59 protein-coding genes, 1 tRNA gene and 1 pseudogene (2 of these 61 cut by a window edge) are annotated in these 55,520 nt (G+C 36.1%); 24 read left to right on the top strand and 37 right to left on the bottom strand.

Annotated features, from left to right (window positions below; translation table 11 throughout):
* From F1847_RS02385 to F1847_RS02350, 8 genes are all read right to left on the bottom strand, one after another.
* Positions 1–251 carry the start of an ATP-binding protein gene (locus F1847_RS02385; RefSeq protein ID WP_150071511.1) on the bottom strand. Its footprint begins 598 nt before the window's first position, so only the first 251 of its 849 coding nucleotides appear in the window; it begins with the start codon at positions 249–251; its stop codon lies off the left edge, out of view.
* Positions 248–1,096, bottom strand: coding sequence for an ATP-binding protein (locus F1847_RS02380; protein ID WP_150071510.1), 849 nt, complete (start codon positions 1,094–1,096; stop codon positions 248–250). The genes F1847_RS02385 and F1847_RS02380 overlap by 4 nt, the downstream gene beginning before the upstream one ends.
* Positions 1,093–1,752: a class I SAM-dependent methyltransferase gene (locus tag F1847_RS02375; RefSeq protein ID WP_150071509.1), complete on the bottom strand. Its 660-nt coding sequence runs from the start codon at positions 1,750–1,752 to the stop codon at positions 1,093–1,095. Before F1847_RS02375 ends, F1847_RS02380 begins: the two co-directional genes overlap by 4 nt.
* Positions 1,730–2,464, bottom strand: a complete 735-nt coding sequence (locus F1847_RS02370; RefSeq protein ID WP_150071508.1) for an MBL fold metallo-hydrolase — start codon at positions 2,462–2,464, stop codon at positions 1,730–1,732. Before F1847_RS02370 ends, F1847_RS02375 begins: the two co-directional genes overlap by 23 nt.
* A complete protein-coding gene (locus F1847_RS02365; protein WP_150071507.1) occupies positions 2,461–3,315 on the bottom strand; it encodes an Mrp/NBP35 family ATP-binding protein in 855 nt (284 codons plus the stop codon). The genes F1847_RS02370 and F1847_RS02365 overlap by 4 nt, the downstream gene beginning before the upstream one ends.
* A 12-nt stretch (positions 3,316–3,327) precedes the next feature.
* Entirely contained in the window at positions 3,328–3,639 is a 312-nt protein-coding gene (locus F1847_RS02360) for a NifB/NifX family molybdenum-iron cluster-binding protein (protein WP_150071506.1), read from the bottom strand.
* 62 nt (positions 3,640–3,701) lie between these two features.
* Entirely contained in the window at positions 3,702–4,031 is a 330-nt protein-coding gene (locus tag F1847_RS02355; RefSeq protein WP_150071505.1) for a DUF5320 domain-containing protein, read from the bottom strand.
* Between the two features lie 211 nt (positions 4,032–4,242).
* Complete coding sequence (locus F1847_RS02350) at positions 4,243–4,602, bottom strand: NifB/NifX family molybdenum-iron cluster-binding protein (protein WP_150071504.1); 360 nt, start codon at positions 4,600–4,602, stop codon at positions 4,243–4,245.
* A 271-nt stretch (positions 4,603–4,873) separates the two neighbouring features.
* Between F1847_RS02350 and F1847_RS02345 the strand changes: the two genes are divergently transcribed.
* Positions 4,874–4,947, top strand: a tRNA-Pro gene (locus F1847_RS02345).
* Positions 4,948–5,107: 160 nt separating this feature from the next.
* On the opposite strand, the pseudogene F1847_RS09485 reads toward F1847_RS02345, so the two are convergent.
* Positions 5,108–5,194 (bottom strand): annotated as a pseudogene (locus F1847_RS09485) (tyrosine-type recombinase/integrase); the annotation flags it as partial.
* 57 nt (positions 5,195–5,251) lie between these two features.
* Between F1847_RS09485 and F1847_RS09190 the strand changes: the two are divergent.
* The 9 genes from F1847_RS09190 to F1847_RS02305 all read left to right on the top strand — a co-directional run bounded on the left by F1847_RS09190 (position 5,252) and on the right by F1847_RS02305 (position 14,756).
* A complete protein-coding gene (locus F1847_RS09190) occupies positions 5,252–5,392 on the top strand; it encodes a hypothetical protein (RefSeq protein WP_168194238.1) in 141 nt (46 codons plus the stop codon).
* A 126-nt stretch (positions 5,393–5,518) separates the two neighbouring features.
* Positions 5,519–5,665: a hypothetical protein gene (locus F1847_RS09185; protein WP_168194237.1), complete on the top strand. Its 147-nt coding sequence runs from the start codon at positions 5,519–5,521 to the stop codon at positions 5,663–5,665.
* 102 nt (positions 5,666–5,767) lie between these two features.
* Positions 5,768–6,451, top strand: coding sequence for a 7-cyano-7-deazaguanine synthase QueC (gene queC, locus F1847_RS02335; protein ID WP_150071503.1), 684 nt, complete (start codon positions 5,768–5,770; stop codon positions 6,449–6,451).
* Positions 6,444–6,788, top strand: a complete 345-nt coding sequence (locus F1847_RS02330) for a YkgJ family cysteine cluster protein (RefSeq protein ID WP_150071502.1) — start codon at positions 6,444–6,446, stop codon at positions 6,786–6,788. The genes queC and F1847_RS02330 overlap by 8 nt, the downstream gene beginning before the upstream one ends.
* A 71-nt stretch (positions 6,789–6,859) precedes the next feature.
* Positions 6,860–7,273, top strand: coding sequence for a Fur family transcriptional regulator (locus F1847_RS02325; protein ID WP_150071501.1), 414 nt, complete (start codon positions 6,860–6,862; stop codon positions 7,271–7,273).
* A gap of 181 nt (positions 7,274–7,454) precedes the next feature.
* Positions 7,455–8,561, top strand: a complete 1,107-nt coding sequence (locus F1847_RS02320; RefSeq protein WP_206202416.1) for an HD domain-containing phosphohydrolase — start codon at positions 7,455–7,457, stop codon at positions 8,559–8,561.
* Complete coding sequence (locus F1847_RS02315; RefSeq protein WP_168194236.1) at positions 8,536–9,969, top strand: response regulator; 1,434 nt, start codon at positions 8,536–8,538, stop codon at positions 9,967–9,969. The genes F1847_RS02320 and F1847_RS02315 overlap by 26 nt, the downstream gene beginning before the upstream one ends.
* A 26-nt stretch (positions 9,970–9,995) precedes the next feature.
* Positions 9,996–12,326 (top strand): ATP-binding protein, encoded by a 2,331-nt coding sequence (locus F1847_RS02310; RefSeq protein WP_150071498.1) that lies wholly within the window; start codon positions 9,996–9,998, stop codon positions 12,324–12,326.
* A 3-nt stretch (positions 12,327–12,329) separates the two neighbouring features.
* Positions 12,330–14,756 (top strand): diguanylate cyclase, encoded by a 2,427-nt coding sequence (locus F1847_RS02305; RefSeq protein ID WP_150071497.1) that lies wholly within the window; start codon positions 12,330–12,332, stop codon positions 14,754–14,756.
* Between the two features lie 8 nt (positions 14,757–14,764).
* Here F1847_RS02305 and F1847_RS02300 read toward each other — a convergent pair whose 3' ends face one another.
* From F1847_RS02300 to F1847_RS02230, 15 genes are all read right to left on the bottom strand, one after another.
* A complete protein-coding gene (locus F1847_RS02300; protein WP_150071496.1) occupies positions 14,765–15,358 on the bottom strand; it encodes a MotE family protein in 594 nt (197 codons plus the stop codon).
* Entirely contained in the window at positions 15,359–15,790 is a 432-nt protein-coding gene (locus tag F1847_RS02295) for a hypothetical protein (RefSeq protein ID WP_150071495.1), read from the bottom strand.
* A gap of 1 nt (position 15,791) precedes the next feature.
* Positions 15,792–17,099, bottom strand: a complete 1,308-nt coding sequence (locus F1847_RS02290) for a FliI/YscN family ATPase (protein ID WP_150071494.1) — start codon at positions 17,097–17,099, stop codon at positions 15,792–15,794.
* Positions 17,089–17,856, bottom strand: coding sequence for a FliH/SctL family protein (locus tag F1847_RS02285; protein ID WP_150071493.1), 768 nt, complete (start codon positions 17,854–17,856; stop codon positions 17,089–17,091). The genes F1847_RS02290 and F1847_RS02285 overlap by 11 nt, the downstream gene beginning before the upstream one ends.
* A complete protein-coding gene (gene fliG, locus F1847_RS02280) occupies positions 17,849–18,859 on the bottom strand; it encodes a flagellar motor switch protein FliG (RefSeq protein ID WP_150071492.1) in 1,011 nt (336 codons plus the stop codon). The genes F1847_RS02285 and fliG overlap by 8 nt, the downstream gene beginning before the upstream one ends.
* Positions 18,860–18,866: 7 nt before the next feature.
* Positions 18,867–20,429: a flagellar basal-body MS-ring/collar protein FliF gene (gene fliF / locus F1847_RS02275; protein ID WP_168194235.1), complete on the bottom strand. Its 1,563-nt coding sequence runs from the start codon at positions 20,427–20,429 to the stop codon at positions 18,867–18,869.
* A 24-nt stretch (positions 20,430–20,453) separates the two neighbouring features.
* On the bottom strand, positions 20,454–20,747 hold the full coding sequence (gene fliE / locus F1847_RS02270; protein ID WP_150071490.1) for a flagellar hook-basal body complex protein FliE: 294 nt from the start codon (positions 20,745–20,747) through the stop codon (positions 20,454–20,456).
* Positions 20,748–20,767: 20 nt separating this feature from the next.
* The gene (gene flgC, locus F1847_RS02265) at positions 20,768–21,178 is read right to left on the bottom strand and encodes a flagellar basal body rod protein FlgC (RefSeq protein WP_150071489.1); all 411 of its coding nucleotides are present in this window, start codon (positions 21,176–21,178) and stop codon (positions 20,768–20,770) included.
* Between the two features lie 2 nt (positions 21,179–21,180).
* Complete coding sequence (gene flgB / locus F1847_RS02260) at positions 21,181–21,579, bottom strand: flagellar basal body rod protein FlgB (protein WP_150071488.1); 399 nt, start codon at positions 21,577–21,579, stop codon at positions 21,181–21,183.
* A gap of 2 nt (positions 21,580–21,581) precedes the next feature.
* Positions 21,582–22,928 (bottom strand): sigma-54 dependent transcriptional regulator, encoded by a 1,347-nt coding sequence (locus F1847_RS02255; protein WP_150071487.1) that lies wholly within the window; start codon positions 22,926–22,928, stop codon positions 21,582–21,584.
* Between the two features lie 7 nt (positions 22,929–22,935).
* Positions 22,936–24,792 (bottom strand): hypothetical protein, encoded by a 1,857-nt coding sequence (locus F1847_RS02250; RefSeq protein WP_150071486.1) that lies wholly within the window; start codon positions 24,790–24,792, stop codon positions 22,936–22,938.
* 21 nt (positions 24,793–24,813) lie between these two features.
* Positions 24,814–25,827 carry a sigma-54-dependent Fis family transcriptional regulator gene (locus F1847_RS02245; RefSeq protein WP_206202415.1) on the bottom strand — a complete coding sequence of 338 codons (1,014 nt, stop codon included), beginning with the start codon at positions 25,825–25,827 and terminating at the stop codon, positions 24,814–24,816.
* Positions 25,828–26,011: 184 nt separating this feature from the next.
* On the bottom strand, positions 26,012–27,850 hold the full coding sequence (locus F1847_RS02240; RefSeq protein ID WP_150071484.1) for a hypothetical protein: 1,839 nt from the start codon (positions 27,848–27,850) through the stop codon (positions 26,012–26,014).
* The gene (locus F1847_RS02235; RefSeq protein WP_150071483.1) at positions 27,850–28,743 is read right to left on the bottom strand and encodes an AAA family ATPase; all 894 of its coding nucleotides are present in this window, start codon (positions 28,741–28,743) and stop codon (positions 27,850–27,852) included. Before F1847_RS02235 ends, F1847_RS02240 begins: the two co-directional genes overlap by 1 nt.
* A gap of 271 nt (positions 28,744–29,014) precedes the next feature.
* The gene (locus tag F1847_RS02230) at positions 29,015–29,377 is read right to left on the bottom strand and encodes a gamma-glutamylcyclotransferase (RefSeq protein WP_150071482.1); all 363 of its coding nucleotides are present in this window, start codon (positions 29,375–29,377) and stop codon (positions 29,015–29,017) included.
* Positions 29,378–30,359: 982 nt separating this feature from the next.
* Between F1847_RS02230 and F1847_RS02225 the strand changes: the two genes are divergently transcribed.
* The 3 genes from F1847_RS02225 to F1847_RS02215 are packed head-to-tail and all read left to right on the top strand — an operon-like array spanning position 30,360 to position 31,953.
* Complete coding sequence (locus F1847_RS02225) at positions 30,360–30,875, top strand: bifunctional nuclease family protein (protein ID WP_150071481.1); 516 nt, start codon at positions 30,360–30,362, stop codon at positions 30,873–30,875.
* Positions 30,876–30,886: 11 nt separating this feature from the next.
* Positions 30,887–31,534 (top strand): histidinol phosphate phosphatase domain-containing protein, encoded by a 648-nt coding sequence (locus tag F1847_RS02220; RefSeq protein ID WP_150071480.1) that lies wholly within the window; start codon positions 30,887–30,889, stop codon positions 31,532–31,534.
* Positions 31,492–31,953 carry a hypothetical protein gene (locus tag F1847_RS02215; RefSeq protein ID WP_150071479.1) on the top strand — a complete coding sequence of 154 codons (462 nt, stop codon included), beginning with the start codon at positions 31,492–31,494 and terminating at the stop codon, positions 31,951–31,953. The genes F1847_RS02220 and F1847_RS02215 overlap by 43 nt, the downstream gene beginning before the upstream one ends.
* A 31-nt stretch (positions 31,954–31,984) precedes the next feature.
* Here F1847_RS02215 and rlmB read toward each other — a convergent pair whose 3' ends face one another.
* The 6 genes from rlmB to F1847_RS02185 form a co-directional block, all read right to left on the bottom strand.
* Entirely contained in the window at positions 31,985–32,722 is a 738-nt protein-coding gene (rlmB, locus tag F1847_RS02210) for a 23S rRNA (guanosine(2251)-2'-O)-methyltransferase RlmB (RefSeq protein WP_150071478.1), read from the bottom strand.
* On the bottom strand, positions 32,719–33,345 hold the full coding sequence (gmk, locus tag F1847_RS02205; protein WP_150071477.1) for a guanylate kinase: 627 nt from the start codon (positions 33,343–33,345) through the stop codon (positions 32,719–32,721). The genes rlmB and gmk overlap by 4 nt, the downstream gene beginning before the upstream one ends.
* A complete protein-coding gene (locus F1847_RS02200) occupies positions 33,329–33,613 on the bottom strand; it encodes a DUF370 domain-containing protein (protein ID WP_150071476.1) in 285 nt (94 codons plus the stop codon). The genes gmk and F1847_RS02200 overlap by 17 nt, the downstream gene beginning before the upstream one ends.
* Positions 33,614–33,692: 79 nt before the next feature.
* Entirely contained in the window at positions 33,693–34,430 is a 738-nt protein-coding gene (pssA, locus tag F1847_RS02195) for a CDP-diacylglycerol--serine O-phosphatidyltransferase (protein ID WP_150071475.1), read from the bottom strand.
* 1 nt (position 34,431) lies between these two features.
* Complete coding sequence (locus F1847_RS02190) at positions 34,432–35,073, bottom strand: phosphatidylserine decarboxylase (protein ID WP_150071474.1); 642 nt, start codon at positions 35,071–35,073, stop codon at positions 34,432–34,434.
* Between the two features lie 14 nt (positions 35,074–35,087).
* On the bottom strand, positions 35,088–36,941 hold the full coding sequence (locus F1847_RS02185) for an ASKHA domain-containing protein (RefSeq protein ID WP_150071473.1): 1,854 nt from the start codon (positions 36,939–36,941) through the stop codon (positions 35,088–35,090).
* 292 nt (positions 36,942–37,233) lie between these two features.
* Here F1847_RS02185 and F1847_RS02180 point away from each other — a divergent pair, with 292 nt between their 5' ends.
* Together F1847_RS02180 and F1847_RS02175 are read left to right on the top strand one after the other, a co-directional pair.
* Positions 37,234–38,262: a mechanosensitive ion channel family protein gene (locus F1847_RS02180; protein ID WP_150071472.1), complete on the top strand. Its 1,029-nt coding sequence runs from the start codon at positions 37,234–37,236 to the stop codon at positions 38,260–38,262.
* A gap of 76 nt (positions 38,263–38,338) precedes the next feature.
* Positions 38,339–38,830, top strand: coding sequence for a rhodanese-like domain-containing protein (locus tag F1847_RS02175; protein WP_150071471.1), 492 nt, complete (start codon positions 38,339–38,341; stop codon positions 38,828–38,830).
* Positions 38,831–38,892: 62 nt separating this feature from the next.
* On the opposite strand, the gene F1847_RS02170 is transcribed toward F1847_RS02175, so the two are convergent.
* A complete protein-coding gene (locus F1847_RS02170; protein ID WP_150071470.1) occupies positions 38,893–39,354 on the bottom strand; it encodes a hypothetical protein in 462 nt (153 codons plus the stop codon).
* A gap of 94 nt (positions 39,355–39,448) precedes the next feature.
* Here F1847_RS02170 and purM point away from each other — a divergent pair, with 94 nt between their 5' ends.
* The 7 genes from purM to F1847_RS02135 are packed head-to-tail and all read left to right on the top strand — an operon-like array spanning position 39,449 to position 47,811.
* On the top strand, positions 39,449–40,492 hold the full coding sequence (gene purM / locus F1847_RS02165) for a phosphoribosylformylglycinamidine cyclo-ligase (RefSeq protein WP_150071469.1): 1,044 nt from the start codon (positions 39,449–39,451) through the stop codon (positions 40,490–40,492).
* Positions 40,493–40,504: 12 nt separating this feature from the next.
* Positions 40,505–41,359: a glycine--tRNA ligase subunit alpha gene (gene glyQ, locus F1847_RS02160; protein WP_150071468.1), complete on the top strand. Its 855-nt coding sequence runs from the start codon at positions 40,505–40,507 to the stop codon at positions 41,357–41,359.
* Complete coding sequence (glyS, locus tag F1847_RS02155) at positions 41,352–43,427, top strand: glycine--tRNA ligase subunit beta (RefSeq protein WP_150071467.1); 2,076 nt, start codon at positions 41,352–41,354, stop codon at positions 43,425–43,427. The genes glyQ and glyS overlap by 8 nt, the downstream gene beginning before the upstream one ends.
* A gap of 10 nt (positions 43,428–43,437) precedes the next feature.
* Positions 43,438–45,351 carry a selenocysteine-specific translation elongation factor gene (gene selB / locus F1847_RS02150; protein ID WP_150071466.1) on the top strand — a complete coding sequence of 638 codons (1,914 nt, stop codon included), beginning with the start codon at positions 43,438–43,440 and terminating at the stop codon, positions 45,349–45,351.
* Positions 45,352–46,032 carry a uracil-DNA glycosylase gene (locus F1847_RS02145; protein WP_150071465.1) on the top strand — a complete coding sequence of 227 codons (681 nt, stop codon included), beginning with the start codon at positions 45,352–45,354 and terminating at the stop codon, positions 46,030–46,032. It abuts the gene before it with no gap.
* A complete protein-coding gene (locus tag F1847_RS02140) occupies positions 46,007–47,296 on the top strand; it encodes a nodulation protein NfeD (protein WP_150071464.1) in 1,290 nt (429 codons plus the stop codon). The genes F1847_RS02145 and F1847_RS02140 overlap by 26 nt, the downstream gene beginning before the upstream one ends.
* Entirely contained in the window at positions 47,293–47,811 is a 519-nt protein-coding gene (locus F1847_RS02135) for a hypothetical protein (RefSeq protein ID WP_150071463.1), read from the top strand. The genes F1847_RS02140 and F1847_RS02135 overlap by 4 nt, the downstream gene beginning before the upstream one ends.
* On the opposite strand, the gene F1847_RS02130 is transcribed toward F1847_RS02135, so the two are convergent.
* From F1847_RS02130 to F1847_RS02105, 6 genes are all read right to left on the bottom strand, one after another.
* Positions 47,789–49,000, bottom strand: a complete 1,212-nt coding sequence (locus F1847_RS02130; protein ID WP_150071462.1) for a pyridoxine 5'-phosphate synthase — start codon at positions 48,998–49,000, stop codon at positions 47,789–47,791. The genes F1847_RS02135 and F1847_RS02130 overlap by 23 nt on opposite strands.
* Complete coding sequence (locus tag F1847_RS02125) at positions 49,000–49,767, bottom strand: tRNA (adenine-N1)-methyltransferase (protein WP_150071461.1); 768 nt, start codon at positions 49,765–49,767, stop codon at positions 49,000–49,002. The genes F1847_RS02130 and F1847_RS02125 overlap by 1 nt, the downstream gene beginning before the upstream one ends.
* A gap of 27 nt (positions 49,768–49,794) precedes the next feature.
* Complete coding sequence (locus tag F1847_RS02120; RefSeq protein ID WP_150071460.1) at positions 49,795–51,216, bottom strand: aminopeptidase; 1,422 nt, start codon at positions 51,214–51,216, stop codon at positions 49,795–49,797.
* Positions 51,217–51,262: 46 nt separating this feature from the next.
* Positions 51,263–52,675 carry an NAD-dependent malic enzyme gene (locus tag F1847_RS02115; protein WP_150071459.1) on the bottom strand — a complete coding sequence of 471 codons (1,413 nt, stop codon included), beginning with the start codon at positions 52,673–52,675 and terminating at the stop codon, positions 51,263–51,265.
* 21 nt (positions 52,676–52,696) lie between these two features.
* A complete protein-coding gene (gene tsaA / locus F1847_RS02110) occupies positions 52,697–53,107 on the bottom strand; it encodes a tRNA (N6-threonylcarbamoyladenosine(37)-N6)-methyltransferase TrmO (RefSeq protein WP_150071458.1) in 411 nt (136 codons plus the stop codon).
* Positions 53,108–53,181: 74 nt separating this feature from the next.
* Positions 53,182–53,505 carry a hypothetical protein gene (locus F1847_RS02105; RefSeq protein WP_240702830.1) on the bottom strand — a complete coding sequence of 108 codons (324 nt, stop codon included), beginning with the start codon at positions 53,503–53,505 and terminating at the stop codon, positions 53,182–53,184.
* Between the two features lie 201 nt (positions 53,506–53,706).
* Here F1847_RS02105 and F1847_RS02100 point away from each other — a divergent pair, with 201 nt between their 5' ends.
* The gene (locus F1847_RS02100; protein WP_150071457.1) at positions 53,707–54,255 is read left to right on the top strand and encodes a LemA family protein; all 549 of its coding nucleotides are present in this window, start codon (positions 53,707–53,709) and stop codon (positions 54,253–54,255) included.
* Positions 54,256–54,263: 8 nt separating this feature from the next.
* Positions 54,264–55,520, top strand: partial view of a DUF2207 domain-containing protein gene (locus F1847_RS02095; protein ID WP_150071456.1) — the 5' portion only. 447 nt of this gene lie beyond the right edge of the window; only the first 1,257 of its 1,704 coding nucleotides appear in the window; the start codon lies at positions 54,264–54,266; the stop codon falls past the right edge of the window.

The raw sequence follows: 55,520 nt of genomic DNA, 5'->3' as shown, positions 1-55,520 counted from the left end.
GTGATAGCTCCAAATTGGCAAGTCTCTCTACAAACCCCGCATTCAATACAGTTTTCTTTGTTTATAAGAGCAAACCTACCTCCGATAAACTCAAAAGATTGTTCTATCTTAGGATCTAAAAGTAAATGTAGATTGGCTGCATCTACATCACAATCCACAATCACTTTATTTGAGATGGCTACCGCAAGGCAACCGGTAAAAAAGGTTTTTCCTGTTCCACCTTTTCCGCTGATTACTAAAATCTGCTTCATCGTTTTAATTCCTTTATTAAATTAATAAGGTTCCGAAATTTTTCTCTATATTCTGGCATAGCAACCACCAAAGGGATTCCCTTTGAATAAACCTCGGCGATCTCCCTTTTAAAAGGAATTTTCATTAAAACAGGAAGGTTAGTTCTCTCACAAAAGGTTTCTACCAGTTCATCTTCTTGCTCTTGTGATTTATTAACGATTACCCCTGCAGGAACCTTTAAGACTTGGGTTACTTCATAAGCAAGCTCCAAGTCGTGAAGCCCAAAAGGAGTTGGTTCGGTAACAAGCAAACAAAAATCAGAGCCTTTAATCGCAGCTACTGCCGGACAAGAAGTTCCAGGGGGTGCATCTATGATGGTTATTTTGTTAGGATTAATCAATTCTTTAGCCTCTTCAATCACCCTTGGAGCAAGCACCTCTGAAACGTTTAACCGTCCTTCTATAAACTCTACTTTCTCTTTAAAACCTACGATGATTTTTCCAATAGGCCTAAAACCTTCAAACAAAGCTTTCTCAGGACAAAGTAAAATACAGCCTTTACAACCATGGCACAGATGAGGAAACAATAAAACCTGTCCGTTTTGTTCAAAATTTAACACAGACAGGGCATTGTATGCACATACCTTAGCACAATAACCACAATATGTACATTTTTGATAATCTACTTCAGGAATAAGGGTATTTACCTCAAACGTTTGCTTAACCTCTGGTTTTAAAAACAAATGAACGTTTGGTTCTTCTACATCGCAATCGATGATTTGCGAATTTCCTATACTTAAAGCTAAAGAAACTGCAACGGTAGTTTTTCCTGTCCCACCCTTTCCACTGGCAATTGAAATTATCATGGCCTAACCTCTAAACACACAAAACCAGGTAGTTGAGCTAAAACCTGAGTATCAAAAGAAATTTCTGACGGGTCTTCTAATCTTACAGGCTTACAAGGATAATTTACAAGGGTTCCGTAAGCCTTAGCGATTCTTAAACCGCAAGCCTCTAACATTTTTTTAAACTCAATGAAATCATAAAAATTGGCATGACTATAAAAGGGATGCCCTTTTTGCTTTTTTTCTTCATAAACCTTGCCAAGCTTTGACCCCTTAAAAACCTCACAAATGATTATTTTACCCTGCTCTTTCAAAACCCTTTTAGCTTCAAGTAAGGACTTGAACCCATCTTTTATAAAACTTAAAGACAAAACAAACATTACACACTCAAAACTTTTATCTTTAAAAGGCAATTCCTCTGCCTTTGCTTGGATAACCCAAACTCCTCTTTTCTTCGCCATTTTTAAAGGGAAAAAGGCTATATCTATTCCGACAGCATGCTTGGCTAAAAGGGCAAACCTTCCTGTTCCCACACCTACTTCTAAAACTTTATCACAACTTTTAATCAAAGGCTCAATACATTTTTTCTCGTTTTCATACAAAATCTTACCTTCTTCCGAATCATACCAAGCATCATATTTTTTGACAAAAACCTCATAAGGTGAGGATGTATCCATCTCTTTCTCTCCAACAAATATGAGTACCTACACCTACCTTTAAAAACTTATCTTTAAAATGTTCTTGGAAAAGCTTTAAGGCTAAATCTCCGGTACAATGAGAAGGGGCGAGGTGTTTAAAATTTTTTGATTCTAAATAAGTCAACAAATCAAGGATTTCTTCTCGTTTTCTATGTAAAAGATGCAACCCACCTAAAAGGGCAAAAACCTTAGGGTTAATCTCAGAAGTTGTTTTCTCTATGATCTTTTTTACTCCAGGATGGGCACAACCTGTAATGATGATTAAACCTTCTTTAGTGTTTATAGCTAAAGAAGTTTCTTTTATCGGTCCTTCTAACTCTCCGGTAACAAAAACTCCTTTGATTATTTCCAAAGGGTTTGAAGAAACTTTATAAAGTTTTGCCTCAGGCAAAAGTCTTCTGGCTTCTTCATAAAACGAAGCTCCAACATAAATTTCAGCTTTGAGGTTTAAACCTGATATTTCTTTTAAACCCCCGGTATGGTCTTTATGGGCGTGAGATATAACAACTTTAGAAATTGAGGTAGGGTCTAACCCGGCTCTTTGAAGATTTTTTATCAGCTTTTGTCCATCTTCTCCTGTATCAAAAAGAAGAAATTCTTCATCTCTTTTGATAAGACAGCTATATCCCCATCCGGTTTCAAACCCCTTTTCTCCAAGATAATTATCAAAAACTATGATAAGTTCTATCATATCTTTAAAGCCTCTGCAATTTGGTCAACCACCTTAGCAAAAGCCTTAGCAGGTTCACTGTCAGGATAATAAAGTAAAACAGGTTTTCCTTCATCTCCTCCTTGCACAACCCTTGGGTCAAGAGGGATTTTTCCTAAAAATGGAACGTTGTATTCCTGGGCAAGCTTTTCTGCCCCTCCGGTTTTAAATATTTCTATAACATCCCCACAACGAGGACAGACAAAACCACTCATGTTTTCAACAATCCCAAGGACCGGGACGGAGGCTTCAAGACAAAACCTTATAGACCTGCGTACGTCTGCCAAAGCGACTTCTTGAGGGGTGGCCACGATAACCGCACCATCTACTTTATTAAGAAGTTGCACCACCGAGATAACCTCATCTCCTGTTCCTGGAGGAGAGTCTACCACCAGATAGTCAAGCTTTCCCCATCGCACCTCGGTTAAAAACTGTTTTATCATGTTATGCTTTAAAGGACCTCTCCAGATCACAGGGGTATCTTTTCCTTCTAAAAAAAACCCGATAGAGATTACCTGTAAATTTTCATAAGCTTTTATAGGAAAAAGCCCTATATCTGTAATTAAAGGAATTAGTCCTTGCAACCCCAGCATGTTAGGAATATTAGGACCGTGTATATCGACATCAAGAAGACCTACCTGATATCCCTTTTGTGCTAACCCTACAGCAATATTAGCAGAAACCGTGCTTTTACCAACCCCACCTTTACCAGATAAAACTAAAATCTTTCTTTTAATGTCTGATACGGTTTTTTGCAATTTTATTTCACTTTCATCTTTTATGCTTTCTTCTTCACATTGACTTCCACATTGACAGGTCTTCTCTTCTGCCATATCCTCCTCCTTTTAGCCTTGCTTAACTTTATTTATCGCATCTATTACCATACCTTGGGCCTCTATCACTTTTATCCCTGCAGCCTTTATCACCCTTTCTGCTCCAGGTCCTATTTTACCAGTAATTAAAACACTAACTCCCTTCGAGGCAACAAATTGACCAGCCTGAGTTCCAGCACCTTGAGCAGCCTCTCTCCAGCGATTTTCTACTGCCTCATATTGGTCTGTTTCTGTATCATAAAATATAAAATATTTACAACGCCCAAACCTTGGGTCTATCTCTGAACCTAATTCTTTTCCTTGAGAAGTAATACAAATTTTCATAAAAATCCCCCTTTAAAGTTATAGCGTGGAGGCTTGTGCCTCCACGCAGGCCATACCTTTTTTTACTTATTCTTTTCGATTTCGCCTAAACGCCTTTCTATAGCCTCCAGATTTTTTCTTAAGACCTCTGCCTCTTGCCTTAAGATCTCTGTCTCATCTACCTGAGAAGCCCCTCCCCAAAAAGTCCTTCTCCAAAACCATCTCCAGCCTCTTCCTAAACCTCCAAACCATCTAAAACATCTCCAACCTCTACCTCTTCCCCAACCAAACCCCATACCTCTACCTGGCCCTGGAACCATAAATCCTGGGGCATCTGCCCCAGAACAAAATCCTAAACCTCTACCTGTTCTTGGACCTAATCCAAGCGGTCCTGTTCTGTCTCCCCAAGGCATACCCTTTCACCTCCTTTTTAAAATTTTTATTGAAAATCATTATCATTTTTAAATATAACCTCTAACTTTTAAAAGTCAAGTCCTTTAATAGGTCTTAGGCATCAATCTCTAAATCTTCCTTCTTGGTCTAAGTTCCTCTAACCAACTTTTTTACCCCAAAAGCCATCTTTTTCTGTGTAAAAACCTTACAGTTTAACCCGAGCAAAAACCATTAATGCCTACATTCATGGTCTCCATGTTCGCAAAGACTTTCTCCACCCCTGAGATTACCTTTTAAAAAGGCTTCTATAACCTCTTCAACCCTACCGATTATCCCAAGGACAACCCTTATACCAAAGGATTCAAGCATCATGATGGCGTTTGGTCCCATCCCCCCTGCTATCACATAGTTTACTCCTTGACTTTTCAAAAAATTAGGCACAAGCCCTGGCTGATGGGCCTTATAACCAGGATTTTCTACAAAGCTTTGACTGACCACCTGACCATCCTCTACGTCCACGATCGTAAAACCAGGACATCTTCCAAAATGTTGAGCCACATAACCCTCTTCTGTAGCCACAGCAATCCTCATTTTTAACCCCCTAAACTCGTTTTAACTGATAATGAGAATTATAATCATATATATTAGATTGTCAAGGGACCTATCAAATAAACAACACTAAATAACTCTGGTCCCTCAACATAACAGCCAATTAACATTTCTCTCTTAAACTTCTTAGAAAGTAATAAAAGTTGTTTCCGCTATGTTTTAGGTGAAATTGTTATGGCATTAATTTTTAAAGAGTTTTTGATTTCGTTATTGTAAAATTTAAGGAATAAGTTATAATTGATTAAATAATCATCGGGGCGTAGCGCAGCTTGGGAGCGCACCTGCCTTGGGAGCAGGGGGTCGGAGGTTCAAATCCTCTCGCCCCGATTTGTACTTCCAAGGCTTTCAAAAACTTAACTCCTTCCATTGTGATAGAATTTTGATAAATCACTCTTTCTAACCTTTCCCCGGCCTCTCTATTGTGATCTTGACTTAAATGGGAATACCTCAAAGTCATTAATATGTCTTTAAACTCCTGAACGCTCTTTAAATCTATCCCAGACATAACAAGATGAGAAGCAAAAGTATGTCTTAGGTCGTGAAATCTAAAGTCTCTTATCCCTACTTTTTGCATTCAGTCCAAAAACTTATTTTTATTGTGTGTATAAATCCTTGAAGAATACCCAAGGGTATGATAACTTCCCCAAAGGGAAACAAACGAAGATTACCTACCTTTTTCTTAGAAGAGATTTTAAACTTGTTTTATAAGGTGCTTAAAAACCTTTTGGAAAACTTTATGTTTGAGGAAAGAAGTATTAATATGGGGAAATAGAAGGTTTAAAAGTACCTCGAGTTAGAAAAAGGGGATTTTGGTTGTGTGATGAGAAAGTAAAGGCTTTGCTGTTTGCAACGAATCAGGCTTTGAGAGGTTAGCAAAAAGATAAAAAGAAGGGTAAGGGTGGTAGAAGTGTTTCCAGATGAGAGGGCAGCTGAAAGGTTCATTATACTTGAGGATTTAATAGAGGTTAAATCGGGGACTAACATGCCCTCTTCAAAAGAGTCTTTACACAAAAAAACACTACAAACCAGAGATAAAGAATCCTAATCTATAAACAAAGCTTTTTGAAAAAATTAAAATTATTGAAATTAAAAGGAAATGTGGTAAATTTGGAAAAATTCTAATAAAAGCTTTATCCTGAGATTAAAAATGTCTTTGCTTAAACCAAAGGAAAAAGAATTTGCAGTGGTTTTGTTGAGTTCGGGGATGGATAGTGCTGTTTGTGCAAGCCTTGCAGCTCAGGAATATGAGTTAGCCTTTTTACATTTTCAGTATGGACAAAAGGCGGCAAAAAAAGAGCTTACCTGTTTTTATAAAATGATTGATTATTTTAAACCACAAAAATATTTAGTTGCAGAACTTCCTTTTTTCAAACTAATAGGAGGTTCAAGCCTTACTTCAGAAGAGCTTGAAATACCTAATGGTTCCGAAAAACAGGGGATTCCTTCTACTTATGTGCCTTTTAGAAACGGTGTATTTCTAAGCTTAGCGGTAGCTTGGGCAGAAGTAATAGGTGCTAAAAAAATATTTATAGGAGTAAATGAAATAGATTTTTCAGGCTATCCAGATTGTAGAAAAGAGTTTATTCAAGCTTTTAACCAGGCGGTAAACAAAGGAACCAAACCGGAAACTCAAATCACTATAGAAACTCCTCTTATCAATCTTTCTAAAAAGGAAATCGTAGAGCTTGGTATAAAGCTTAATACCCCCTTTCATCTTACCTGGTCTTGCTACAGACAAACAGAAAAAGCCTGCGGAAGATGTGACTCTTGTCGTATAAGACTTAATGCTTTTAAAGAAGCTGGAGTAAAGGACCCGATAGAATATGCTTAATTTAGAAAATTTTAAATGCCAACGCTGCGGAAATTGTTGCCAAGGAGAAAGCACCGTTTCCTTAAACGAAGAAGAAATTTATCGGATAGCTAATTTTTTAAACCTCTCGGTGGAAGAATTTAAGCAAAAATATACGGTTAAAGTAGGAAAGTATAGAACTGAAATGAAAACTAAACAAGGTTATTGTATTTTTTTTGATAAAAAAACAAGAAGTTGTACCATACACCCGGTTAAACCTAAAAAATGCAAAGAATGGCCTTTAGTAGAGGCGCTGTTTAAAGACCCTACAAATTTAGAAATTCTGAAAAATCATTGTTTAGGAGTTAAAAATTTATAAAATTAAATCTTGAATAAGTTAAAAAACGTTTTAAAATAATAAAAAGATCAAAAACAAACGAGGTGAGAAAGATGGAAGAAAAAAAATTAGAATTTTATAAAAGTTTGGGTTTAAAGCTAACCCCTCAGAGGATTGCTATTTTAGAGTATTTAGAAGGTAACAAGACTCATCCCTCGGCAGAAGATATATATAACGCTTTAAAACAAAATTTCCCCAGTATGTCTTTTGCTACAGTGTATAACACCTTAGAAGTATTAGTAAAAAAAGGTCTCATTAAAGAAATTATAGTAGACCCTTATAAAAAGAGATTTGATGCCTTTACTCACAACCACCATCATTTTGTATGTAAATACTGTAAAAAAGTAATAGATGTTTCTCAAAAAATTCAATTCTCCTTGCCCAATGAACTTAAAGGTTGTGAGGTAGAGGATTTTCAAGTAGTGTTTATAGGTGTTTGTCCTGAATGTAAAGCTAAGGAAAATTAAAATCAAAAATCTTTTTTGTGAACTCCTTTAATAAACTAACATTCGGGATTTCATCCCGAATGTTAGGGTCTGTTTTCCCGGTATTCACATCTATCTACCATAAATTACCGTTAATCTGGGATTGTAAAAATATATTTTAAGTTTAATATTAATTTTAAGATAAAAAAATTAAGCTTATATGATGGAAAAAAAGAATAAGATGGTCATCTTGGCGGTTGATGACGAACCGCTCAATTTAGACCTTCTGGAACTTGCTTTTGCTGAAAATACTGGGGTTGAATTTTTAAGGGCTAAAAACGGTAAAGAGGCTTTAGAAATATTAGATTCTGGGAAGGACGTTGACGTAATCCTTCTTGACCTTTCGATGCCGGTTATGAACGGCTTCGAAACTTTAAAGGTTTTAAAATCTAACGAAAAATTTAGATACATTCCTGTGATAGTAATAACCGCAAACGCAGAAGAGAAGAAAAAGGCTCTTTCCTTAGGGGCAAACGATTTCATACCTAAACCCTTTGACATCGAAGAGATAAAGCTTAGGACAAAAAACTATGTTGATATAAAGCATTACAACGATTTTTTAAGAAATGTTACTACTATTTTAGAAGAACAAGTAAAAGAAAGGACAAAGCAACTTCAAGAGGCATTAAAACTTTCCAAAGAATTAGAATATGAAATAGCTCTAAAACTTGGTAAAACCGCAGAATTTAGAGATATAGAGACAGGTATGCACATCATGAGGGTAAGCCATGGTTCTAAAAAACTCGCAGAACTTTATGGACTACCTAAGGAAGAACAAGAGTTAATCCTTTATGCCTCTCCTTTGCACGATGTAGGAAAGGTAGGAATTCCAGATTCTATACTTTTGAAACCCGAAAGGCTTACCCCTGAAGAGTTTGAGATTATGAAACAACACACGATAATAGGTGCAAAAATCCTTGATGGAGGAGAGAAGTATCCTGTATTAAAAGCTGGGAAGATTATAGCACTTCAGCATCACGAAAGATGGGATGGGAAGGGATATCCTTATGGATTAAAAGGGGAAGAAATACATATCTACGGAAGGATTGTAGCTATCGTAGATGTCTTTGATGCTTTAATCTCTCCTCGTGTGTATAAACCAGCCTTTCCTTTAGAAAAAGCGATTGAGATAATGAGGGAAGGAAAAGGCACCCAATTTGACCCGGAACTTTTGGACTTATTTTTAAATAACATAGAAAGTTTTCTAAAAATAAAAGAACGATTTTCTGATAAGGATGAAAAAAATGAAGGTCTTGATAGTAGAGGATGATGAATTAAGTCAAACGGTTCTAAAAGATATCATCCTATTGTTATATCCTTTTGTCGAAGTAGAAACAGTAGGTAACGGAAAAGAAGCCCTGAATCTATTTTCATCAAAAAAGATTGATTTAGTGATTTCTGATATCGCATTACCTGAAATAGGTGGGATTGAACTTTTAAAAAAAATAAAAGAAAAAAATCCTTCTGTTCCTATCATTGCCTATACTGCATTTACGATTATAGGAGATAAAGAAAAATTTCTATTAGAAGGGTTTGATGATTATATACCCAAACCTATAAACATAGAAGACGTAAAAAACGCACTTGATAAATACATTAAAAAGAGAAAAACGTTTAATATAAAGGTATATAAAACAAAAAAAGAGTTTGAGCTGTTAGAAAAGGGTAACTATTTGTTGTTTTTAACAGAGGGAATGTTTAAAAACTTAACAAGCACAATAGATAAATTTTTAAATAAAAAAGTTAAGATTGCCGGAATAATGGCCCCTTATCTTATCGCAAACAGAGAGCTTATCAAGGAAGGGGTGATCTTGGTCCCCTTAGACGAAAACGCAAAAACTGTGGTCGTTTCCATGGAAAAACCAGATTTGAATCTAGTTGAGGAACTCAAAGATTATCAAAGTATATTGTTGTTTGTAGACGGGTTAAGTCCTTATATAGAAGATTTTATCAAACAGATCGAAAAAATATTAAAAAATTCAAGGATTGTAGGAGCTGGGGTTGGAAGTAAAGATTTCATCCAAAAACCTTGTATTTTTGATTTTAATGGGACATATCAGGACTCTGCGTTGCTTATAGGACTAAATTTAAAGCTAAATGCTGAGGTTAGACATGGCTGGGAACCTATCTATGGTCCTTTGGTAGTAACAAAAAGCGAAAAAAATGTGGTGTATGAAATCAACGGAGAGCCTGCTTTTCAGGTTTATAAAAAGTCGATAAAAGAAAAAGAAGGGATAGAATTAAACCGTGAAAATTTTAAAGAATTCACCAAGGCATATCCTTTAGGGATGGTTTCGTTTAAAGACGACGAATTTATCATCAGAGACCCTATAGCAATCGGAAAAAACAATTCTCTTGTGATCGTTAGCTCTATCCCCTCGTTTTCTACGATATTTATAATGAAAGGAGAACCAGAAAAACTTATAAATTCGGCTTGTGAAATCTCTCGAAGAGCCTTTCAGCGTTCAAAAGAAAAATTAGGATTTCTTTTTGACTGTGTTTCCAGGGTGTTATTTTTAGGAAAAGATGGTTTTCAAAAAGAGCTAGATAAAGTTTTTGAATGTGCTAAGAAAAAAGAGGTTGATATATATGGATTTACCAGTATCGGTGAAATATCAAACATAGGATATGACGAAATTAGGATTTTTAATAAAACAATCTTACTCGGTATTTTATGAAAATTTGATAAATCAGGAAGAGAGCGATGGTTAAAGAACTTCTACTTTCTGAGGTAGAGGACTTAAACAAAAGAAAAGAAATAGGAGAAAGATTACGGTTATATGAAGACTTTATTTGTTATAGATTTTTTACAGAAATTTTAAAGCGCCCAGAGTTTAAGGATAAATCTCCGGCAAAAGGTTTACCGAGGGTTGAAAAAAAACTGAAAGAATTTTGGAGGAATTTGTGGTTTTCGCCAGACCTCAAAAATGAATTAGATGCTTTAATAGAAAAAACATCTTATGTTCATTTCCAAAAAGGACTTAAACCTGCAGACTTAGGCTACGGATTCCTTTTGTTTAATTCTATAATCTATGAAATAGCACAAAAAGATGAATTTATCAAAGAAAACTTTCTTTTTATTACTAAATTTTTCAAATTTGTAGAACTGTCTTTTTACGAAAAATATTATGAAAATCCTATAAATAGGTTTTTCTATGAGAGCATACTGCAAGAGATTAACGAACTTTTTAAAGCCGTTAAAATTCATGAAAAAGCGGTCAAGGTAGTTCGGGCTTGGTGGGACTTAAATGAGAAAGAAGGTTTAACCAAAGTTTTAAAAGAAAAAAACATCCCTTTAACCCCTGAAGAATGTCCTCTCCTAATACATTTACAAAAAATAGAAAAAGAAGAAATAGGGTTAGATAAGGAAATTTTAAAAAAAGTAAAAAATCTAAAATTAAATTGGTTTTCTTATCTATATAAAATGGCAGTGCTGGTAGAAAAAGGAGAACTTAAAGAATTAGATACTATTTATGAAAAATTTTTAAAAACCTCTCGAGAAATTTTGGAAGCCCTATTCAGACCTATTCAAGACACAGCCTGCGGCATGGTGCTTTTAATTAACTCTGGAATAAAACTCCTGTATAAAATCACAGAAATGATTTATGAAGACGAAGAGTTAAAAGAAACTAGAGAAGGAACATTCATAAACCTTACGGAAACGATAAAGGAAACTTTAAAAGACACTCTTTTATGGGCTATTGAAGACCTAAGTCTTTTGTATGAAAAACCCAAAGATAACTATTATGATATAGTTCACGGTTTTTCTGGTGTCTTTGATGATAGAAAAGTTTATTTTTGCATAAGACTATATCCCCACCCTTACAAACCTTACATAAAGGACCTTGTTCAACTACTTTTAGGTATAAGCAAACTGCTAATTCTATTAAAGCAAAGAGAACTCGACCTTGTGGAATTAGCAAATAGAGCAGAAGCTGCCAGTAAGGCTAAAGACATGTTTTTAGCCAATATGAGTCATGAACTCAGAACACCTTTAAACGCCATATTAGGGTTTTCTCAGATTTTGCAAATGCGACAAGATGTGCCCGAGCATATAAAGCCTTATGTTGAAAAAATCTACATAGCCGGAAAAACCTTACTTGAACAGGTGAACAGCATCCTTGATTTTGCAAAATTAGAAGCTGGAAAAATTGAATTCAAACCCGAAAAGATAAACATAAAAGATGTGTTATTTCAGGTTATTGAGATAGTAAAACCCCTTATCCAGAATAAAAAACTTGAATTTTACTACCCTCAATTTTCTTCTTTTAATTTGTATGTAGACCCTAAACTAATAAAGGAGGTTTTTCTCAACCTGATTTCTAACGCTATTAAATTTACCCCTGAAGGGGGTAAAATCTGGATTGAAATTAAAGTGTCAAAATCAAAAAAGGTCTATATCTTTAGCGTCTGTGATACCGGAATAGGGATTAAAAAAGAGGATATCCCTAAGCTGTTTAATCCTTTCACCCAACTGGATAATCCTTTTTATAAATCTACAAAAGGGACAGGCCTTGGTCTTGCTATCACAAAAAAATTAATAGAGCTTCATAAAGGTGAAATCTGGGTTGAAAGTGAGTATGGGAAGGGCACCTGTTTTCATTTCTCCATACCTGTAAGAGAAGACTCAAAAATCCTTGAGGTTTTAAAAGCCGAAATATCAGGTGCTAAAAATCTCCTCATATTAGAAGACTCTGAATATGTTATGCATCAGCTTAAAGAATGCTTGAAAAACGAGTTTACTCTTTTTTTGACTAACTTTTCTCAGACAGGGCTTAAGATACTACAAGAAGAAAAAATAGATTTAATAATCCTTGATTATTTTTTAGCCGACGGGATTGGGATAGAAATTTTAGATTATTTAAGCGAAAAAAACTCAAAAATCCCTGTAATTTTAATCTCAGCAGAGTCTAAGGTAGAAGAACTTTTAAACAAACATCCTTATAAAAATGTTAGGTTTTTGATAAAATCTGGGATAGATTGTAACGAGGTCCAAAGTTTGGTAAGAGATATTATTTTAAAAAAGAGGGATTAAAAAATGGTTTTTACTGAACTTTTGGCCTGTTTAATCCCAAGGTCTGCTCTAACCATCACCGTTAATACGACTTTTCAAGAATTAATAGAAAAGATGAATCAAACCGGAGAGACCTTTGTAATCCTTCTGGAAAATCACTTTCCTACCGGTATTTTTACCGAAAGAGACCTGATAAGATGTTTAGCTGCAGGGGTTTCCTTAGATGAAAAGGTACGGATGTATGCACAAAAAAACTTAGTAAAAATTCGTGAAGACAGGCCTTTAGCTATACCACTCACCATTATGATAGAATATGGAATAAGGCGATTGATAGTAGTAGACCAAAAGGGAAACTATAGGGGCGTAATAACTCACAAAGATATTTTTGAAATTTTAGACCCAGACCTTTTTAAAAAAGAAATAACTGCAGGACATTTTATCAAAAACAAACCTTTTTATTACCTTAGCCCAGACCATACCTTACAAGATGCCTTGAATTTGATGGTAGAAAAAAACATCGGTGCTGTTCCTATTCTTGAAGATACGGGAAAGACGGTAGGAATACTGACAGAAAAAGATTTTATCTTTAATTTTGAGCTAAAAAACCTTTCAGAAAAATTGCGCAACATCGCCTTAAAAAAAGTTTATACCGTTTCTAAAAACGAGCCAATATCCTATGTAAAAATCAAGTTCAAGGCATGCGGGGTTAATCATTTGGTAGTGGTTGATGAAGAGGAAAGGGCAATAGGTCTCCTTTCTACTAGGGATTTATTGTCTATGGCAAAAGAAACTTATAGTTCTTATATAGAAAACAAATTTAAACAAGCCAAAGATTTACTCTATATCTTACCTGAGGTAGTGCTTGAAATTTTAGACTTAGGATATGACCAGGTCGTCTACTGGGGAAGTGCCAAAGCCCAAGAACTTTTGGGAGAACAGATAAATGAAAAAAGTGTGTATGAAGTCTTCGACCAAGAAGATTGGTATCGGTTGTTCGGGAAGTTAAAAAAATTAAACAAGGTCCATAAAGAACCGATAAAAACCCTTAAAGGACAGATTTTTGAAGCTTCAGGTTCTTATCTTAAACTTCAGGTTGAAGGGGAAGGAAAAATCCATCTAATTTTAAGAGACATTACCCAAAATCATCGTTTTTTAACCGATTTGCAAACTCAGATAGAAGTCATAAAAACCTTGATCAACTCGATAGATAGTATGATTTTAGTAGTAGACCCTGAAGACGGAACTTTTAGGTTTTACAACCAGATGGTTTTATCTATTCTTGGGTATAATCAAGAAGAGATAAACCAAAAAACTATCTATGACCTCGTTTACCTACCTTATCAGCAAATAAAAACAAACCTTAATATGGTGGTAAAAGAAGGAAAAGAAATAAAAAGTGAGAGGCTTTATCTTACCAAAAACGGAGACAAAATACCTGTAGAAACTTATGTTTTTAAAATTACCCTTGACAAACCTTATGTAGTAATATCAAGCAAGGTTAAACCTATCTATCAGATAGAAAATTTAAACCGAGAGCTAAGCCTTTGCAAGTCTAAAGAAGAAGCCTTATCTGTGCTTTATAAATATCTGCTTGATTTTATAGATACCTTACAGTTTATAGAAATAAACGCTGAAACAGGAGAAATCCTGTCGATTGAAGTCCAAGGAGACAAAGTTTTATGGAAAGGATGTGTAGAGGGCAACATAAACGAATGTAAAGCCTACCGAACAGGTACTTTGATAGAACATAAGGAAACATTTTGTCCAATTTTAAAAAACGAACAAAACATCTACTTCTTCTGTTATCCTTTGATTTTAGAAGGTAGAGTAGTTGGGGTTTTTAGTCTTATAAGAAAGAGTCCTTTTAATGACCTGGAAAAAGAAAACTTAAAGAAAATGCTTACTAACTTTTCTTTCTATTTCATTAATCTTTACCTTATAAACAAACTAAAAGAAATATCCTATACCGACTATCTTACCAAGGTTTACAACCGGATGTGTGTGCAAGAATTTTTAAAAAAAGAGTTTAACCTTTGGAAAAGAAAAGGGGGCAACCTTTCTATCATACTTTTAGACCTTGATGACTTTAAGACTATAAACGATAGATTTGGTCATTTTAGCGGGGATTTAGCACTTCAAAAAATAGCCAAATTGCTTAAAGAAAATACAAGAGAAATGGATATGGTAGGACGCTGGGGAGGTGAAGAATTTATCATAGTTCTTCCTCAAACCTCCAAGGCAGAAGCCAAAAAACTGGCTGAAAGACTTAGGCTTCTCATAGAAAGGATGTCTATTGATTTAGAAGGAGGAACAATCATAAACATCACCGCAAGTTTTGGAATAGCAAGCCTACCAGAAGACGGTACAATTTTAGAGGAACTTTATAAGATAGCAGACCAAAGGCTTTACCAAGCTAAAAACCTTGGTAAAAACCGGGTAATAGCAGATTAAATCTATTGCTATTCCTTACTTCCTTCGCCTGAAAGGGCCTCTGAAAGGGAAGCAGCTTTATCTGGAGGCATGGCGCTTAAAATACTTGCTACTTGAGAACTCTTTAACTGAGAAAGAATCTTAACAGCCATGTCTTTGTCCATGTTTATCAGCATGTCAGCAGCTTTAGAGGGTTTCATCTCTGAGATAGCTCTTACGAGAAGAATCGTTCTCTGGTCTTTAACTGCTTGTATCTTATTTAGTTTGTCCTCTATCGAGGCCTCTAATTCTTTCAATGAGGTAAGTTGTTCTTGAATACGTGCCTCTAAAAGCTTTAACTCCTCTTCTTTTATCTTTAACTCCTTTTCTTTATCACTCAGTCTTTGTCTTTCTACCTGTAAAAAATCTGCAAAATCAGGAGGACAACCTGCAGTTATTCTTTCTTCTTTAGCGCTTAACTCATAAGTATAAACCCCAAAAATCAACAAAGCTAAAAAAACTTTAAAAACCCCTAAACCAAACAAAACCCAAAAAAGGTTTTTAGTCCTTGATAGAAACTTAAGTTTTTTAAATTTTTCTAAATTTAACCTAATTTTAGGAGGCTTGATAAACTTGTTTTTCATCTATTTCCCTCTTCTAATCACCATCAAGTCGTCCATCTGTCGATAAAAATTTTTTAAACCTTCTTCATAAAATAACCTGTAGGTTTTATCTCTTAAGATTTCAGCTACTCTTTTTTCTTGATAGGCATTCTTTAGGGCCTCTAAAAGTAAGTCTATTTCTCTTTCTTGAGTTTTTATTTTTGTTTCAAGCTCTTCTTTAGCCACAAAAAAAACCTCTAAAATTTCCAGATAGGTCTTTAGTTCTTCTGCGGTTAATACCTTTTTATTCTCTAAACCTTTAAAGGCCTCTTCTTTTTCCTTTATCAAATTTTCTTTTTCTTTTAAAAGGATTTGATAAACTTGTTTAGCTTGTAAAAGTGTAGCCTTAGCTTGCTCTTCTTTTAGTTCCTTATACCAGGCTAAAGTTTTTAGGGCTCTAAGTTTATTTCTCATTTTATCCTGCTAAAATGTTTCTAAGAAGGGTTAAAGAGGTTAGCAAGTCATAGCGTTCGTCTAAATGTTGTTTTAAAAATTCTTTTAAAGGTTTTATCAAGGCTAAAGCTCTATCTATTTCAGGATTAGAACCTTTTACGTAGGCACCGATGTTAATTAAGTCCTCAGCCTTTTTGTAGGTAGCCAGCACGGAAATGGTTTGATAAGCTAAGTCTAAATGTTCTCTTGGGACTATATCTTTCATCAACCTACTAATACTTGCCAGAACGTCTATCGGAGGATAGTGCCCTTCATGGGCAAGGTCTCTAGAAAGTACAATATGTCCGTCTACGATACTTCTAACCGCATCTGCTATCGGGTCGTTAAAATCGTCTCCTTCAACCAGGACGGTGTAAATACCGGTGATATCTCCCCCTCCTACTTTAGCCCCTGCCCTTTCAAGCACCTTGGGTAGCATCGCAAAGACCGAAGGGGTATAACCTCGAGCAGTAGGAGGCTCTCCTGAGGCTAACCCTATTTCTCTTCCTGCCATACAAAACCTTGTAAGAGAATCCATTAATAAAAGCACTCTTAAGCCTTTATCTCTAAAGTATTCAGCTAAACTCATCGCATAGTAAGCTGCTCTTATCCTCATAGAAGGGGCTTCATCTGAAGTTGCCACTACTACCACCGATTTTTTAATACTCTCTCTTAAGTCTCTTTCTATAAACTCCCTTACTTCCCTTCCTCTCTCTCCTATCAAGGCTATAACGTTAACATCAGCCTCGGTATATCTTGCTATCATACCAAGAAGGGTGCTTTTCCCAACCCCTGAGCCTGCCATGATAGCCATTCTTTGTCCTCTGCCTATCGTCAAAAGGGCGTTTATAGCCTTTATCCCTACATCCAAAATCTCTTTAATAGGTGCTCTTTCTAAAGGTTTAAGAGGTTCTCCATAAAGTGGATAAAAATCTGAGGCCTTTGGGGCTAATCCTTGGTCTAAAGGTTCTCCCAAGGCATTAACTACCCTCCCTAAGAATTTTTCTCCTACAGGAGCATAGGAAGACCCTAAAGGATAAACCTTAGCCCCTATTTCTATCCCTTTCAGCTCTCCTAAAGCGGTAAGGATAAAACGGTTGTCATTAAAGCCTACCACCTCAGCAAGTATGCTTTTTTGTTGTCCCTCAACCTTACAAAGGTCACCTACCTTTAAAAAGGGACCTGTACTCTCAATGGTTAAACCTAAAACTTTAGTTACATAACCATAAACCTCAAAAGGAAGAAGGTTATCAATCCTTTTATGGTAAAACTCTAAATCTTTAACCCTCATCTTTAAAAATCCCCTGCAACAATCTTTCCCATCTTTTTTCTATGGTAGCATCAACCACCCCTAAAGCGGTTTCTATAAAAACCCCTCCTTTAGAAATCGTAGGATCTGGGATAAGGTTTATCTTAGAAGAAGGACCGATCAACTGAGAAAGTTTTTCTTGTAAAAAACTTAACTCTTCAGGATTAACCTTAAGGTTAATTTCTATACCTTCGGCTACATAGTTTAAAGCTTCTTTTATCACGTTAAGCGTAGTTTCTTTATCTATGTTTATTTCTTTTAATACTATCTTTTGGGCGATTTTTAAGGCTAAAGTTAACACCTCTTTATCTAAGTTTAAAACTAAAGTCTTGGTCTCTTCTTCAAGTTTTTGGAGAAACTGAGAAACCTCTTTTACTTTATTTTCAAAATCCTTCTTAAGGGCCTCTTCTAACTCTTTATATTTAGCCTTAAGTTCTTGCTCAGCCTTTTCTTTTCCCTCTTTATATCCCTTGTCTAACCCTTCTTGATATCCTTGCTTAAACCCTTCGGTTTTTCCTAAATCCAAACCTTCTTGATATCCTTTTTCAAAACCTTCTTTAAGCCTTTCCTCTAAAAGTTCTTCAGGCGATAAAGCATTAATCTCTTCTTTAATAGAAACTCCACGATTTTCTTCCAAATCTTTTAAAATGGACTTAAAACTTTCCTCTTCCGTAGGGCTTAAATCTGGGGTTAAAAGTTCTAATACAGAAATTTTATGGCTCTTAAGTACCTTAGACAAACTCCTCCTCGCCTTTGCTAAGGATGATTTTACCTTCTTGTTCTAATTTTTTAGCAATCCTAATGATGTTTTGTTGAGCCTTTTCAACTTCGCTAATCCTTACAGGCCCCATCATCTCAAGCTCTTCTTTCATAAGGTCTGCCGCTCTTTTACTCATATTGCGGAAAAATTTTTCTCTAATCTCAGGGGAGGCTCCTTTTAAAGCTAATTTTAAGTCATCAGTAGAGATTTCTCTAAGCAAGGTTTGAATAGCGAAGTCATCCACATTGAGGAAATCCTCAAAAGTAAACAAGTATTTTCTTATTTCCTCTGCCAAAGTTGGATTTTCGTCCTCTATCTCGCTTAAAATCTCATCCTCAAGCTCTCTTCCTGCATGAGAAAGCACCTCTGCAGCCTTTTCAGGGCCTCCGATTTTTTTACCCAACGCCCCGCCTACGCTTTGAAGTTCACTTTCCAAAGCATCGCTTATCTCTTTAACTATCTCTGGGTCTACTTTGTTTAAAAGGGCTATTCTTAAAAGCACCTCTGCTCTAAGCTTATCTGGTAGGAACTGCATAACTTGACCTGAAAGTTCTGGGTCTAAGTGGACTAAAATGATGGCTACAGTTTGGGGATGCTCGTTTGCTAAAAAACTGGCTATAGTTTTAGGGTCAAGTTTCTTAAGTTTTTTAAAGGTCTCTGGACCTATCTCTTTTTTTATTTCCTCAAAAAGTTCCTTTCCTTTTTCTCCATAAGCCCGAATAAGAGACTGTTTTAAAAACTCTTCAGGAGAGATGGTTACATCTCCTAACATTTCTTTGGCTTCAATGTTAGCCTCTTCAAGTACTTTCTTTACTGCTTCAGCAGGAATATATTCTATCTTAGCCATTTCTATACCGATGCGTTTTATGTCGTCTTCATCTAAGTACTTATACACCTCGGAGGTAAATTCGTCTCCCATTAACATAAGAAAAATAGCTGCTTTTTGAGGACCGGTAAGTTTATCAGGGTCTATCTTAGCCATAACCTATTTATCCAGCCTCTGCCAAAGCTTTCTTTCTTTCTTCTAAGGTTTCTTCTAAGAGCCATTTTTTAACCAACATAGCAGCTTTTTCAGGCTGACTGTGTATAATACCTAAAGCAACCTCCTGAGGTAAAGGGCCCTCTTCTTCAGGAACCTTAGCCTCTAAGGTAGGAGGAACAGCTTCAGCAACCTTTTCTAACTCAGGAGCTGGGGTAGGCTTAGGTGCAAGGCTTTTAAGTAGTGGTCTTATCACCAAAAGATAAAGGACTATCAAACCTAAAACTATCAGTAATGGTTTATAAAACTTAGCTGCGTAATCCATAACCCCAGGTTTAACTATCGGTGGTTTAGTAAATTCTTTAGCCTCAACCTTAACTTCATCTCCTCTATCTGGATTATAGCCAATAGCACCTTTTACTAAATTTTCTAACCATACCACTTTTTCGGTAGAATTGTCAGTAAGCACTGATTTATCAACCAACACTGCTACACTTATTTTTTTAATACCTCCTGGAGAAATTTCAAGGTTCCTTACCTTTTTACTTACCTCGTAGTTTCTTACTACCTTTTTTCTAAAGTAAGTTTCGCCTTGGGGTTGCTCTGGAGAGGTGGCCTCAAATTTTTGCTCAAGAGCACCTTTAACCCCTGCTATCCCTCCCTCCGAAGGTCCCTTAGAGGTCTTTTGTTCTTCTTCTGCCTCTTCAGAGACTACCGCAGTGCCTTCTGGGTCGTAGGTCTCTTCCATCAGTTTTTCTTTATCAAAAGAAAGGTCTACCGCAATCTGAGCAACCGCCTTTCCCGGACCTAAAGCCTTTTCTAACATATCTTCTATCTTGGCTTTTAGTTCATCCTCTATCTTTTTCTTATAAGCCAGTTGAGTAGTAGTAAATTCTTCCTCTTCAGAGGGAAGTCTAATGCTTTTTCCGGTAGTAGCATCAACGATGGTTATATTTTTAGGGTCAAGCTTAGGAACAGCACCGCTTACAAAATTTACAATCCCCCTTACTTGATTAGGAGAAAGTTCATACCCAGGAAGAAGTTCTATCAAAACAGAGGCTTTTGGAGGTTTTTCTTCTTCGATAAAAAGACTTTCCTTAGGCATGGCTAAATGGACCCTGACCGATTTTATTCCCTTTATTCCTTGAATACTTCTTGCCAACTCGCCTTCTAAAGCCCTCTGATAGTTTACCTTTTCTTGAAATTCAGTAAGACCCATCTGTTCTTTATCAAAAAGTTCAAACCCAGGACCGCGATAACCCCCTACTAATCCTTTACCAGCGATTTCCATACGAAGCTCAGGTACCTTATCTTTAGGAACATAAATACTTCCGTCTGTCTCAACTTTATAAGGGATTTTTTGCTCTTTTAAATACTGTATAATCTGACTGTTAGAAACTTCATCCATACTCCGATAAAGCAATCCCCAGCTTGGTTTAGAAATAAACCATACCCCTAAAACCAACAAAAGAGTAAGACCTAAACTTCCTCCTATAAGCATCAAACGTTTTCTGGTATCTAACTTAGACCAAAACTCTTTTAGTTGATCAGGGAGTTCCCTAAGATTAGGCATTGCCATTTCAGTCTTCCCCTAAGCTTAGATTTGCATTCTCATGATTTCTTGATAGGCCTCAAGCACTTTATTTCTTATCCTTAAGAGCAGTTTAAAATTGGTGTCAGCCTTGGAAATGGTAAGAGCCACATCGGAAAGGTCTACTTCCTCACCCTTAGCCAAGGCTTCGATGGAGGCTAAAGCCTGTTTTTGAGCCTGGTCAACTTCTTTTATTTTTTCTACTAAAAAATCTTTAAAACTGGGAACCTCTACCTTTTCTTTTTGAGTGAGACTACCCACTTTTTGATAACTATTTAACAACGATGGATTAACTTTCATCTTATCCCTTCACCTCCTTTTTACTTTAAAAGCTCTAAAGTTCTTTGGGTCATACTTTTAGAAGTAGAAAGCACAGAAAGGTTTGCCTCATAAGCCCTGCCGGCTGAAATAAGCTCAACCATCTCAGTTATTACGTCTACGTTAGGATATTTGACAATTCCTCTTGCATCTGCGTCTGGATGTCCTGGGTCATATACCTCTTTAAACGGGGCTTTACTATCTTCTATTCTATCTACTTTTACCAACCTTAAAAGATTTTCTCTGTCCTTAAGAGGAACAGCCTTTAACACCACGTTTTTGGCTTTATAAGGACCTCCTTCCAAAGTCCTTGTTACCTGAGCATTGGCTATGTTGGTGGCTGCTACGTTTAATCTGGTTCTCTGAGCAAAAAGCCCACTTGCAGCAACCTTAGAAATATCTAAAAGTCTCATTTTTACTTACCTCCCTCAGTAATTGCCTCTTTCAACCTTTCCAACTCTTTAGCCAAGGCCTGTAAAGTAGCTTCATACATCAACTGATTTTCAGTCAATAAACTTATCTCCTCTTCTAAACTTACATTGTTCGGAGTACCTAAAGTCTGTACCCTCTCCATTTCTTCCGTCATTTTTTTGACAAGGTTTTCTTTACCGGTAAAATGTTTAGGTCTGGTAGTTTTAAGGTTAGACTCGTTTGAAAGGTAGGTTTGCATAATTTTTTCAAAAGGGAGGTCTCTTCTTCTATAACCAGGGGTATCAACATTGGCTATGTTTGAAGCAAGTAAGCTATGTTTTTTAGCCCTTAAGTTCAGAGCTAATTTTACGGTATTAAATGTCTTTTCAAACAACCCCCACATCCTTAAATCCTCCCTTCAGAAAACTTGGTAGCCTGATATTGTTTTAACTTATTCCTCAACGTTCTAACCGTAATCCCAAGGAGCTCAGCCGCCCGTGTTTTATTACCTTTAGCCACTTCCAAAGCCTTCATGATAGCTTCCCTTTCAAGCTCTTCCAAAGGTTTTACCACTAAATCCGAAGATTTATTATCAAAATTCATGCCTAAGCTCATTTCTCTTTTTTCGTTTTGAGAAAAAGGGTCTATCAGATGTTTAACCTCTATCACGTCCTTTTCACAGATAAGAACTGCTCTTTCTATCATGTTTTTAAGTTCTCTTACGTTTCCAGGAAAGGGATATTCCAACAAAAATTTTTGTGTCTCTTCAGAAAAACCTTTTAAAGTCTTTCGGTATAAACGGGAAAATTTTTCCAGAAAAAAACTTGACAAAAATTTGACATCCTCTTTTCTTTCTCTTAAAGGTGGTATTTTAACGGTAATAACGTTTAATCTATAGTATAGGTCTGACCTAAACCTACCTTCTTGAACTTCTTTTTCAATGTCTCTATTGGTAGCTGCCAAAAACCTAACGTCTACCTTTATCGGATGGTATCCCCCGAGTCTATCAACTTCCCCTTCTTGCAATACACGTAAAAGTTTGCTCTGAAGATTAGGGTTCATCTCAGCTATCTCGTCTAAAAATAGAGTCCCTCCCTCTGCCAGTTCTATCTTTCCTTTTTTCCTAAAGTTAGCTCCAGAAAAAGCTCCTTTTTCATAGCCAAAAAGTTCTGATTCAAGAAGGGTTTCAGGAAGGGCGGCACAGTTTATAGCTATAAAAGGACCAAACCTTCTTGGACTTTTTTGATGTATATACTTGGCAAGTAGCTCTTTTCCTGTGCCTGATTCCCCTATCAACAGAACAGGAACTTTACTTTGGGATACTACTTCAAGTTTTTTTAAGATGTCTAACATATAAGGATCTCGGGTGATAAAACTTTCTTCCTGCCATAAAATCCTTTTGTCCTCTAAAGCGAAAAGCACGGTTTTTTCTATTAACTCAAGAGGGGTAGAAAGGAGTTTAAAATCATAGGCACCATGTTTTACAAACTCAACCGCATCTTCTAAGTCTGCTTTTTCTGCTAAAAAAACGATGTTTTTAACCCCTTGGTTAAAAAGTTGATGAAGTATTTCTAAGCTTTTAGTTTGGGGATAATCAAGTTCATAAACCATGACATCTATCTCGTTTGGGTCTATTTTAGGGAAAGCCTCCTTTTTAGAAGACCAAAAAGTTTCTATCTCTCTTTCTTCCAAAAAGTCTTTTAAAAGTTTTATTTCTAAACTATCTCCTATTAAGACAACCTTTCCTCTCATTTTTCTCCTAAAAAACTAACTTTTGTGCTCTTTCTACCAGCTCTTTATTTTTTTTATAAATTTCAGCCAGCTCTTTTTCTAAATTCGAGGCTTCGGTCAATCCCTGCCATATGGTATCTGCCTTTCCTATCTTTCCTTTGCTTTCTAAATAATAAACCTCTATCAGGGCTATCTTAGGCTCTTTAGGGAACCTTTGTTTAGCTACCTCAAGAGCCCTTTCAAAGGTAAGGTTGTCTTTACCTAAACTTTCTAAAAGGATCAGTAGGTAATCCTTAAGCTCTGGTTGAAAATAGGAATTTTGCAGATATCCCCAGGCTTTGGCATATTGTTTAGTAATAAGAGCCTGATTAAACATAAAAGAAATAAGCCTTTTTTTATAAAAATCTGAAAGGTTAGAAGATAAAGCTTGGGTAAGATATTTTTCTGCCTGAGATAAACTTTTTTTTCCTTCGTATAAAGTCCTAAGGTAATGATAAAAAGGATAGGTAGCTAAACTTTTCTCTTGATAAGTCGAGAGCAAGTACCCAAAAACAGAAAAGAACACCTCAGGTTCTTCTGTTTCAACCGCAACAAAGCTGAGGTTTAAAAGTAGAGAAGGTTTTATCTCAGCAGGCACCCCAACCTCAAAGGCCTTGATGTATTCTAAGACAGCTCTCGTATAAAGCTTATAATCTAAAAACATGTTTCCTAAAACATAAAAGGGTTCACCACATTTTACCTTAGCCAATTGTTCTTTATCTTCTTTTTCTAAGGATAAAACCTCAGAAATGCGTTGGGCCTCGATACCTTCTTTAAAAAGTTGAGACACAGCCATGCAATAAAATTGGTTTACTTCTTTTAGGTTTAAGCTTTCAGGAAATTGCTGAAAAAATTCTAAAGCGCTTTTTCTTAAAAATTTATAGTTTTTAAGGTCAGAAAGCACCCTTAACTCTACTAAGTGCGCCTCTTCAGCCAAAGGGGTTTTAGAAAATTTAGCCTTTACCTGTGCGGAAAAAGAAAGGAGGTCTTCTTTAGTTTGTCTTGGTAAAAGTTCTTTAAAAGGCGCTTTTTCATAAGCTATCTGATAAAGCCTAAACTTAGAAACCAAACTTGGGTTGCCTTTATCCCAAAAAGTAATGATAAGTTGATAAAGGTTCTTAGCCTTTTCTCGCTCTCCTTTTTTAAAATAAGCTTCTGCAAGTTTTAACAGAAGTTCTGGGGCTTCTTCTGGAGCCCCATATACGTTTATGTAGTAAAAAACCTTAGACCTTGCTTCATCAACCTTACCCTGACGCAAGAGATAAACTATTTGGGTTTTATAAAACTCTCTTATATTTTTTTTTATCTCTGTAGCTGAAAGGTCCTTTATCTCCTTTTCAGGCAAAACTTTAAAGTGATACAAAAGAATTTTAGCCTCTTTTTTGATAGCATCATCACAATAAGAATCAAGAAATTCTTTTACCTCTTTAACCACTAAAGGGCCTTTTCCCATCAAAAAAAGGGATTTAAACCTTATAAGATTAGCCACACAGGCTTCGTTTCTGCCTTTGGTTACAGAAGCTACCTTTTGAGCAAAATCGATTGCCTCTGATAAAAATCCTTCTTTTAAAGCGCTTTCTGCTATAAGCAAATTTTCTTCTGGTCTTACAGAAAAGAGAGCAGGTAAAGACTTAGCAAGAAATACTACTTTTTCATACTCTTTTCGAGCATAAGCGTTCTTTATTTCCTGTAAAATTTCTTCTCCTTTTTGCTGATAGGTCAAGGTAAAGTTAGAAGAAATAAGGGTTGCGTTTTGTAAATTTTTAGGCTGAGAAAACACCTTAGGAATAAAGTAAGCTAAAAACAAACCCAAAAATAAGCAAACAAATTTTAACCCCTTAGACATCCTTTAAAAATTAAACAAATTTTATGCCAGATTGTATTTTTTTAGCTTTTCTATAAAGGTAGTACGGTTAAGATTAAGAAGCTTAGCAGCCTTGGTTTTAACCCCTGAGGTCTTCTCTAAAGCTTTTTTCAGGTAAAAAAGCTCTATTTCTTTTATAAGGTTGTTTAAATCAACCCCTCTCTCAGTAAGTTCAGGCAGGGTTATCCCATTTTGGTTGGAAGAAATGGTGGTATATAGAGATAGAGTCTCTTTAAGCAGCTTATCTTCTTCAGAAGTAAAGGAAGTACCAAAAGGATAAGAAAGGTCTTCAGGCTCTATAACCTCTTTATCAACCAATACCACCAGTCTTTCTACTAAATTTTCAAGTTCTCTTACATTACCTGGCCAATGATAGGCTAAAAGTCTTTGTAAAGTCTCCTCAGACAACCTTTTAACCTGGACCCCTTCTCTTTCACAAACTTTTTGGAGAAAAAAATTAACCAAAAGGGGAATGTCTTCCTTTCTCTCTCTAAGTGGAGGGAGTTTTATAGGAATAACGTTTAGTCTATAAAACAAGTCTTCTCTAAACCTACCGGCTTTTACCTCTTTTTCTAAATCTTTATTGGTAGCAGCAATAATCCTTACATCTACTTTAATAGAATGTTCTCCCCCTAATCTTTCTACCTGTCTTTCTTGAAGGACTCTAAGAAGTTTGGCTTGAAGTTTGGCGCTTAAATCCCCTATTTCATCAAGGAAAAGGGTACCTTTATTAGCTATTTCAAACTTACCTGGTTTGGTCTTGATTGCACCGGTAAAAGCTCCTTTTTCATACCCAAAAAGCTCTGCTTCAAGCAGTTCTTCTGGTATGGCTGCACAATTAATAGCCACAAAAGGTCCTTGACGTTTACTGTTAAAATGTATGTATTTAGCCAAGACTTCCTTTCCGGTACCTGACTCACCTAAAATAAGAACCGTGCTACTTGAAGGAGCTACCTTCTTAGCTAATCGATAGACTTCTTTCATCACCGGATTTTTGCTTTCTATTAAGTAGCTCATGAAAGTTATTATATCATATTTTTGACAGAAACGTCAAATTTTTGAAAAATTTAAAAAAATTTTTTTCAAGATTTTTTTATTAGGAAAATTTTTAAGTTTATAAACTTAAGATGTGCTTTGTTAAACTACCAATCCTTTGTCATGAAGCCGGTAGCTTGTTTTAAAAATTTAGTTTTTTATAAAACTATTTATCTATGAATTTATGGGCATATTCTCTTACATGAGCCCCTTCAAGCACATGAAAGGTTCTTACTTTTTCTAACAAATTCTTTGAGAAAGACCCGATCGGAAGAAAAATCACCTTTTTACCCTGTCTAAACGCCCAGTTTTTGGCAAAAGAAGTAGGAGGTTTTTTGGCTATATACAGCACATATTTTTCAAGGCTGTAGTCTATAGCAGCTAAAAGCAACCTTTCTGGTTTGTTTTCAGCCAACGAAAAAAGAGGGTCTGTCCAGATATCATATACCCTTTTAGGAGGGTAGGTCAACATAAACCCTCCATATTTAGCCCTGGCTATACCTGGACCGATTACCTTTTCTTTAGGGTCGGTAGCATAAAAAGCCATGTCTGATTCCTGATGATGCTCTCCGTGCCAAGTAAAATTCCAAGGATATTTTTCTTCTCCGGTAATAGGGTCTGGGTCTTCTTCAAATATGATAACTAAAGACCCTATCTTGGCATTAGTTTTAGGTTCTTCTCTGATATAAATCATCTCTTTAAAGAACCAGTTTCTAATAGTCTCTCTTATATCCAGTCCATCTTTCAGAGAAGAAATAAAGGGTTCTATTTTTCTTAAGTTCTCGGTAATTACCTTTATCCCCTTTTCTGAGGCTTTTTTCCCAAAGGTTTCAACCACTATGTCTTCAGGAGGGAAAGAACAGATAGTTTTACCTGAAAATCGTTGGGCAAACTTTTTCCTTTCCTCGCGAGAAGCAAACTTTTGTAAAAACTTTAATCCTGCCCTTAAACTTTTTACCTTTCTAAATAACCTAAGCTTTTTTACAGACAGATTTAACTCCTCTGGAGAGAGCTTGATTTCTGGATAGGCTATTTCTTCCCTTTTTAATTCATAAGCAGTAGCTATCTCCCAAACCCAAAAGGCAAGTTCATCTCCTCCTACCCCCCTTGCTGCTACCACTAAATCAAAAAGTTCAGGAAAATAGTTTCCTCTTACCAAAAGATAATTCTTTAAAAATTGCCCTAACACCTTTAAATCTTTAGGAGAAAGCACTGTGCCGGTTTCATCTTTAAACTTAGCTATAGCCTTGGTTAAGACATCTTCCCAAAGGGAAACTCTATTTAACCAAAAATCAGGTTTTGCAAAAATTTCTTCTCGTTTTTCTTCGTAAGTCTGTTGAAAAAATCCTGGTTCAGCAAGAACCTCCCTTATGCTCTGGGGATGCAAGGAATAAAGGTTTATCTCTACTGCCTGCTTTTCAGGAAAAAAATATAGATTATCAGGATGTTCTAAGGCCTTTAAAACGCCAGGAACAAAATGATAAGGCAATACCACAGCAACCAGCCCTTTTTTTGAATAATGAAGTAATTTGTTTGCTATGTAACGATGCTTAGGCTTAACCTCAAAGCTTAACCCTCTATTAATCAGTCCAGAAAGAAAGGTTTCTGTATAAGCTTGATATCCCATTGCAGGCAAAAAACAGGAAGAAACAAGACCTTTTACTTCAAAAATTTCTTCTTCTTTACAAGGAAGGTCTACAAAATATAGGTCTTTTTTAAACCGTAAGGCATAACGTGTAGCCTCAACCAAAGGACATAAAGGAGAAACTATGAGATACTCTACCGTTTCGTCCTTATAATGTATTTCTAAAACTGTAATGGTAGGTAGGGCTTTTACTGCAGAAACCCAATCTTCCTTTAAAAAAGGAGGAAGGACCAAAGCAATCCCATCAGGGTTTAAACGGATAAGCTCTTTGGATATTGCCTGAGTAATCTCAAGATTTTCTGGTAAAAAAGGTAATAAAAAAAGGGAAGACCCCTCTTTATTTAGGTTAAGCTTTAACATCAGTCTATGGTAAAAAGCACAGGTTTTTTAAACTTTTTACCTTTTTCGATAAACTCTTTAAAATAAACCAAGGCCTGAGGCCCTAAAATAAGACCAATAGCCTCTTTTAACACCTCTAAAACCGCTATCTGGGTAGAGGGAGAGGTTTGGGTTAAAAAAGCCAGTTTTTTAGCTACATACCTTCCTATATTCACTCCGTCTCTAACACTATACGGTTCTCCATACTGATGGGTTATCTGAAGAAAGTCCACAAGGTAGTTAATCGTTGTGTCTTCAAGCCAAGGAAGGTTAGTTTTAAGAATGTGTTTTTCTTCTTCTGCCTCGGGAAAATCTATAAAAATCTGGGGTTGAAGCCTTGATTGGATGTATTCAGGAAGTTCAAAGGTAGAGGCATCCTCATTCATCGTAACACAAAGTCTAAAGTCTTTATGGGCCTTTATCTTTATACCTGCAATCACAGACTCTACATATCTTCTGCTATCAAGTAAAGGGGCTAAGGATGCCCAAGATTTTTCGCTCATTCTGTTTGCCTCATCGATGATAGCTACTCCTCCTTTAATCATCGCAGAAACGATAGGGCTTGCTATATACCTTATCTTTTTATCCTCTGAAATAACCGGAGTAATTATCAAGTCTTCGGGTCTGGTGTCTACCGTAGCCTGAAAAATATAAACCTCTTTATTAAGTTTTTTGGCAGCTAAGTAGGCAAGGGTGGTCTTCCCTACCCCTGGTTTACCTATCAACCTGGGAGTAAGAGGAAGGTCCTTTTCATCTACCGTAAGCCAACAAGCAAGTATCTGGTTTAAAATCTCTTTTCTTTCATAAACCGGAATGTCAAGTTCATCAGGATGACTAAGATAAAGGGTAACCCCGTCTATTACGACTGTTTCCATAAACCTTACCTACCTTACATAATTTTTTAAAATTGTACCACAGCTAACCCTCAAAGCAACTAAATCAATTTGGTAGTTTCCTATCGATTTCCTAAAGAGTTAAATAGTTTCCTAATACTTAATAAGCTAAAAAACTAACCTTATCAGAAAAACCTATCTATTTTTAAGATAAACCTATTTCGGTGTTTTTAGATCATTTTAAATATTTTACTCAAAAACCATATGTAAGCTTAGATAAACTATTAAAACGCAAGGCAATCTCTTTAGCTCGCTAAAATTTACTAACATCTTTCCAATCACCCGAAGGTATAAGAAGCTTGTTATCTACCTTTTTATTATAAAGATAAACATAAGCCAAAATACCTATTCCATCTTCGAGCACAACCTCTATAAGTTCTCTTCTAAAAAGATTAGGCACATCTTCAACCTTATCCAGCTTTTCCAGTAAACTTTCTGGGATTTCGTAGACCTCTCCTATGACCTCTCCCTCACCTGGAACCATCCCTGGAAAGGAACTAACATTATAAAGAAGAAAGCCTTTAGCCTTGGCATAACCGAGAAATTTGCAATCTGTTAAAAGAAAACTTCTACTCTCTCCTTTTCTTAAAGTGCCATAAACAAAAACCTTAGGCATAACTTTAACCTCTGATTAAAAGTTCTTTATTTTAACAGATTGTAACATGTTTAACTATTTTTTTGATTTCATTTTTCATATAAAAATTACCTATCCGGATAATTTTTTAAAGATCCTAACTTTTTCTTCAATCTTTCTAAAAATAAAAGCTTTTCAGAATAGTCAGCCTTAATAATATCGTTTCCTCCCTAATCTGTTTCACACTAAATACCAACTCAAGATTTAACCCCTCTGGTAATTCCCTATAAACACTCTCTGTCTGAAGCATGTATCTGTTATTATACCAAGGCCAAAACTCTTCCTCCAAAAACTTGTTCGCACTCTCATAATCCTTTATCTTCTTAAGCCTTAGCTCCTTAATCAATCTATCTTGCAGAAAACCGAAAAGCCTTTCTATCCTGCCTTTGGCTTGTGGTGAATTAGCTGAAGCAAAAAATCCATCTGAACAAGCATCTCCACTTTGGGCATCCTTTTTAGTCTCCGATATACCTTCCTTTTTCTTCTTGGTTCATGTAGTCCTTCTTCTATCAGAAGCTTCCTTAGGGTTTCGTAGCTAAGAGTAATATTATGGTCCTTAATGAGTTTGTCTCTAAAGTGAAGCACATTGAAGTCAAAGTAGTATTTTTGTCTTAGGGAGATGATGGTATTTCTTAGTTCTGGTGTGATTTTAAGGTTAAGAGGTTTTTGGGTTTTGTTCTTTGAATTCCAATGAGACCGAGGTTTTTAAGTCTTTCTTTGAGCCTGAGGGTATGTCTATAGGTTAAGCCGAGGGCTAAGGAAGCCTATTTAAAGGTGAGTTTGCCTGATGTAGCTTTTCCCATGAAGCTGACCTCCTTAATGGTTTTATAGGAGGTCATTTTAATAAAACGACGTTTTAAAATAGTAACCACATAAACCCTCAATTTTGCTTGACTTTTTAACGATTAAGCCTTAACATATAATTAAACTTTTTAAAAAAGAAGCCTAAAGGGGGTTGGTTCTTATGAAAATAAGAATGGTGTTACATGGGATAGCTATGGATCCCATGTCTAACAGCCCGGTAATGTTGTTAAAAGAAGTAGAAGGGGATAGAATACTTCCTATATGGATTGGAGTGTTAGAGGCTACTTCTATCGCAGCCAAACTTGAAAACATACAATTTCCAAGACCTTTAACCCATGATCTGATGAAAAACATCTTTGAAAGTTTAGGCATAACCATTCCCAAGGTAGAAATAGTAGACCTTAGAGATAACACTTATTATGCGGTGATTACTGTAGCTACTGGTGATAAAACCTTGGAAATAGATTCTCGCCCAAGCGATGCCATAGCCTTAGCCTTAAGGCTCAACGCTGAGATTTTTGTAGAAGAAGAAGTGCTGAAAAAGAGTCAGCTTTATTCTGATACCCCTGTAGCTGAGAAACAAGGAGAAATGGTAGTAACTACCGAAGAAGAAAAAGAAAAACTTAAAGAAATGCTTGAAACGTTAGACCCAAAACTTTTTAAATACAAAATGTAAGGAATTTATCGATGTTTGATTTTCATTGCCATTCGGTTTTTAGCGATGGAGAGCTTATACCAGCAGAGCTTTGGAGGAGAGTCCAAGCCTTAGGTTATCAAGCTATAGCCATTACCGACCATGTAGACCACTCAAACTTTGAACATATTATCCAAAATCTTTCTAAGTTTAAAAAAGCCTTACAAGGCTTTACCCCAGAATTTATCTTAGGGGTAGAAATAACCCATGTTCCCCCGGACCTTATTCCTCCTCTCATCAAAGAATGTAGAAAAGCTGGGGCTGAAATCGTAGTAGTCCATGGAGAAACAATAGTAGAACCGGTTGCTGAAGGAACCAACCTTGCTGCTATTCTCGGAGAGGCAGACATTCTTGCACATCCTGGTCTTATTAAACCTGAAGAGGTAAAACTTGCTGCTAAAAAAGGGGTATTCTTAGAGATCTCTGGAAGAAAAGGTCATTGTCTTACCAACGGACATGTGGTTAACCTGGCTAAGGCTTATGAAGCTAACTTGATAATAAACTCAGACGGACATAGCCCTTCAGATTTTATGTCTAAGGAGATGGCTTTTAAAGTAGGGTTGGGTGCTGGCTTAACTCCCCAAGAAGTAGAAAAAATATGGGAAATAGCCCAGAAAAAGTTCCTCAAGACCGGGTCTTAGAAAATCTTGTTTCAATCTTTAAAACCTTAGGCTATCCGGAAAGTTTGTTTATCTTTAACTTCAAACTTTCTTTTTCCTTATCAGGTATAAACCACGAATTAATTTTACCTTTGATCATACAGGAAAAAGACCAAACATATTTCTGGGTAGATTATAAGCCTCAAACTTTTTTGTCCTGCTTTGAGAGAGGTTTTTTAAGCTTAGCAAGACTTTTAACCAATCCTTTGCCCTATTTTGGTATAATAACCAACCTTACTGAGTTTATCTTGATAGATTTTTATGTTTATAAAACATATAAAGGAAAAACAGAAATCATACCCCATTATACCGAGATAAAAACCTACTCTCCTAGCCCAGCCAAACCGTTTAATCCAGAAATAGAAACTAAAATTTTAAACCTATACCTAAAAGGTGGTTGAAGGGGCTTAATAAACAGGCTTTAAGTCTGTTTTAGACCATACTTCTTTGTCTTAAAGTTTCAAAAAGGGCTATGGCTGTAGCTACAGAAACATTAAGGCTTTCTACCTTGCCTTTCATAGGGATTTTGGCTAAAAAATCACACTGTTCTAAAATCCCAGGCCTTATACCTCTACCTTCGTTACCTACTATCAATACCAAAGGTATTTTAAGATCAAGTCGATAGATAGACTGGTCGGCTTTATGGGTAAGCCCTAAAACCCACAACCCCTTTTCTTTAAAAAACTTAATGGCATGTTTAAGGTTGGTTACCTTAGTTATTGGAAGATTAAAAACCGCCCCTGAAGAAACCTTAACCACCGTTTCGGTCACTTCACATCCTCTAACCTTAGGGATAACCACACCGTGAGCTCCGGCTGCATCAGCACTCCTGATGATAGCCCCTACGTTGTGTGGATCTTCTACCTCATCTAATAACACCACCAATGGGACCTCTTTCCTTTTTTCCCAATTAGCTACTATATCTTCTAAATCTGCATAGCCAAACGTTAAAAGATAAGCCACTACCCCTTGGGTGCTTATATGAGGTGGTACTTTGGGCGGAGGGTTTTCCGAAACTTTAACCGGTATACCCAATTTTTTGGCCTTTTCTAAAATTTGATGTTTTTTCCCTGAAAGACTTTTTTTTTCAAGCCATATCTTCTCGATAGACTTAGGATTACTTTTAAGAGCTTCTAAAACAGGATTTATACCGTAGATTAAAAAGTTCATAGATTAAGATTAAAAGAAGATAAAAAGTTCTTCCACTCAAGGTTTCTATAAGGTCTGCTTAATTCTGCTCTAATGATGGAGAAAAAAAGCTCTTTACTTTTTTCCAAGTCTTCATTAACTATTACATAGTCAAACCAAGAAGCAAACCTAAGCTCTTCTTTAGCCCTTCTTAAACGATTTTGCACCTCATTCTCGTTTTCTGTACCTCTTTGAATGATACGATTTTTTAGAGACTGAAGGTCAGGAGGAGCGATAAAGATAAAAACCGCATCTGAACCAAAATAGGACTTAAGTCTGGTAGCACCTACTACCTCTATGTCCAAAACCAAATGTTTGTTCTGAGAAAAAGCCTTTTCTATTTCTGTTTTAGCCGTCCCGTAAAACGTTCCAAAAACTTCAACCCATTCTAAAAATTCATCCCTTTCTATCATCTCTAAAAAAGTAGAACGACTCACAAAATAATAATGTTTTCCCTCTTCTTCTCCAGGACGAGGTGCTCTGGTGGTATGAGAAACAGAAAAATAGAACTCATCTTCTGGTAAATCTTTAAGAATCGTACTTTTACCAGCTCCAGAAGGACCGGTAACAACGATGATTAAACCTTTATTATTCTTCTTCTTCATCTCTGTCTAACCGGTCTAAACTGTCAGTCATCAATCTTTGGGCTACAGTTTCAGCCTGTATAGCAGAAAGGATGATGTGATTGCTGTCAGTGATAATGATAGAACGGGTTTTACGACCTTGGGTAGCGTCAATAAGTCTTCTTGTTTCTTTAGCCTCCTCTTTTAATCTCTTCATCGGAGCTGAATTAGGGTTTACGATAGCGATAATTCGATCTGCTACCACATAATTACCAAAACCTATGTTTAAAAGTTTACAACTACATCCCATAAAAACCTCCTTAAAAGAGTACTAACTCCTTTTAAAAGAAAAAAAACAAGTTTATTTTTGATTATTGTAAAACATTTTTTTATTTTGTCAATTTTTCTCCAAAATCCTTTCTTTTACGTATTTTTTTTACCACTTTAGCCCCTTTGTACCTTAAAAATAAAACAGGACCCAAAAGGGTGTAGATTATAACCAAAATAAAAAGAGAGTATGAAGGGTTAGAAGCCGCTATAGTAAGCCCACCCACAAAAAGAAGCAAAAGATAAAAACTTTGAGCCTTTTTTATCTTTATGTCTTTAAAACTAGGATACTGTATAGGGGATACTAAAAGATAAGATATGACGCTTACAGCAGTGATAATAGCCCATTTAGGAACCTCAAAACTTGGATGATAAGCTTGGATAAAAAGCACAGAAGAAGCTAAGATAGCAGCCCCTGCAGGAGAAGGTAAGCCTTCAAAATAACCAAGGCCTGAATGTGTTTTCACATTATATCTTGCAAGCCTTAAAGCTACACAAGTAGTGTATAAAAAACAAGTCAACCAACCTATCTTACCAAACTCAGCAAGCACAAACTGATATATAAGAATAGCAGGGGCTACCCCAAAAGAAATAAGGTCGCTTAAAGAATCATATTCAAGCCCAAACTTAGTGGTTTGGTTAAAATATCGGGCAATCCGACCATCAAACACATCAAAAATTATCGCCAAAAATATAGCCCAGCCGGCTTTAGTAAAATCTCCGTTTATCGAGGATATGATAGAATAGAATCCAAACAAAAGGTTAAAAGTAGTAAAAATATTAGGTACAAGTGCTATCATCTTAACCTTTATTTAAAAGAACCCGTCCTAAAACCGTTTCTCCGGCAAAAACCCTATGACCTTCTTTTACGTAAATCTCAGCCCTTTCAACCGGAAAGAAAAGTTCAACCCTTGAACTAAACTTTATAATCCCAATAGGGTCTCCTGCCACCACATCGTCTCCTGGCAGCACAAAACTTTTTATCCTTCTGGCTACCATGCCGGCTATTTGTACCATCCAAAAAGGAGTACCATCTTCCCTTTCTATCAAATAAAGCTGCTTTTCATTTTTTTCAAAAGCATCTTCCTTAAAAACTGGAAGTTTTTCTCCTTTTATGTATTGCATACGTAAAATTTTTCCGGTAGTGGGTGCTCGGTTGATATGAACATCCCATAACCTCATAAAAATCCCTATCCTCCAAAGCGGGGTCGGAAACCAAGAAGGATTCTCCTCTATTTCACAAGTAACCACCTTTCCGTCTGCAGGAGAAATGATAAGCTCAGGGTCTAACACAGGTTCTCTTTTAGGATTTCTAAAAAAGAAGGCGTTAGCCAAACTGATCCCTAAACCTATGATAGCTGCTTTCCTTTTCTTAAACAAAAGGTTTGTTCCAGCAAACAGCAATGGATAAAAAACCCAAGGGAACCCATCTTTGTGTATCATGCTTTTACTCCTTTTTATTTTTTAATAGTAGGAAATAAGGTTTCATCTGTATGAGGTAAAAACAAGGCTGCTACATAAGCGTCCATATAACCAGGATGGTTTGAAAGCTCAAAATGGGTCATAGTATTAGCCACTTCTCTCATTTTAGCAAACCTTTCTTGAGAAAAAAGGGCTAATCTTGCCCCTGCTAAACTAGTATTGCCTAAAAAGAAAAACCGGTCCCTTTCTAAATCAGGCAAAAGCCCTATATAGATAGCGTCTTCTACATCAAGATAGTTTCCAAAAGTGCCTGCTAAATAAACACGCTCTATATCTTTTAAGGATAACCCTACTGATTCGACCAAAATCTGGCATCCTGCAAAAATAGCCCCTTTAGCCCTTATCACATTCTCTATATCAGCTTCGGTAAAAACTATGTCTTCTTCTGTTTGAGCCTCTTCCTTAAAAACTATTACATATTCCCAGCCTTCAGATCCTTCTCTTATCCTGGGGTTAGAAAGGTCTTTTTTTATTTTGCCTGATTTATCTATAAGTCCTACCCTAAAAAGCGAAGCTAATAGAGAAAGGATGCCTGAACCGCAAATCCCTACAGGTTTTACCCTACCGATGGTAACTACCATAGGTTCATAAGTATAGGGGTCGATATTTACCATTTCTATCGCGCCTAAGGTTGCCCTCATGCCATGTTTTATGCCTCCTCCTTCAAAAGCCGGACCAGCAGAACAAGCAGCACAAACTAAAAAATCCTGATTACCTACCACCACCTCTCCGTTGGTCCCAAGGTCTATAAAAAGGGTAATCGGTGCCTCTTCGCACATCTTAGAAGCCACCACCCCTGCCACTATGTCTCCTCCTACATAGCTCGCTTTACAAGGAATTAACTGCACAACCGGATTGAACCCTTTAAACCCTAAGTCTTCACCCCTAAAAACAGGAAACTCAGTAGCTACTGGTACATAGGGATATTCTCTTAAATATCTTGGTTCAAGCTCAAGGAAAAGATGGGTCATAACTGTATTGCCTGCTAAGGAAATAAGCTTTATATCTTCCAAACGTCCTCTTGTACCTAAAGCCTCTTTTATCAAAAGAACTATTTTCTCTTTTAAAACCTTAGATAAAACCTCTAACCCCTCCTGTTTTTTACAAAATTCTATCCTGGTGATTACATCATCACCATACTTAATCTGGGGGTTATAATCTGAAGCAAACCCCAAGGTTTCTCCTTTTCTTAAGTCGATAACCTCTACCTGAAGGGTGGTAGTCCCAACGTCTACTGCAACCCCTAAAAAAGGTTCTAAAGGTTCTGCGGTTAGGTCTACCAGATAATTTTTTGACGTTCCTGGATCTTGGTATACATAAGCCGTGGCGGTAAACTTTTTTTGACGAAGTACATAAGGAACCTTTCTTAACACTTCTAAAGGAACCTCTGGCTCAGATATACCCTGTTTAGCCAGTCCATCCTTTAACCTGGTAAAGTCTGAAGTGTTTTCTTCTATGGTTGGTTCTTTAAGTCTTAAAAAGACTTCTCTTAGCGGGGATAATATAGATTTAACCTCAGAGATTTCTAATGACTTAGCCCTTTTTTTTACCTGACGATAAAGGGCGGTTTTATCTAAAATAGCCGTCAAAGGAACCTCTACCACCACATCGGTTAAAGGATAGGTCTGACAAGCCTTATAATATAAACCTTCTATAATCTCTCCTTCAACTTTTCCTGCTATTAAGCGCACCTTACAACGATTACAGCCCCCTGCCCCCCCACAAGAAGCATTAATATGTATTCCTGCTCTTAAAGCTACATCAAAAAGTGTTTCACCTTCAAAAACCTCATACTCTTCCTCAAAGGGTAAAAACTTTACCTTCACCATACCTCAAACCTTAAAAAAACCTGAGATTAAAACTTTATTATACCAAACTTAAAAAATTGTTAAACCTTCAAACTACACTGGATACACTTGAATACAGATTAATTTTAAAAATAATCATCTTATTATCTTAAAAAATTTCTCCCTGACGGCTTAGAGGAAATCCCTTTTTGTTTGAACAATAGACAGAAACCTCTTACAAGATCAAGAAATGCCGTTTATTTCCTTGCAGATAACAAAGTAATATTTGAGTTCTTGACTTTTAATTAATTTCTTTTTATAAATAATAAGTATTATGTGGGAAACTTTTCCGACCTATCTTAAAACTTTTCTTTTGATAGGCCTTTCCTTAGGGTTTTCTTTTTTAATCAAGTGGTTAACCCAAAAAAAATTTAAATTATTAGAGAAATTTTTTGGTATAAACCTAAAAGAAAAAACTATAAACCTCCTCTCCTGGGCCTTTTTTCTATGGTGTTTAATCTTAGGTTTTTATCTTATAAATGAATTTTTAAATCCTTTGCCAAGATTAACCTCCCTTTTTAATAAACTAATAGCCATATCTTTCATCCTTTCCTTAGTATGGGTTTTTTCTCAACTTTTAATAAACCTTTTTACTCAGCATATAATCCAGAAAATAGGAGTAATACCCAGTGTTTCTATCATAGAATTATTGATTAAAATTATAATATTTTTTATCGGACTTATCTTAGTTTTAGACATCCTTAAAATAAACGTTACCCCTTTTATTACCTCCTTGGGTATAGCAGGTCTTGCAGTAGGTTTAGCGTTGAAAGACACCCTTGAAAATTTCTTTTCTGGTCTTCACCTGTTGATGGCAAGACAAATTAAACCCGGAGACTACATTATGTTAGACGGTAATTTAGAAGGCTTTGTAGAAGACATAACTTGGAGAAACACTCTTCTTCGTCATCCTACAAACAACCTTATCATCGTGCCTAACTCAAAAATCTCCTCTTCGGTTATTACCAACTATACCTTGCCTCAACCTGAATTGAACATTTTAATACCTGTTGGTGTAAGTTATGGTAGCGATTTAAAAAAAGTAGAACAAGTAACGATTGAAGTAGCCAAAGAAGTGCTCAAAGAAATCCAAGGAGGTATTCCTGAGTTTGAACCATTTATCCGTTATTACTCCTTTGGAGACTCAAGTATTAACTTTAATGTGGTCTTAAGGGTTAGAACTTATATTGATAGGCATCTTATTATTCACGAATTTATAAAAAGGCTACATCAAAGATATCGTGAAGAAGGAATAGAAATTCCCTTTCCCATCAGGACGGTTTATCTTAAAAATGTCTCTTGATTTTTTTATAAAGTAGATTAATATTATCTATTAAGATTAATTAATCAACTTAAACTCTAAAAAAGGAGGTAGAGGTATGAAAGTAGGGAAAAGTATTTTAAGTTGGGTTTTAAGTCTTTTGGTTTTTACCTTTTTAACAGTAAGCACAGGTTTTACAGGCACTCCTTTAAGCGATGAAAGGGTAAAAGAAGCAAAAACTGTTTGTGGAGTACAGGAGGTAGACGTAGAGGGTGCTAAAAAGCTTATAGCTAACGGTGCGATTCTTCTTGATGTAAGAGAATATACAGAATACAAAGCAGGACACATTCCTGGTGCTATCTGGGCTCCAAGAGGACTTTTAGACTTTAAAGCCTATGAATGGCTTCCTGACAAAGAAAAAGTTTATTTAGTTTATTGCAAAACCGGAGGAAGAGGGGTAGTAGCTGCTTGTGACCTAAAAAAATTAGGATATAAAAATGTATACAACTTAAAAGGTGGTTTTGACGGATGGAAAGAGGCTAAACAGCCTATAGAGACCGGAGAACCAGAAGGTTTTGCTAAAGGAATCAAAAAGGCTGTTCAAAAATAATCTTTTAATATCTTAAAGGGGGGTTAATCCTCCCCCTTCCAAAGACTTTTTATTAGAGAAATTTACAAGTTTCTTAAAACCTTTTCTTCTAAATACGCAAAAAGTTTACCTGGTAGATAAAGTCCACAACCTAAAACCCATTTTTCGTCTCTAAGGATTACATATCCTGGAGATAAATCTAAGTCTATTTCTACCTTTTTTCTTTCTTTTAGCTTTTCTATGATTTCAGAAGAAAGGGTAACTACGTTCTTAGTAGCAAGATCGCCAAAACGTTGTAAGAAAGCAGACGTAGGTTTAAGATACGAAGAAACCTTTCTTAAAAAAAGAAGCCCAACGGTTTGAACCTCAAGAGAGGTTAAAAAATTTAGATATGAAGTTTTAGGAAAAAGCCAAAAGTTAGAAACCCCTTTCAGTATTTCATAGTCCTCAAAAAGCTCTGGTAATAATCCAAACCTTTCTTCAAGATAGGTTAAAATTTCTTTCTTTTCTTCTTCGGTTACTTTTTTAGGAAATCTTCCTTGCATTTTTTAGACCTCTTTGTAAAAAAAGAAACTTGTTTTTAGGAAAATATAATATAAAATTTTGAAATCATCAAACTTATTTACCCAGGAGATGTCTATGAAGGCGGCTGAAAAATATAAGGAAGCAGGGGTAGATTTAGAAAAGGCTAACCTTTTGGTAGACATCGTCAAAAAACACACCGTTGGTCTTTCTCAAAAAGGGGTAATTTCAGGTATTGGAGGCTATGCTGGACTTTTTGCCTTAGACCTTAATACCTATAAAAACCCTGTTTTAGTTTCTTCTACCGACGGAGTAGGAACCAAAATTAAACTGGCTATCAAAGCTGGGTTTCATAAGGGTATTGGGATTGACCTGGTTGCTATGTGTGTAAACGATATTATCACCTGTGGGGCTAAACCACTTTTTTTCTTAGACTATTTGGCCTTTGGTAAGTTTGAAGAAAAGATTTTTGAAGAATTGATTGCAGGGATAGTGGAAGGGTGTAAAACTTCTCAATGCGCCCTTTTAGGCGGAGAAACGGCAGAAATGCCAGGAATGTATGCCCCAGGAGACTATGACTGTGCAGGGTTTGTCGTAGGAATAGTGGAAAGAGATAAAATCATAGACGGTTCTACTGTCTCTATAGGTGATGTGTTGCTTGGCATACCATCAAGCGGACTTCACAGTAATGGTTTTTCTTTAGTAAGAAAAATCTTAGAAGAAAAAAATATAAACTTAGACTATATCCCAGAAGAGTTAGGGAAACCCATAGGTGAGGTAGTCCTTACCCCTACTAAGATTTACGTACCGGTTATGGTAACCCTTACTAACAAGGGTTATAATATTAAAGGATGCGCCCATATCACAGGAGGTGGTTTTATAGACAACCTACCGAGGATTTTACCTCAAAACTGTAAGGCAGTGATAGAAAAAAATTCCTGGGAAAAACCTCCGGTATTTAAGCTTTTTCAAACCTGGGGTGATATCTCTGAAGAAGAAATGTATCGGGTGTTTAACTGTGGGATTGGGTTGGTGTTGATAGTAGATAAGCAAGATTTAGAAGAGATAACCAGCCTCATCGCTGCTTTAGGTGAAAGTTATCACGTGATAGGCTATATAGAGAAAAGAGAAGAAAATGAACCACAGGTGATTTTGGTTTAGAGGAGTTTGGCTATGTATTTTCAAGAGGTAATCGCTACTTTAAACAAGTTTTGGGGAGAAAAAGGTTGTGTAATCTTGCAGCCATATGACATGGAGGTAGGAGCAGGAACTTTCCACCCTGCTACCTTTTTAAGGTCCCTTGGTCCTGAACCTTTTGCTTGTGCCTATGTTCAACCTTGTAGAAGACCTGCAGACGGAAGGTATGGAGAAAATCCTAACAGGTTACAACATTACTACCAATATCAGGTAATAATCAAACCTTCTCCTGATAACATACAGGATGTTTATCTGGAAAGCTTAAAAGCTTTGGGTATAGACCCTAAAGAACATGATATAAGATTTGTTGAAGATGACTGGGAATCACCTACCTTAGGAGCTTGGGGATTAGGTTGGGAGGTATGGCTTGACGGAATGGAAATCACCCAGTTTACCTATTTCCAACAAATAGGAGGTTTTGACTGCTTTCCGGTTACTGTAGAAATAACCTATGGACTTGAACGTATTACGATGTATCTTCAAGAGGTAGAAAACCTTTTTAACTTAAAATGGAACGAACATTATACCTATCGAGACATTCATTACCGAGGAGAGGTAGAATATTCGATCTATAATTTTGATGAAGCCGATGTAGCCTTATTAAAAGACCTTTTTGATAAATATGAAGTTGAAGGGAACAGATTGTTAGATTTAGGTCTTGCCCTTCCAGGATATGACTTTGTGATAAAATGTTCTCACACCTTTAATCTTCTTGATGCAAGAGGAATTCTTTCTCCTATAGAAAGGGCAAACTACATAGGACGTGTAAGAGGATTGGCTAAAAAAGCGGCAGAAATTTGGTTAAGCAAAGGAGAAGGAAACGATGGCTAAAGACCTCCTTTGGGAAATAGGAACTGAGGAGCTGCCGGCAAGGTTTATAGAACCTGCTATCACAAGTTTAAAAAAAGCAGCAGAAAAAAAACTAAAAGACCTTTCCTTAAGTTATGAAGACATAAAAACCGCAGGGACTTTTAGAAGGCTGGTCCTTTTTATAAAAGGATTGGCAGAAAAACAAGAAGACCGAGAGGAAGAGATTTTAGGGCCATCTGTAACCGTAGGTCTTACCCAGGATGGTGGTTTTAGTCAAGCATTGGTAGGTTTTGCTAAAAAATATGGAGTAAACATAGAGGAGTTAAAGGTCAAAAAAACCCCTAAGGGTGAGTATTTTTATCTAAAAAGAACCATTCCTGGACAAAACACAGAAGACCTTTTACCTTCTCTTCTTCTTTCTCTTCTTAAAGAAATCTATTTTCCTAAAACCATGAGATGGGGCTCTTATGAGCTTAGGTTCGGACGTCCTATAAGATGGATGGTCTGCCTTTTTGGTCAAAAGGTTATTCCGATAGAAATAGCAGGGGTTAAAGCCTCAAATCAAACTTTAGGTCATAGATTTTTAACTCCTGATCCCATTCCGCTTAGCTCGGCTGATTGGGAAGGATATGAAAAAATCCTTGAAAATAACTATGTAGTTGTTACTCTTAAAAAAAGACTAAACCTTACTGAGCAAAATATTTTAGAAGTAGCTAAACCATACGGCATTCCTGAGATAGACGAAGACCTCTTAAAAGAAAATGCCAATCTGGTGGAATATCCCTTTCCTATAGTAGGTAAATTTTCTGAAGAATTTTTAACCTTACCAGAACCTTTAATCATCACTGCCTTAAAAGAACATCAAAGGTACTTTTGTCTAAGAAATCCTGAGGGAAATCTTCTTAATTACTTTATAGCGGTTAACAACAACCGCCCACGAAACTGGGAAATAGTAAAAAAGGGACATGAAAGGGTAACTAAAGCTAGGCTTGAAGACGCTAAGTTTTATTTTGAAAAGGATTTATCTCAACCACTTAATCATTTCTTAGAAAAGATAAAAGGGATAGTTTATCACGTGAAATGTGGTACCCTATGGGAAAAAACTCAGAGGTTAGTAGACCTTAGTAAATACTTAGCTTTAAAGTTAGAATATCCCTCCCTTCTTTCTAAGATAGAAAAAACCTGTCTTTATGCAAAGATAGACGCAGCTTCTGAAGTGGTAAGTGAATTTCCTTCTCTGCAAGGAGTTATGGGAAAAATCCTGCTTGAACATGCTGGAGAAAAAGAGGTGGCACAGGCAGTCTTTGAACAATATCTGCCCTATCCTAAGGAAGAAACCCTTCCTCAGTCTTTTGAGGGGTTTATCCTTTCTTTAGCCGACAAAATAGACCATCTTTCTGCCCTTTTTGGGGTTAATGAAAAACCTTCTGGAGAAAAAGATCCTTATGGTCTAAGAAGGACAGCCTATGGCATAGTAAAATTGTTAATAGGTAAAGAAAAGTTTTTAAACTTAGAAGAGGCTATAGAATTTTCCTTAGGACTGTTAGAAAAACAAGGTTTCTTAAAAAATCAAAAGGCTTTAGAAGAAATCAGAGGTTTTATCCAAAAGCGACTAGAAGGGGAATTTTTAACCTTAGGGTTTAGTAAAAACATCTTGGGGGTAGTTCTCCCCTTACCTCTTAATCCTTACGACCAATATCTAAGACTAAAAGCCCTTTCAGATTTTCAAGAAAGAAAAGATTTTATCGACCTGATTATCGGGTTTAAACGGGTGGCCCAACTTTTAAAAACCGTAGATCAACAACCGCTTTTAGAAGAAGTAGAAGAAAGACTCTTTCAGTTAGAAGAAGAAAAACAACTTTACCAACAGGCCTTAAGTTTAAGGCCTATATTACTTAGCTTAATAGACAGAAAAGATTATCTTTCCTATTTAGACAAGCTGGTAAGCCTTAAAGAAACTATAGATAAATTTTTTGACAAAGTATTTGTGATGGTAGAAGACGAGGCTACCAGGAACAACAGATTAAAGGTATTAAAAAGGGTAGCTGAACTTTTTGAAAATTTTGGTGATTTTACAGCCTTTATTTAAATGGTAGAATATGAGAAGGGTCATCGTCGGAACAGCCGGTCATATAGACCATGGTAAAACCACTTTGATTAAGGTCCTTACCGGAATTGATACAGACAGACTTAAAGAAGAAAAAGAGCGTGGGATTACCATAGACATAGGTTTTGCTCATCTGACTTTACCTTCAGGAACCCTTGTAGGAATAGTAGATGTTCCTGGACATGAAAGATTTATTCGCAACATGGTAGCAGGAGCTTCAGGAATAGACTTAGTTATGTTGGTAGTAGCTGCAGACGAAGGGGTGATGCCTCAGACGATAGAACATGTAGAAATTTGCGAACTTTTAGGGATTAAAGACGGTATCGTAGTTTTAACCAAGGTAGATTTAGTAGAAAAAGACTGGTTAGAATTGATAAAAGAAGACCTAAAAGAGTTTTTAAAAAATACCTTTTTAAAAGATGCTCCTATTTTAGAGTTTTCAGCGGTTACAGGCCAAGGTAAAGAAGAAATTCTCAAAACCTTAGATGAAAAGGCCTTAAAGATTTCTATAAAGGCTGAAGACCAACCTTTTAGACTACCGGTAGACGGAGTTTTTACCATCAAAGGATTTGGAACGGTGGCTCGTGGGACTGCCATTTCAGGAAAAGTAAGCCTTAACCAAACCTTGATGGTTTATCCTAAAAATCTTCTTACCAAAGTAAGAAACATTCAGGTCCACGGTAAAAATGTAGAGGTAGCCTATGCAGGCATGAGAACAGCCCTTAACCTACAAGGAGTAGAAAAAGAAGAAATAGAGCGAGGAGACGTTCTAGCAGACCTTGAAGTCTTAAAACCTTCTCAGTGGTTAGATGTTAAGCTTAATTCTTTAAAAAGTGTAACCCCACCTATTAAAAACTTTGAAACCCTTCTTTTTTATATAGGAACCAAAGAAACTTTAGCTAAAATTTTTCTTTTAGGAAAAGACCAACTAAATCCAGGAGAAACAGATATAGCCCAGATATTTGTTCAAGAGCCGGTAGTTGCTTGGAGAGGAGATAGGTTTATTTTAAGGAGAACCTCTACCAACCAGACGGTCGGAGGTGGTGAGGTTTTAAACCCTGTAGCCTATCGTAGAAAAAGGACTAAACCTTGGGAAAGAAAAGAACTTGAATATTTATCTCAAGCCTCTGAAAAAGACCTCATTAAGTTTTGGGTAGAAAAAAGAGAATTTTTAGGGATTTATGAAAAGGACTTACAAATTATGGTCTCTATTTTCGGGGAAAAGTTCAAAAAAATCGTAGAAAAACTGGAAAATGACTTAATAAAGATAAAAGAAGGAGAAAAGGTTTTTTATTTTAGCAAAAAGGCTGAAAAAGAGCTTAAAGAACAGGTCGTTGCTACTTTAAAAAATTTTCATACCAACAATCCTTTTAGTCCTGGACTTACAAAAGAGCTTTTAAAAGCTAGGATTTCTTCTTTTATTTCTGAGGGATTTTATCAGTATGTACTCGAAGACTTGATAAATAAAGGGGTTATAGGAAGAAATAAAGAAATTCTTTATTTAACCGAGTTTAAGTATTTAAACTCAGAAGAGAAAGAAAGACTAAAAAAAGAACTTGAAGAAAAATTTTTATCAGAAGGTTATACCCCAAGGGATTTTGAAACCATCCTTCTTGATTTTAAAGAAAATTATAAAGCTGCTAAAGAATTGGCTCAAACCCTTTTAAGGGAAGGTATTTTAGTTAAACTTACAGACAAATTAGTATTTCATGCTAAAATATTAGAAGAATGGGAAAATTTGGTGAGAGAAGCCTTTCAGAAGAAAAAAGAATTAGAGATTACTGATTTTAAAAATCTTCCTAAGGTTCAGCTGAGTAGAAAATTTTTGATACCTTTGGTAGAATATTTAGACAAAAAGAAGGTTACCCTTAGGGTGGGAGATAAAAGAATATTGAGAAAACCCTAAATGGACATTAGAAAAGAACTAATCAAAAATCTTTTTTACTTGAAAGAAATAGGATTACAAGCTATACCGATTTCTGAAGCTATTAAAAAACTTCTTCAACAAGAGGTTCCCTTAGAAGAAGATTCCTTATTTTCATTACAAAATAAGGTCCTTCGGTGTGTGAAATGTACTCTTCATAGGGTTAGAAAAGGGGTAGTTTGGGGAGAAGGACCTACCGAACCTAATGGTTTGATGATAATCTCCGAATATCCAGACCGGGACGAAGATTTTTACGGAAAGCCTTTTATAGGAGAAGTAGGTAACCTTCTTGAACGGATGCTTGCCGCCATCAATCTAAAACGCGAAAGTTTTTTTATTACCCATGCGGTTAAATGTAAGACTCCAGGAGGAAGACCTCCGGAACAAGAAGAAATCGAAGCTTGTAAACCTCATTTATTAAAACAGATAAAACATTTAAAACCTAAACTGATTTTAGCCTTAGGTTTTACCCCACCTAAGGTCCTTTTAGATGGTAAAAACTTAACTTTAGTAAGAGGAAAGATTTTTAAACTTAAGGAAATCAACATATTTTTTACCTATCATCCTTCCTTTGTGTTAAAAAATCCAGGGATAAAACGAGCCGTATGGGAAGATTTACAAAAATTTAGGAAATTTTATGAAGAAATGTTTTTGGCTAGTTAGTTTAATCTTAGTTTGTTTATGGACTTCCTTTCTAAAAGGAGCAGAGACTAAAAAGGTTTATCATGTAAAAATAGATGCTCCTATAACTCCTGTTATTGCCAATTTTATAAGTTATAGCATAGACCTTGCCAACCAACAAAAGGCCGAAGCAATTATTATAGAACTTGATACACCTGGAGGGCTGGTTGAATCTACCAGAGACATAGTAAAAGACATCTTACAAAGTCGAGTGCCTGTGATAGTTTATGTAAGTCCATCTGGTGCCAGGGCTGCCTCTGCAGGCACTTTTATCTTACTTGCCTCCCATTTGGCAGCCATGGCCCCTGGAACCCATGTAGGTGCTGCCCACCCTGTAGAACTTACCGGAAAAGCAGATAAAGAGGTGATGAACAAAGTAGTCAATGACCTGGTAGCCTGGGCTAAAAATCTTGCCCAGATGCGTAACCGCAACGAAACCTTTGCAGAAGAGGCAGTAAGAAAAAGTAAAAGCATCACTGAAAACGAGGCTCTCCAAATAGGGGTGATAGAACTTATAGCTAAAGATTTAAACGACCTATTAAATAAAGCCCACGGAAGGCAAGTCCTGGTAGGAGAAGAAAAAAGAATTCTAAACCTTAAAAACGCCCAAATAGAAAAAATACCTGAAGACCTCAAAACCAAGATTCTTAAAATTCTTACTAACCCTAACTTGGTATATTTTTTGCTTATGTTAGGGCTTGCAGGGTTGTATTTTGAGCTCTCCCATCCTGGAAGCATCTTTCCTGGTGTATTAGGGGCTGTTTGTCTTATCTTAGCCTTGGTGGGTCTAAGCATCATCCCTGTAAACTATGCAGGGCTTGTTTTTATCTTGTTAGCAGGTGTGCTTTTTTTCTTAGAACTCCAGGTAACCTCGCATGGACTTTTAACCTTAGCCGGGGTGATTTGTCTTTTTTTAGGTTCTCTTATGCTTTTTGGTAAAAACCCTCCGGCCTTAAAGGTTTCAACCCCTCTTTTATACTCTTTGGTCCTTATCTTTTCCTCGATTTTAGGAGGTATCACCTATATCGCCTTAAAAACCGTTAGGAAAAAGCCTGTTTCAGGACGAGAAGGAATAATCGGGAAAATAGGTAAGGTTTTAGAAGAAGTAGGACCTCAAGGAGGAAAGGTGTTTGTCGAAGGAGAAATCTGGCAGGCTTATGCAGAGGAGACCATACCTAAGGGAGAAAAAGTAGTAATTTTAGAAAAAGACGGCTTAAGACTAAAAGTAAAGAGAAAAGACCAATGAAAAAAACTTTAATTTCTTTGATAAGTCTATTGTTTTTCATAGTTTTCGCCAACCATTCTCAAGGAAAAAGTTTTTGCGACCCCAAACTTTTATACCAAGCTGATGAGAAATTTTTTATCAACCTTCCGGGATTCCAAGCTACTGAAATCAAAGAAACCAAAACTAATTTCTTAGGAACTATTCGCAACAAAGAGAGGGTTTACAAAAACCTGAAGGTTAAACTAAAGGTTAGGGTGTTTTGGGGAGAAAATTTAATGCCTAACTGGCAAGACTTAGTGCTTAATCTTTTAGAAATCGATAAAAACGACTTAAAAGATGAAGAAATAAACGAAATAAAAGTAAAAGTTTACGAAAAAGGAGAAAAAAAGGTAGTAATCATCCCTGTTTTAGAAACCCCTTCTCAAGGATTTTTAATCCTTTTTAGTTCTAAAGACTTAACCTTAGAAAACCTTAAAAATTTAACCTCTCAATTTCCGATAAAAGACCTCTGTTCTATCCCCGAGCCTTTAAAATAACCTCTTTCATTTCCCTCACTGCCTCTTTCATTCCTACCATAATAGCCTTAGAAACTATGCTATGTCCGATACTAAACTCCTCTATTTCTGGAATAGCAGCTACAGGCCCTATGTTCTCGTAGCTTAAACCATGTCCTGCATGCACAACAAACCCAAGGTCTTTAGCTAACCTCGCAGCCACTTCAATTTTAGCCAGTTCTTCCTCTTTTTTAACCTCATCCTCTGCTTCGGCATACATTCCTGTATGGATTTCTATAATCTGAGCCCCTGTTTTTTTGGCAAGCTTTATAGTCTTCTCTTCTGGATTTAAAAATAAACTTACCTTGATACCTGCCTTATTTAGGTCTTTTACTGCCTTTTTTACTTCATCTACTCTACCTTCTAAAACCATCCCTCCTTCAGTAGTTATCTCCTCTGTTCTTTCTGGCACCAAGGTTACTTGAAAAGGTTTAATCTCTTTAGCAAACTTTATCAACCCTTCATCTATAGCCATTTCTAAAATAAGCTTAGTTTTAATCACCTCTTTTATCAATCTTACATCCCTTTCTTTGATGTGTCTTCTATCTAATCTTAGATGAACCACTATTCCGTCAGCCCCACCTAACTCAGCCAGTACAGCCGCATGTACAGGGTCAGGATAAGGGGCTTTTCTTGCCTCTCTAACCGTAGCCACATGGTCTACGTTTACCGCAAGTTTAGCGGGCATATATTCCCTCCTTTTTAAAAAGTTTAAAACCTCCTCTTTACCTTCTGAAAAACCTATTTTTTCAAACAATTGTATCTCTTTTCTTAACATAAGCCAAGGAGAAAAAACCCCTTTTTCATGGTCGTAATCAAGTAAATGTAGCAACCCATGGATGGCTAAACTTAATAAATAGTTTTCAAAGTTTAAACCATAAAACTCAGCCTCTTCTTTAGCCTTCTCTACAGAAATGATAATCTCTCCTAAAAGCTTGTGGTTTAAGTCCTGCTTACCAAAAAACGAAAAAGAAAGGACGTTGGTAGGATAGTCTCTTCCCAAATATTTACGGTTTAAGTCCCAAATGGTTTGGTTATCCACTAAGGTTAGAGAAACCTCTTTTTTAACAAGCTTTAACTCTTTTAAGGCCTTGTTTAGGCTTGCAACCAGTTTTTTTTCAAGCTCTGCAGATAAAAGATCCCTTCTAAGCACCAAAACTGAAACAGGCATTATTTTTCAACCACCTTTTTAGCAAAAATTAAATACCCTGTATGGGCTACCATCCTATCCTCTGGCCTTAATCTTTCGGGATTAGGCTTATATTTTCTAAGCAAGATTTCTGAAACTTCTATGTCTAAAAAGGGAAGACGTTGTATTTCTAAAAGACATTGAGAAACCTGATTAGCAGTAGGCACAAGTATTCCTAAAAAATGTCCTCCTTTTAATGCCTTCCATGCAGCAGAAATTAAATACCAAGGTTCTTTTAGGTCTAAAAATACCGCATCTACTTCTTCCTCTTCAAAGGCCTCAACCACTTCTACATTTTTAAAAACTACCCTGTCTAAAAGTCCAAGTCTTTTAAGGTTTTTTATAGCAATTTGTTGAAACTTCAGTTCTCTTTCATAAGAGATTACCTTACCCTCTTGACCAACCATAAAAGCAAGGGCAGTAGTTAAAGCCCCAGACCCACCTCCACATTCCAAAACCACACTTCCTGGACCTATATTAAGCTTTAACAAAATATACCCTATATCCTTAGGATAAACTACCTGGGTAGCCCTTTCTATTTTCATCAAAAAATCATAAAGCGAAGGCTTTAACACATAAAATTTTTCTCCTTTTTTTCCGTAAACTATTTCTCCATAAGTCTTGCCTACTAAATCTTTCAAGTCCAAAAAATCTTTATGAGTATGAAAAAATCCTTCTTTAACCTCTACCAAATATTTTTTTTCCTCTGAGGTTAAAACCAAAACATAATCTCCTTCTGCAATCTTCATAAACTCAACCTTTTTACCACAAAAGTATTAATGTCTAAAGAAACTTTTATAAGCACGATAACACATAAAAAGGTCGGCTTTATGTGCCACTTCAAACGGTGAATGCATAGAAAGCAAAGGTGGGCCTGCATCTACTACGTCCATCCCATAAGAAGCAAAATACTTAGCTACCGTGCCTCCTCCTCCTTCATCTACCTTCCCCATAGAAACTACTTGGTAAACCACCCCGTCTTCATCCCAATTTTTTAAAAGCTGCGCTAAAAATTCGGCATGAGCCTCATTTGCCATATATTTTCCGCCATGCCCCGTATACCTGTTTACCGCAATACCATAACCTATCTTAGCATCATTAAGCTTGTCATGCACCTCTATATAATTAGGGTCTATCCCAGCGGTTACGTCTGCAGAAATAGCCTGGGTATTAGCCATAACCTCAAAAAACACATCAGGAGTAGGAGAAAATCCTTGTTTTTTAATAAGTTCGTAGATAAATTTTTCAAAAACCCTACTTTTAGCTGAGGTATTACCCTCAGACCCTATTTCTTCTCTATCCATAAAAAGCAAAATGTTAATATATTCTGGATTTTTTACTTCTAAAAACGCTTTAAGAGAGGTAAAAGCACATATTCTGTCGTCTTGTCCATATCCTCCTATAAAGGCTCTATCTATACCTACCTCCCTTGCCCTACCGGCAGGAACTACATAAAGCTCTGCTGACACGAAATCTTCTTCTTTTATCCCATAAGTTTGATGTAAAATCCTTAAACAATTTAGTTTAACCCTTTCTTTTAGGTCTTTTTCTTCGTCTAATTTTTCCAAAGGTATGCCACCAAAAAGAACGTTTAGTTTTTCCCCTAAGATAGCCTCAGAAAGTTTTTTTTCTGACTGAACCTTTCTTGAAAGATGAGGAAGGAGATCACAGATAGTAAAAACAGGCTCATCCTCCCTTTCACCCAGCACCACTTTTATCAAGCTACCGTCTTTTTTAACCACTATTCCATGTAAACTTAAAGGTTGAGCTACCCAATGATATTTTTTAATTCCCCCATAATAATGGGTTTTCAAAAAGGCTAAATCGGTGTCTTCAAAAAGCGGATGTAGTTTAAGGTCAAGTCTTGGGGTATCTATATGACTAACTACTATCCTAAGTCCTTCGGTTATTCCTCTTTTACCTTGATGCCAAGCAAAAAGTAGTTTATTTTTGTAAACTACATATCCTTTTTTATTGCCTTTTTCGGAAAAACCTTCTTTTTCTAAAAGGTTTAAAGCCTTTTCTATAGTTTCTCTTTCTGTTTTTGCTTGAGAAAGAAATTCAAGATATTTTTGGCTTAAAGACTCAACCTGAGTTTTTTCCTCTTCCTTCAATACTTCAAACACATGTTTAGGGTTCCAGACCAAATTTTTTATCAATTCTGATTTTTCTTTAGAACTAACCTTTTTTTTAGCCATTAGCCCTCCTTTTTATCTCAAACTTTTTAATCTCAAAAGATAAAGTTTAGTTTAAACTTTTTACTGATTTTGTCAATTTTTCTACCACAGCCTTAGCTACTGCTTTTACTACCCTTTTATCAAAAATGCTAGGGATTATATAATCTTCTTTTAGTTCGTCATCCTTTATGATATAGGCGATAGCCTTGGCTGCTTCAATAAAAACCTCTTCATCTACCTTTTTAGCCTTAGCCTCTAACAATCCTTTAAAAAGACCGGGGAAAGCTAAGGCATTGTTTATTTGGTTAGGATAGTCTGAACGCCCTGTAGCTAAGACCCTTACTAAGGGTAAGGCAAGTTCTGGGGCTATTTCTGGGTCGGGATTAGATAAAGCAAAAACCACCCTGTCCTTAGCCATAATTTTTAAATCTTCGGGTTTAAGGATGTTTGGAGCTGAAAGCCCTATGAAAACATCTGCCCCTACCAAAACTTCAGAAAGTGATCCTTTCAATTTTTCTGGATTGGTAAGTGCTGCCAGTTCCTCTTTATATGGGTTCATCTTTTCTTTTCTTCCTTGATAGATAGCCCCTGCGGTATCGCATAAAATAAGGTGTTTAACCCCATATTTTAAAAGAAGTTTAGCCGTACCTATAGCCGAAGCCCCTGCTCCTGAAATAACTATCTTCATATCTTTTAAACTTCTTTTTAACAACCTTTCTACGTTGATAAGCCCTGCTAATACCACAATAGCCGTCCCATGCTGGTCATCGTGGATAACAGGGATATCAAGCTCCTCCCTTAACCTTCTTTCTATTTCAAAACATCTTGGGGCAGAAATATCCTCTAAATTTATCCCACCAAACACTAAAGATAGATGTTTTACCACCTCAACAAACTGGTCTATCTCTTGAGTAGTTATCGCTAAAGGGAAGGCATCCAACCCTGCAAACTCTTTAAAAAGCATGCACTTACCTTCCATAACCGGCAAAGAAGCTAAAGGCCCTATGTTGCCCAAACCTAAAACCGCAGACCCATCGGTAACCACCGCAACGGTGTGTCCTTTTATCGTGTATTTATATACCTCTTCCGGATGGTTTTTAAGGTATAAACAAACCTTAGCAACCCCTGGGGTATAAACCTTAGCCAAAGTCTCTTGATCCTTTACCTCTACTTTGTTTACCATTTCTATCTTTCCTTCCTCATGCAACTCAAAGATCTTATCTACAACCTTTAGCAGTTTTACCTCTTTTAAACCTTTTAACCCCTTTATAATCTTTTTTCTCTCTCTTTCATCTACACATATTACCTCAATTTCTCTTACAACCTTATTCTTAGAAACTTTGATTAATTTTACACTTCCTATCTCTCCACCCAATCTATTGATAAAACCTACAACCTCTCCAAACCTACCCAATAGGTTAGGCATTTCAAGCCTTATAATAAAAGGATAAAAAATACATTCTTGTTCTGAATGCTTCATAGAAAACTCCTTTTTAAATTTTTAGGTAGAATTTTTTTGATAGGCTTTAAAAGGTTTTAAATCGAGAATAGGGCTTCCATCAAACATATCCAGCCCTTTTACCTTGACCTTGTTGTCTGAAACTTCTAAAACCTCAACTACCGAAAGACCTATAGGGTTGGGCCTGATAGGAGAACAAGTGCTAAAAACCCCTCGCAATTCCTTTCTATGAGGAGGTTTTTGTAAAAGTTTGTCTGAAGTAAAAGGAGGGGATTGATGAAACACAAAAAGCACCACGATTTTATCTCCCTTTTTAAAATCTCTTAGCCCTAACTGATATTCCGGGTTTATTTCTAAATAACCTTCTACCTCAGAAATAGACCAATGTCGAGGAACTTCCTTAGCCTCGGTTTTTACATATCCAATAACACGAAATACATATTCTTCCTGCACTTATAAGGTCTCCCTAAAACAAAAACTGGTAGCAGGAAGGAATACCTGCCTGCTACTTAAAAAGTTTATTTATTCTAAATATACCAAAGAAATGGCTTATTGAGAAGTGGCGTTATTAGGGACAACTTTTTTTGGTGTTGTCTGATTTTTTCTTGTTTTTTTAGTTCTTTATGTTCTCTAATTCTTGATTTTTCCCGTGCCCTTTCTCTAACCGTCTTTCCAAATCCTTTTTTGCTTTCTTCTCCTTTAAGCTCTTTAGTAGCATTACTAACCTCTTTACCTATCCCAGCCCCTTGATAAGGTTTGGGACCAGCAGGACCTCCTTGAGGCCCCTTAGCATAAACCGCAGAAAACCCCAATAAAGAAACACCTGCTAAAATAGCTACCAGCTTTTTCATGTCTCCCCCTCCTGTGGTCTTTTTTATTAGTTTTTATTTCAAAAAGTATACCTAAAATTAAAATCTTGAAATCTTCAACAAACTTAAAGTTTTCTAATATTTTTAAAGAAATCTTTGCAAAAATTGCATTTTTTACAAACGTAAAAAATAAATTTGACTTGAAAAATCTTTGATGTTAAAATCCTCCTTAGGAGGATAAAAATGTTATATTTCATTCTTTTAACTATCTTTATTCTAATAGTTTTTTGGGCAATTTGGGTTTATAACAAGCTTATCAAGCTAAAAATAATGATAGAACAAGCTTGGTCTGATGTAGACGTACAATTAAAAAGAAGGCATGATTTAATACCCAATCTTTTAGAAACTGTAAAAGGATATGCACAGCATGAAAGAAAAACTCTTGAAGAAGTAGTAAAACTAAGAAATACAGCAATTACTGCCCAAACCCCTCAAGAAAAAATAGAAGCTGAAAATAGGTTAACTCAGGCTTTAGGACAACTCTTTGCCTTAGCAGAAAGTTATCCTGACCTTAAAGCAAGTAGCAATTTTCAAGCCCTACAAAATGAGCTTGCCAAAGTTGAAGAAACCATAAGTCAGGCGAGAAGATATTTAAATGCAGTAGTTAGAGATTACAATACCGCTATCTCGATTTTTCCAAATTCTATCCTTGCAAGGATTTTTAACTTTACCCCTAAGATATTTTTTGAAACAGATGATAGAGAAAGAGAAGTCCCTCAGATTAAATTTTAAGAAATAAAATGCGACGACTTATCTTTTTGACTTTATTATTAATAATCTTTTCTCCTTTTTCATCTTGGGCATGGTACATAAAATATTACGATGTAGAAATAAAAGTGGAGCCAAGTAGTGAATTAAAAATCGTAGAAAAATTGGTCGTTGATTTTGAAGATGAAAATAAACATGGAATCTATCGTGATATTCCGTTAGATTTTTATGACCCTTCAGGGAAAAAACATAGGATAGAAATTAAAGACATTTTGGTAACCAATCAAAATCTTAACTCTTATCAAACTAAAATTTCTAAACATAAAAATACTTTGAGGATTAAAATCGGAGATCCCAATAAATTGGTAAACGGAACTCAATTTTACATCATCAGCTATAAAGTAAAATACGCTCTTTATAATCTTGGCCCTATAGATGAGCTTTACTGGAATGCTATAGGAACAGGTTGGAATGTCCCTATAAAAAATGTAACCGCTAAAGTAATCCTACCCTTTGAGGATAGTTCTATTCAATTTACCTGCTATACAGGTGCCTTTGGTAGAATTGATAAGAATTGTAAAATAAAAAAAGAAAAACAAGCCATCTTATTTACCCTTACTCAACCTTTATCTGCCCATGAAGGAATGACGATAGCTGTAGGTTGGAAGGCAGGATTAATACCTATACCTGAAGGTCCACCATGGTGGAAAAATCCTTGGATATATACGTTTTTATACATAATATTATTCTTAAGTTTTATGATATGGTTATGGTGGACCAAAGGAAGAGATATCGGAGGCAAAGGAGCAATACAGACTCAGTATTTTCCACCAGAAAACTTAACACCACTTGAAGCAGGAACTTTAATAGATGAAAAAGTGGATGGGCGTGACATAGTTGCTGAAATCATAGATTTAGCAAGGCGAGGATATTTAAAAATAATAGAAATTGAAGAACCTAAATTCCTGTTTGGTAAAAAAATAAACTATATCCTGGAGCAAACTAAAAAGTTTGATACTGTTATTCAGAATAATCCCTTTGACCTACAAATTCTATCAGGTATTTTTGAAGATAAAAGTAGAGTAAAACTTTCTGAACTTAACAAAAAATTCTATCGCTTTATTCCACTTATAAAAAAACATGTTTTTTCTTCCCTAACCTCTAAAGGATTTTTCTTTAAAAACCCTCTTAATGTTAGAAATAAATATACCTGGCTTGGAGCAATAGTTTTTATTTTTACAATTTGGATTATGATTGGGTCTCAATTTTTATATTCTACTCTTCCTTTT

Origin of the sequence: Thermodesulfobacterium sp. TA1 (genome assembly GCF_008630935.1) — a bacterium.
Classification (GTDB): domain Bacteria; phylum Desulfobacterota; class Thermodesulfobacteria; order Thermodesulfobacteriales; family Thermodesulfobacteriaceae; genus Thermodesulfobacterium.
Note: the sequence above shows the minus strand (reverse complement) of the source record. Positions and strands in the feature narration are given on the sequence as shown.

What these genes read in the sequence shown, in the direction of transcription:
- F1847_RS02380 (WP_150071510.1), bottom strand. Translation starts at nt 1,096, where the DNA reads ATGATAATTTCAATTGCCAGTGGAAAGGGTGGGACAGGAAAAACTACC.
- F1847_RS02375 (WP_150071509.1), bottom strand. Translation starts at nt 1,752, where the DNA reads ATGGATACATCCTCACCTTATGAGGTTTTTGTCAAAAAATATGATGCT.
- F1847_RS02370 (WP_150071508.1), bottom strand. Translation starts at nt 2,464, where the DNA reads ATGATAGAACTTATCATAGTTTTTGATAATTATCTTGGAGAAAAGGGG.
- F1847_RS02365 (WP_150071507.1), bottom strand. Translation starts at nt 3,315, where the DNA reads ATGGCAGAAGAGAAGACCTGTCAATGTGGAAGTCAATGTGAAGAAGAA.
- F1847_RS02360 (WP_150071506.1), bottom strand. Translation starts at nt 3,639, where the DNA reads ATGAAAATTTGTATTACTTCTCAAGGAAAAGAATTAGGTTCAGAGATA.
- F1847_RS02355 (WP_150071505.1), bottom strand. Translation starts at nt 4,031, where the DNA reads ATGCCTTGGGGAGACAGAACAGGACCGCTTGGATTAGGTCCAAGAACA.
- F1847_RS02350 (WP_150071504.1), bottom strand. Translation starts at nt 4,602, where the DNA reads ATGAGGATTGCTGTGGCTACAGAAGAGGGTTATGTGGCTCAACATTTT.
- F1847_RS09190 (WP_168194238.1), top strand. Translation starts at nt 5,252, where the DNA reads ATGATAACTTCCCCAAAGGGAAACAAACGAAGATTACCTACCTTTTTC.
- queC (WP_150071503.1), top strand. Translation starts at nt 5,768, where the DNA reads ATGTCTTTGCTTAAACCAAAGGAAAAAGAATTTGCAGTGGTTTTGTTG.
- F1847_RS02330 (WP_150071502.1), top strand. Translation starts at nt 6,444, where the DNA reads ATGCTTAATTTAGAAAATTTTAAATGCCAACGCTGCGGAAATTGTTGC.
- F1847_RS02325 (WP_150071501.1), top strand. Translation starts at nt 6,860, where the DNA reads ATGGAAGAAAAAAAATTAGAATTTTATAAAAGTTTGGGTTTAAAGCTA.
- F1847_RS02320 (WP_206202416.1), top strand. Translation starts at nt 7,455, where the DNA reads ATGGAAAAAAAGAATAAGATGGTCATCTTGGCGGTTGATGACGAACCG.
- F1847_RS02315 (WP_168194236.1), top strand. Translation starts at nt 8,536, where the DNA reads ATGAAGGTCTTGATAGTAGAGGATGATGAATTAAGTCAAACGGTTCTA.
- F1847_RS02310 (WP_150071498.1), top strand. Translation starts at nt 9,996, where the DNA reads ATGGTTAAAGAACTTCTACTTTCTGAGGTAGAGGACTTAAACAAAAGA.
- F1847_RS02305 (WP_150071497.1), top strand. Translation starts at nt 12,330, where the DNA reads ATGGTTTTTACTGAACTTTTGGCCTGTTTAATCCCAAGGTCTGCTCTA.
- F1847_RS02300 (WP_150071496.1), bottom strand. Translation starts at nt 15,358, where the DNA reads ATGAAAAACAAGTTTATCAAGCCTCCTAAAATTAGGTTAAATTTAGAA.
- F1847_RS02295 (WP_150071495.1), bottom strand. Translation starts at nt 15,790, where the DNA reads ATGAGAAATAAACTTAGAGCCCTAAAAACTTTAGCCTGGTATAAGGAA.
- F1847_RS02290 (WP_150071494.1), bottom strand. Translation starts at nt 17,099, where the DNA reads ATGAGGGTTAAAGATTTAGAGTTTTACCATAAAAGGATTGATAACCTT.
- fliG (WP_150071492.1), bottom strand. Translation starts at nt 18,859, where the DNA reads ATGGCTAAGATAGACCCTGATAAACTTACCGGTCCTCAAAAAGCAGCT.
- fliF (WP_168194235.1), bottom strand. Translation starts at nt 20,429, where the DNA reads ATGCCTAATCTTAGGGAACTCCCTGATCAACTAAAAGAGTTTTGGTCT.
- fliE (WP_150071490.1), bottom strand. Translation starts at nt 20,747, where the DNA reads ATGAAAGTTAATCCATCGTTGTTAAATAGTTATCAAAAAGTGGGTAGT.
- flgC (WP_150071489.1), bottom strand. Translation starts at nt 21,178, where the DNA reads ATGAGACTTTTAGATATTTCTAAGGTTGCTGCAAGTGGGCTTTTTGCT.
- flgB (WP_150071488.1), bottom strand. Translation starts at nt 21,579, where the DNA reads ATGTGGGGGTTGTTTGAAAAGACATTTAATACCGTAAAATTAGCTCTG.
- F1847_RS02255 (WP_150071487.1), bottom strand. Translation starts at nt 22,928, where the DNA reads ATGAGAGGAAAGGTTGTCTTAATAGGAGATAGTTTAGAAATAAAACTT.
- F1847_RS02250 (WP_150071486.1), bottom strand. Translation starts at nt 24,792, where the DNA reads ATGTCTAAGGGGTTAAAATTTGTTTGCTTATTTTTGGGTTTGTTTTTA.
- F1847_RS02245 (WP_206202415.1), bottom strand. Translation starts at nt 25,827, where the DNA reads ATGAGCTACTTAATAGAAAGCAAAAATCCGGTGATGAAAGAAGTCTAT.
- F1847_RS02240 (WP_150071484.1), bottom strand. Translation starts at nt 27,850, where the DNA reads ATGTTAAAGCTTAACCTAAATAAAGAGGGGTCTTCCCTTTTTTTATTA.
- F1847_RS02235 (WP_150071483.1), bottom strand. Translation starts at nt 28,743, where the DNA reads ATGGAAACAGTCGTAATAGACGGGGTTACCCTTTATCTTAGTCATCCT.
- F1847_RS02230 (WP_150071482.1), bottom strand. Translation starts at nt 29,377, where the DNA reads ATGCCTAAGGTTTTTGTTTATGGCACTTTAAGAAAAGGAGAGAGTAGA.
- F1847_RS02225 (WP_150071481.1), top strand. Translation starts at nt 30,360, where the DNA reads ATGAAAATAAGAATGGTGTTACATGGGATAGCTATGGATCCCATGTCT.
- F1847_RS02220 (WP_150071480.1), top strand. Translation starts at nt 30,887, where the DNA reads ATGTTTGATTTTCATTGCCATTCGGTTTTTAGCGATGGAGAGCTTATA.
- F1847_RS02215 (WP_150071479.1), top strand. Translation starts at nt 31,492, where the DNA reads ATGGGAAATAGCCCAGAAAAAGTTCCTCAAGACCGGGTCTTAGAAAAT.
- rlmB (WP_150071478.1), bottom strand. Translation starts at nt 32,722, where the DNA reads ATGAACTTTTTAATCTACGGTATAAATCCTGTTTTAGAAGCTCTTAAA.
- gmk (WP_150071477.1), bottom strand. Translation starts at nt 33,345, where the DNA reads ATGAAGAAGAAGAATAATAAAGGTTTAATCATCGTTGTTACCGGTCCT.
- F1847_RS02200 (WP_150071476.1), bottom strand. Translation starts at nt 33,613, where the DNA reads ATGGGATGTAGTTGTAAACTTTTAAACATAGGTTTTGGTAATTATGTG.
- pssA (WP_150071475.1), bottom strand. Translation starts at nt 34,430, where the DNA reads ATGATAGCACTTGTACCTAATATTTTTACTACTTTTAACCTTTTGTTT.
- F1847_RS02190 (WP_150071474.1), bottom strand. Translation starts at nt 35,073, where the DNA reads ATGATACACAAAGATGGGTTCCCTTGGGTTTTTTATCCATTGCTGTTT.
- F1847_RS02185 (WP_150071473.1), bottom strand. Translation starts at nt 36,941, where the DNA reads ATGGTGAAGGTAAAGTTTTTACCCTTTGAGGAAGAGTATGAGGTTTTT.
- F1847_RS02180 (WP_150071472.1), top strand. Translation starts at nt 37,234, where the DNA reads ATGTGGGAAACTTTTCCGACCTATCTTAAAACTTTTCTTTTGATAGGC.
- F1847_RS02175 (WP_150071471.1), top strand. Translation starts at nt 38,339, where the DNA reads ATGAAAGTAGGGAAAAGTATTTTAAGTTGGGTTTTAAGTCTTTTGGTT.
- F1847_RS02170 (WP_150071470.1), bottom strand. Translation starts at nt 39,354, where the DNA reads ATGCAAGGAAGATTTCCTAAAAAAGTAACCGAAGAAGAAAAGAAAGAA.
- purM (WP_150071469.1), top strand. Translation starts at nt 39,449, where the DNA reads ATGAAGGCGGCTGAAAAATATAAGGAAGCAGGGGTAGATTTAGAAAAG.
- glyQ (WP_150071468.1), top strand. Translation starts at nt 40,505, where the DNA reads ATGTATTTTCAAGAGGTAATCGCTACTTTAAACAAGTTTTGGGGAGAA.
- glyS (WP_150071467.1), top strand. Translation starts at nt 41,352, where the DNA reads ATGGCTAAAGACCTCCTTTGGGAAATAGGAACTGAGGAGCTGCCGGCA.
- selB (WP_150071466.1), top strand. Translation starts at nt 43,438, where the DNA reads ATGAGAAGGGTCATCGTCGGAACAGCCGGTCATATAGACCATGGTAAA.
- F1847_RS02145 (WP_150071465.1), top strand. Translation starts at nt 45,352, where the DNA reads ATGGACATTAGAAAAGAACTAATCAAAAATCTTTTTTACTTGAAAGAA.
- F1847_RS02140 (WP_150071464.1), top strand. Translation starts at nt 46,007, where the DNA reads ATGAAGAAATGTTTTTGGCTAGTTAGTTTAATCTTAGTTTGTTTATGG.
- F1847_RS02135 (WP_150071463.1), top strand. Translation starts at nt 47,293, where the DNA reads ATGAAAAAAACTTTAATTTCTTTGATAAGTCTATTGTTTTTCATAGTT.
- F1847_RS02130 (WP_150071462.1), bottom strand. Translation starts at nt 49,000, where the DNA reads ATGCCTGTTTCAGTTTTGGTGCTTAGAAGGGATCTTTTATCTGCAGAG.
- F1847_RS02125 (WP_150071461.1), bottom strand. Translation starts at nt 49,767, where the DNA reads ATGAAGATTGCAGAAGGAGATTATGTTTTGGTTTTAACCTCAGAGGAA.
- F1847_RS02120 (WP_150071460.1), bottom strand. Translation starts at nt 51,216, where the DNA reads ATGGCTAAAAAAAAGGTTAGTTCTAAAGAAAAATCAGAATTGATAAAA.
- F1847_RS02115 (WP_150071459.1), bottom strand. Translation starts at nt 52,675, where the DNA reads ATGAAGCATTCAGAACAAGAATGTATTTTTTATCCTTTTATTATAAGG.
- F1847_RS02105 (WP_240702830.1), bottom strand. Translation starts at nt 53,505, where the DNA reads ATGAAAAAGCTGGTAGCTATTTTAGCAGGTGTTTCTTTATTGGGGTTT.
- F1847_RS02100 (WP_150071457.1), top strand. Translation starts at nt 53,707, where the DNA reads ATGTTATATTTCATTCTTTTAACTATCTTTATTCTAATAGTTTTTTGG.